The organism is Niallia circulans NBRC 13626 (genome assembly GCF_001591585.1).
Lineage (GTDB): Bacteria > Bacillota > Bacilli > Bacillales > Cytobacillaceae > Niallia > Niallia circulans.
Genome location: NZ_BCVE01000029.1, coordinates 1 through 45,935 on the forward strand (window position 1 = coordinate 1; position 45,935 = coordinate 45,935).

General features: G+C 34.3%; 63 protein-coding genes. 48 read left to right on the forward strand and 15 right to left on the reverse strand.

What is annotated here, in order from left to right; all coding sequences use genetic code 11:
- Positions 1-141: 141 nt before the first annotated feature.
- The 5 genes from BCI01S_RS22390 to BCI01S_RS22410 form a co-directional block, all read right to left on the reverse strand.
- Entirely contained in the window at positions 142-900 is a 759-nt protein-coding gene (locus BCI01S_RS22390; protein WP_061801132.1) for a hypothetical protein, read from the reverse strand.
- On the reverse strand, positions 893-1,297 hold the full coding sequence (locus BCI01S_RS22395) for a hypothetical protein (RefSeq protein ID WP_061801133.1): 405 nt from the start codon (positions 1,295-1,297) through the stop codon (positions 893-895). Before BCI01S_RS22395 ends, BCI01S_RS22390 begins: the two co-directional genes overlap by 8 nt.
- Positions 1,230-2,441 (reverse strand): hypothetical protein, encoded by a 1,212-nt coding sequence (locus tag BCI01S_RS22400; RefSeq protein WP_061801134.1) that lies wholly within the window; start codon positions 2,439-2,441, stop codon positions 1,230-1,232. Before BCI01S_RS22400 ends, BCI01S_RS22395 begins: the two co-directional genes overlap by 68 nt.
- A 65-nt stretch (positions 2,442-2,506) precedes the next feature.
- Entirely contained in the window at positions 2,507-3,085 is a 579-nt protein-coding gene (locus tag BCI01S_RS22405; protein WP_061801135.1) for an ImmA/IrrE family metallo-endopeptidase, read from the reverse strand.
- Between the two features lie 166 nt (positions 3,086-3,251).
- The gene (locus BCI01S_RS22410) at positions 3,252-3,665 is read right to left on the reverse strand and encodes a helix-turn-helix domain-containing protein (RefSeq protein ID WP_047944054.1); all 414 of its coding nucleotides are present in this window, start codon (positions 3,663-3,665) and stop codon (positions 3,252-3,254) included.
- A gap of 159 nt (positions 3,666-3,824) precedes the next feature.
- On the opposite strand from BCI01S_RS22410, the gene BCI01S_RS22415 reads away from it, so the two are divergent.
- The gene (locus BCI01S_RS22415; RefSeq protein ID WP_047944055.1) at positions 3,825-4,013 is read left to right on the forward strand and encodes a helix-turn-helix transcriptional regulator; all 189 of its coding nucleotides are present in this window, start codon (positions 3,825-3,827) and stop codon (positions 4,011-4,013) included.
- 321 nt (positions 4,014-4,334) lie between these two features.
- On the opposite strand, the gene BCI01S_RS22420 is transcribed toward BCI01S_RS22415, so the two are convergent.
- Complete coding sequence (locus BCI01S_RS22420; protein WP_061801136.1) at positions 4,335-4,610, reverse strand: hypothetical protein; 276 nt, start codon at positions 4,608-4,610, stop codon at positions 4,335-4,337.
- Between the two features lie 285 nt (positions 4,611-4,895).
- Here BCI01S_RS22420 and BCI01S_RS22430 point away from each other — a divergent pair, with 285 nt between their 5' ends.
- The 12 genes from BCI01S_RS22430 to BCI01S_RS22480 all read left to right on the forward strand — a co-directional run bounded on the left by BCI01S_RS22430 (position 4,896) and on the right by BCI01S_RS22480 (position 12,555).
- The gene (locus tag BCI01S_RS22430; protein ID WP_061801137.1) at positions 4,896-5,597 is read left to right on the forward strand and encodes an ORF6N domain-containing protein; all 702 of its coding nucleotides are present in this window, start codon (positions 4,896-4,898) and stop codon (positions 5,595-5,597) included.
- Between the two features lie 48 nt (positions 5,598-5,645).
- On the forward strand, positions 5,646-6,275 hold the full coding sequence (locus tag BCI01S_RS22435) for a helix-turn-helix domain-containing protein (protein WP_061801138.1): 630 nt from the start codon (positions 5,646-5,648) through the stop codon (positions 6,273-6,275).
- Positions 6,276-6,277: 2 nt separating this feature from the next.
- On the forward strand, positions 6,278-6,541 hold the full coding sequence (locus BCI01S_RS22440; RefSeq protein WP_061801139.1) for a hypothetical protein: 264 nt from the start codon (positions 6,278-6,280) through the stop codon (positions 6,539-6,541).
- 13 nt (positions 6,542-6,554) lie between these two features.
- A complete protein-coding gene (locus BCI01S_RS25700; RefSeq protein WP_167555745.1) occupies positions 6,555-6,710 on the forward strand; it encodes a hypothetical protein in 156 nt (51 codons plus the stop codon).
- A 206-nt stretch (positions 6,711-6,916) separates the two neighbouring features.
- Positions 6,917-7,129 carry a YqaI family protein gene (locus BCI01S_RS22445; protein WP_061801140.1) on the forward strand — a complete coding sequence of 71 codons (213 nt, stop codon included), beginning with the start codon at positions 6,917-6,919 and terminating at the stop codon, positions 7,127-7,129.
- Between the two features lie 103 nt (positions 7,130-7,232).
- On the forward strand, positions 7,233-8,180 hold the full coding sequence (locus BCI01S_RS22450) for a YqaJ viral recombinase family nuclease (RefSeq protein WP_061801141.1): 948 nt from the start codon (positions 7,233-7,235) through the stop codon (positions 8,178-8,180).
- Positions 8,180-9,058, forward strand: a complete 879-nt coding sequence (locus tag BCI01S_RS22455) for a recombinase RecT (RefSeq protein ID WP_061801142.1) — start codon at positions 8,180-8,182, stop codon at positions 9,056-9,058. The genes BCI01S_RS22450 and BCI01S_RS22455 overlap by 1 nt, the downstream gene beginning before the upstream one ends.
- 179 nt (positions 9,059-9,237) lie before the next feature.
- A complete protein-coding gene (locus BCI01S_RS22460) occupies positions 9,238-9,696 on the forward strand; it encodes an HNH endonuclease (RefSeq protein WP_053215775.1) in 459 nt (152 codons plus the stop codon).
- Between the two features lie 4 nt (positions 9,697-9,700).
- Positions 9,701-10,546 carry a DnaD domain-containing protein gene (locus tag BCI01S_RS22465; protein ID WP_061801143.1) on the forward strand — a complete coding sequence of 282 codons (846 nt, stop codon included), beginning with the start codon at positions 9,701-9,703 and terminating at the stop codon, positions 10,544-10,546.
- A 19-nt stretch (positions 10,547-10,565) separates the two neighbouring features.
- The gene (locus BCI01S_RS22470; protein ID WP_082810126.1) at positions 10,566-11,069 is read left to right on the forward strand and encodes a DUF1064 domain-containing protein; all 504 of its coding nucleotides are present in this window, start codon (positions 10,566-10,568) and stop codon (positions 11,067-11,069) included.
- Between the two features lie 53 nt (positions 11,070-11,122).
- On the forward strand, positions 11,123-11,680 hold the full coding sequence (locus tag BCI01S_RS22475; RefSeq protein WP_061801144.1) for a hypothetical protein: 558 nt from the start codon (positions 11,123-11,125) through the stop codon (positions 11,678-11,680).
- Positions 11,681-11,781: 101 nt separating this feature from the next.
- Positions 11,782-12,555 (forward strand): DNA-methyltransferase, encoded by a 774-nt coding sequence (locus BCI01S_RS22480; protein WP_047944068.1) that lies wholly within the window; start codon positions 11,782-11,784, stop codon positions 12,553-12,555.
- Between the two features lie 98 nt (positions 12,556-12,653).
- On the opposite strand, the gene BCI01S_RS22485 is transcribed toward BCI01S_RS22480, so the two are convergent.
- Complete coding sequence (locus tag BCI01S_RS22485; RefSeq protein ID WP_047944069.1) at positions 12,654-13,055, reverse strand: VOC family protein; 402 nt, start codon at positions 13,053-13,055, stop codon at positions 12,654-12,656.
- A gap of 213 nt (positions 13,056-13,268) precedes the next feature.
- Here BCI01S_RS22485 and BCI01S_RS22490 point away from each other — a divergent pair, with 213 nt between their 5' ends.
- Complete coding sequence (locus tag BCI01S_RS22490; protein ID WP_061801145.1) at positions 13,269-14,075, forward strand: DNA adenine methylase; 807 nt, start codon at positions 13,269-13,271, stop codon at positions 14,073-14,075.
- A gap of 12 nt (positions 14,076-14,087) precedes the next feature.
- The gene (locus BCI01S_RS22495) at positions 14,088-14,450 is read left to right on the forward strand and encodes a hypothetical protein (protein WP_047944072.1); all 363 of its coding nucleotides are present in this window, start codon (positions 14,088-14,090) and stop codon (positions 14,448-14,450) included.
- A gap of 83 nt (positions 14,451-14,533) precedes the next feature.
- On the opposite strand, the gene BCI01S_RS25705 is transcribed toward BCI01S_RS22495, so the two are convergent.
- Both BCI01S_RS25705 and BCI01S_RS22500 read right to left on the reverse strand, forming a co-directional pair.
- The gene (locus BCI01S_RS25705; protein WP_162837593.1) at positions 14,534-14,695 is read right to left on the reverse strand and encodes a hypothetical protein; all 162 of its coding nucleotides are present in this window, start codon (positions 14,693-14,695) and stop codon (positions 14,534-14,536) included.
- Positions 14,696-14,976: 281 nt separating this feature from the next.
- Positions 14,977-15,360, reverse strand: coding sequence for a VOC family protein (locus BCI01S_RS22500; protein ID WP_047944073.1), 384 nt, complete (start codon positions 15,358-15,360; stop codon positions 14,977-14,979).
- 130 nt (positions 15,361-15,490) lie between these two features.
- Between BCI01S_RS22500 and BCI01S_RS22505 the strand changes: the two genes are divergently transcribed.
- The 3 genes from BCI01S_RS22505 (at position 15,491) to BCI01S_RS22515 (ending at position 17,960) form a co-directional block, all read left to right on the forward strand.
- Positions 15,491-15,880, forward strand: a complete 390-nt coding sequence (locus BCI01S_RS22505) for a hypothetical protein (RefSeq protein ID WP_047944074.1) — start codon at positions 15,491-15,493, stop codon at positions 15,878-15,880.
- A gap of 24 nt (positions 15,881-15,904) precedes the next feature.
- Complete coding sequence (locus BCI01S_RS22510; protein WP_047944075.1) at positions 15,905-16,447, forward strand: hypothetical protein; 543 nt, start codon at positions 15,905-15,907, stop codon at positions 16,445-16,447.
- Between the two features lie 931 nt (positions 16,448-17,378).
- Complete coding sequence (locus BCI01S_RS22515) at positions 17,379-17,960, forward strand: DUF6944 family repetitive protein (RefSeq protein WP_047944076.1); 582 nt, start codon at positions 17,379-17,381, stop codon at positions 17,958-17,960.
- Positions 17,961-18,102: 142 nt separating this feature from the next.
- Here BCI01S_RS22515 and BCI01S_RS22520 read toward each other — a convergent pair whose 3' ends face one another.
- A complete protein-coding gene (locus BCI01S_RS22520) occupies positions 18,103-18,570 on the reverse strand; it encodes a hypothetical protein (protein ID WP_047944077.1) in 468 nt (155 codons plus the stop codon).
- 166 nt (positions 18,571-18,736) lie between these two features.
- Between BCI01S_RS22520 and BCI01S_RS22525 the strand changes: the two genes are divergently transcribed.
- From BCI01S_RS22525 to BCI01S_RS22565, 9 genes are all read left to right on the forward strand, one after another.
- Positions 18,737-18,937: an XtrA/YqaO family protein gene (locus BCI01S_RS22525; protein WP_047944078.1), complete on the forward strand. Its 201-nt coding sequence runs from the start codon at positions 18,737-18,739 to the stop codon at positions 18,935-18,937.
- Positions 18,934-19,680 (forward strand): peptide arginase family protein, encoded by a 747-nt coding sequence (locus tag BCI01S_RS22530; protein ID WP_061801146.1) that lies wholly within the window; start codon positions 18,934-18,936, stop codon positions 19,678-19,680. Before BCI01S_RS22525 ends, BCI01S_RS22530 begins: the two co-directional genes overlap by 4 nt.
- A 96-nt stretch (positions 19,681-19,776) precedes the next feature.
- Positions 19,777-19,962 carry a hypothetical protein gene (locus tag BCI01S_RS22535; protein ID WP_047944080.1) on the forward strand — a complete coding sequence of 62 codons (186 nt, stop codon included), beginning with the start codon at positions 19,777-19,779 and terminating at the stop codon, positions 19,960-19,962.
- Positions 19,963-19,965: 3 nt separating this feature from the next.
- Positions 19,966-20,421, forward strand: a complete 456-nt coding sequence (locus BCI01S_RS22540) for a helix-turn-helix domain-containing protein (protein WP_061801147.1) — start codon at positions 19,966-19,968, stop codon at positions 20,419-20,421.
- 418 nt (positions 20,422-20,839) lie between these two features.
- Positions 20,840-21,109, forward strand: a complete 270-nt coding sequence (locus BCI01S_RS22545; RefSeq protein WP_061801148.1) for a hypothetical protein — start codon at positions 20,840-20,842, stop codon at positions 21,107-21,109.
- A gap of 79 nt (positions 21,110-21,188) precedes the next feature.
- Positions 21,189-22,106 (forward strand): terminase small subunit, encoded by a 918-nt coding sequence (locus BCI01S_RS22550; RefSeq protein ID WP_061801149.1) that lies wholly within the window; start codon positions 21,189-21,191, stop codon positions 22,104-22,106.
- The gene (locus tag BCI01S_RS22555) at positions 22,093-23,388 is read left to right on the forward strand and encodes a PBSX family phage terminase large subunit (protein WP_061801150.1); all 1,296 of its coding nucleotides are present in this window, start codon (positions 22,093-22,095) and stop codon (positions 23,386-23,388) included. The genes BCI01S_RS22550 and BCI01S_RS22555 overlap by 14 nt, the downstream gene beginning before the upstream one ends.
- Before the next feature lie 14 nt (positions 23,389-23,402).
- Positions 23,403-24,893 carry a phage portal protein gene (locus tag BCI01S_RS22560; protein WP_061801151.1) on the forward strand — a complete coding sequence of 497 codons (1,491 nt, stop codon included), beginning with the start codon at positions 23,403-23,405 and terminating at the stop codon, positions 24,891-24,893.
- Positions 24,890-25,987, forward strand: a complete 1,098-nt coding sequence (locus BCI01S_RS22565) for a phage minor capsid protein (protein WP_061801152.1) — start codon at positions 24,890-24,892, stop codon at positions 25,985-25,987. Before BCI01S_RS22560 ends, BCI01S_RS22565 begins: the two co-directional genes overlap by 4 nt.
- A gap of 23 nt (positions 25,988-26,010) precedes the next feature.
- On the opposite strand, the gene BCI01S_RS26075 is transcribed toward BCI01S_RS22565, so the two are convergent.
- Complete coding sequence (locus tag BCI01S_RS26075) at positions 26,011-26,190, reverse strand: DUF8096 family protein (RefSeq protein ID WP_047944089.1); 180 nt, start codon at positions 26,188-26,190, stop codon at positions 26,011-26,013.
- 152 nt (positions 26,191-26,342) lie between these two features.
- Here BCI01S_RS26075 and BCI01S_RS22575 point away from each other — a divergent pair, with 152 nt between their 5' ends.
- The 18 genes from BCI01S_RS22575 to BCI01S_RS22660 all read left to right on the forward strand — a co-directional run bounded on the left by BCI01S_RS22575 (position 26,343) and on the right by BCI01S_RS22660 (position 42,676).
- On the forward strand, positions 26,343-27,005 hold the full coding sequence (locus tag BCI01S_RS22575; protein WP_061801153.1) for a hypothetical protein: 663 nt from the start codon (positions 26,343-26,345) through the stop codon (positions 27,003-27,005).
- A gap of 19 nt (positions 27,006-27,024) precedes the next feature.
- Positions 27,025-27,930, forward strand: coding sequence for a hypothetical protein (locus BCI01S_RS22580; RefSeq protein WP_061801154.1), 906 nt, complete (start codon positions 27,025-27,027; stop codon positions 27,928-27,930).
- A gap of 34 nt (positions 27,931-27,964) precedes the next feature.
- Positions 27,965-28,261: a hypothetical protein gene (locus tag BCI01S_RS22585; RefSeq protein WP_061801155.1), complete on the forward strand. Its 297-nt coding sequence runs from the start codon at positions 27,965-27,967 to the stop codon at positions 28,259-28,261.
- 2 nt (positions 28,262-28,263) lie between these two features.
- Positions 28,264-28,662: a head-tail connector protein gene (locus BCI01S_RS22590; protein ID WP_061801156.1), complete on the forward strand. Its 399-nt coding sequence runs from the start codon at positions 28,264-28,266 to the stop codon at positions 28,660-28,662.
- A complete protein-coding gene (locus tag BCI01S_RS22595) occupies positions 28,655-28,996 on the forward strand; it encodes a putative minor capsid protein (protein ID WP_061801157.1) in 342 nt (113 codons plus the stop codon). The genes BCI01S_RS22590 and BCI01S_RS22595 overlap by 8 nt, the downstream gene beginning before the upstream one ends.
- On the forward strand, positions 28,993-29,343 hold the full coding sequence (locus BCI01S_RS22600; protein ID WP_061801158.1) for a minor capsid protein: 351 nt from the start codon (positions 28,993-28,995) through the stop codon (positions 29,341-29,343). Before BCI01S_RS22595 ends, BCI01S_RS22600 begins: the two co-directional genes overlap by 4 nt.
- Entirely contained in the window at positions 29,340-29,732 is a 393-nt protein-coding gene (locus tag BCI01S_RS22605; RefSeq protein ID WP_061801159.1) for a hypothetical protein, read from the forward strand. The genes BCI01S_RS22600 and BCI01S_RS22605 overlap by 4 nt, the downstream gene beginning before the upstream one ends.
- A gap of 2 nt (positions 29,733-29,734) precedes the next feature.
- Entirely contained in the window at positions 29,735-30,187 is a 453-nt protein-coding gene (locus tag BCI01S_RS22610) for a phage tail tube protein (RefSeq protein ID WP_061801160.1), read from the forward strand.
- Between the two features lie 14 nt (positions 30,188-30,201).
- Positions 30,202-30,585 (forward strand): DUF6673 family protein, encoded by a 384-nt coding sequence (locus BCI01S_RS22615; RefSeq protein ID WP_061801161.1) that lies wholly within the window; start codon positions 30,202-30,204, stop codon positions 30,583-30,585.
- Positions 30,586-30,598: 13 nt separating this feature from the next.
- Positions 30,599-31,237: a Gp15 family bacteriophage protein gene (locus tag BCI01S_RS22620; RefSeq protein ID WP_061801162.1), complete on the forward strand. Its 639-nt coding sequence runs from the start codon at positions 30,599-30,601 to the stop codon at positions 31,235-31,237.
- Positions 31,238-34,651 (forward strand): tape measure protein, encoded by a 3,414-nt coding sequence (locus BCI01S_RS22625; RefSeq protein ID WP_082810127.1) that lies wholly within the window; start codon positions 31,238-31,240, stop codon positions 34,649-34,651.
- The gene (locus BCI01S_RS22630; protein WP_061801164.1) at positions 34,648-35,361 is read left to right on the forward strand and encodes a distal tail protein Dit; all 714 of its coding nucleotides are present in this window, start codon (positions 34,648-34,650) and stop codon (positions 35,359-35,361) included. The genes BCI01S_RS22625 and BCI01S_RS22630 overlap by 4 nt, the downstream gene beginning before the upstream one ends.
- A 36-nt stretch (positions 35,362-35,397) precedes the next feature.
- Complete coding sequence (locus BCI01S_RS22635; RefSeq protein WP_061801165.1) at positions 35,398-40,272, forward strand: gp58-like family protein; 4,875 nt, start codon at positions 35,398-35,400, stop codon at positions 40,270-40,272.
- Between the two features lie 62 nt (positions 40,273-40,334).
- Positions 40,335-40,766, forward strand: coding sequence for a hypothetical protein (locus BCI01S_RS22640; protein ID WP_061801166.1), 432 nt, complete (start codon positions 40,335-40,337; stop codon positions 40,764-40,766).
- Positions 40,766-40,993, forward strand: coding sequence for a hypothetical protein (locus tag BCI01S_RS22645; protein WP_061801167.1), 228 nt, complete (start codon positions 40,766-40,768; stop codon positions 40,991-40,993). The genes BCI01S_RS22640 and BCI01S_RS22645 overlap by 1 nt, the downstream gene beginning before the upstream one ends.
- A 34-nt stretch (positions 40,994-41,027) precedes the next feature.
- Entirely contained in the window at positions 41,028-41,426 is a 399-nt protein-coding gene (locus tag BCI01S_RS22650) for a phage holin family protein (protein WP_061801168.1), read from the forward strand.
- A 52-nt stretch (positions 41,427-41,478) separates the two neighbouring features.
- Positions 41,479-42,321 (forward strand): glycoside hydrolase family protein, encoded by an 843-nt coding sequence (locus tag BCI01S_RS25810; protein WP_082810129.1) that lies wholly within the window; start codon positions 41,479-41,481, stop codon positions 42,319-42,321.
- A gap of 154 nt (positions 42,322-42,475) precedes the next feature.
- Positions 42,476-42,676, forward strand: coding sequence for a hypothetical protein (locus BCI01S_RS22660; protein WP_061801169.1), 201 nt, complete (start codon positions 42,476-42,478; stop codon positions 42,674-42,676).
- Here BCI01S_RS22660 and BCI01S_RS22665 read toward each other — a convergent pair.
- Positions 42,660-43,613, reverse strand: coding sequence for a DUF6414 family protein (locus tag BCI01S_RS22665; RefSeq protein ID WP_061801170.1), 954 nt, complete (start codon positions 43,611-43,613; stop codon positions 42,660-42,662). The genes BCI01S_RS22660 and BCI01S_RS22665 overlap by 17 nt on opposite strands.
- Before the next feature lie 169 nt (positions 43,614-43,782).
- On the opposite strand from BCI01S_RS22665, the gene BCI01S_RS25490 reads away from it, so the two are divergent.
- A complete protein-coding gene (locus BCI01S_RS25490; RefSeq protein ID WP_156485490.1) occupies positions 43,783-43,926 on the forward strand; it encodes a hypothetical protein in 144 nt (47 codons plus the stop codon).
- Here BCI01S_RS25490 and BCI01S_RS22670 read toward each other — a convergent pair.
- Both BCI01S_RS22670 and BCI01S_RS22675 read right to left on the reverse strand, forming a co-directional pair.
- Positions 43,892-44,254: a YhjD family protein gene (locus BCI01S_RS22670; protein WP_061801171.1), complete on the reverse strand. Its 363-nt coding sequence runs from the start codon at positions 44,252-44,254 to the stop codon at positions 43,892-43,894. The two genes, BCI01S_RS25490 and BCI01S_RS22670, sit on opposite strands and share 35 nt — an antisense overlap.
- A gap of 14 nt (positions 44,255-44,268) precedes the next feature.
- Positions 44,269-44,598, reverse strand: coding sequence for a YolD-like family protein (locus BCI01S_RS22675; RefSeq protein ID WP_061801172.1), 330 nt, complete (start codon positions 44,596-44,598; stop codon positions 44,269-44,271).
- Between the two features lie 107 nt (positions 44,599-44,705).
- Here BCI01S_RS22675 and BCI01S_RS22680 point away from each other — a divergent pair, with 107 nt between their 5' ends.
- Together BCI01S_RS22680 and BCI01S_RS22685 are read left to right on the forward strand one after the other, a co-directional pair.
- Positions 44,706-44,924: a WYL domain-containing protein gene (locus tag BCI01S_RS22680; protein ID WP_061801173.1), complete on the forward strand. Its 219-nt coding sequence runs from the start codon at positions 44,706-44,708 to the stop codon at positions 44,922-44,924.
- Positions 44,925-44,926: 2 nt separating this feature from the next.
- Positions 44,927-45,187, forward strand: coding sequence for a YolD-like family protein (locus tag BCI01S_RS22685; protein WP_061801174.1), 261 nt, complete (start codon positions 44,927-44,929; stop codon positions 45,185-45,187).
- 47 nt (positions 45,188-45,234) lie between these two features.
- Here the strand turns inward: BCI01S_RS22685 and BCI01S_RS22690 are convergent, their stop codons facing one another.
- On the reverse strand, positions 45,235-45,798 hold the full coding sequence (locus BCI01S_RS22690) for a DUF5067 domain-containing protein (RefSeq protein WP_061801175.1): 564 nt from the start codon (positions 45,796-45,798) through the stop codon (positions 45,235-45,237).
- Between the last annotated feature and the right edge of the window lie 137 nt (positions 45,799-45,935).

Consider the following 45,935-nt stretch of genomic DNA (forward strand, 5'->3'; position numbering starts at 1 on the left):
CTTCATTACAATAGGGGAGTGCGAGTTATTTTTTTATTTAAGTAATTGTCTTACTCTGTTTGAGCATAATTAAATTAATAAAGAAAATTGTTCTTTTTTTAAATAAATAAAATGTCCATATATTGGACATTTTTGAGGGAATCATAAATTTAGTTCACCATATTTACTCTCAATTTGTTTTTGCCCTAGCTCGAATGCAGCTTGATTAATAATACCTTTTTGATGTAATTCCGATAAAGAGTTAAATAATCTTTCATTATAGGGAAGTTTATAACTATCATCTGTATTACAATCATCAAGTTCATCAATAACTTGGTCAAACTTTTGTTTTAACAATGAATAAAAATTTTTTTCTTTTAAAGTAGATAATTCAGTTATCGTAAACCCGATGATTATTCTATTATATTGATTCCAAAGAGCCAGTTTCCTTCTTTTTCCTTCGGCATTTACCCAAAGAGTTTTACCTTTACTAAATGTTTTATAGGAAGAAAAGACACCTAGTCTTGATTTATTATCTCTTAATAGTTCATCCAAATTACTTACTTCTCTTGGAGATATTGATTTTTTATGGTTTTTTGACTCTCCAATTAATCTAATACCAATATTATCTTTTATAAATGAAGGAGTAACCCCATCAATAAACTCTAAAATATGGTCAATTTGATTATCGGATTTTCTTACATTATGATAAACTCTGATATGTTTAAAACGGCTATAAATATACGTCATTAAGTGTTCTAAACTATTTCCTTTTTCCATTTTGCTCCCTGATTCAAAAGATGAAATAACATTATCAATTAATTTATCAAATTTAGAATACTCTTCCTTAGGAATTGGTAACCAGACTTTATCATCAGGGGAATAATCTGTATATTCATTATATAAAATTGTATCAGTCATTATTTATCACCTTCTTATATGGAATGTCCTTTTTTACAAAAGAAACTCTTATATTAGAAGTAAGTAAATTAGCATCACAGAGAGGGCAACAATCATTGTTCCTAATAAAGTCTAATAATTCATTTTCAGAAGTAAAGTCGAATGCATGAACCATATCAGGGTCTTCATTATCACAATAAATAATAAATCTAACGTCTAATAAATCTCTAAAAGATAATTCTGAAAGTAATTGGTTTACTTTTTTTAGCTCTAATCTTGTGATTCTAGATAAATATCTTGGTGAAATAGATTGATTAGGCATTAATGTATCTAGATGTTCACTTATCTGATTAAGCTTCTTCTGTGGTATTAGTAAATTCTTCTCCTGATTTATATTTTTTAAGCTGACGAAGTACATTGTCAACAATCTCCTTTTCAGTCAACGCTTTACTAATTCTTTTTAATGAGTAATAAGCGTTTTCCTTGACAATTTTATAAGGGAATTCCCTTCCATTGTGGATGTAAGTAATTCCTATGGAGGCTATATCAGCATTTTCAATCATCTTTTTAACTATCTCATAGGAATCTGCATAATCCAATGCTTTACCTCGTGCATTTGCTCTAAATGATGTTACACCTTTTCCAGACTCATTAAAAAAAATTTTAAATACTGTTTCTTTTTCAATAATACCATAGGTTGCAATTAGTTGGCGCTCGTATAATTCTATTATTTCTTTTTTTATTCTATTCGTATTGGAATTTAATTGAAGCATTTCTTCACCATCTGCAATTAGGGTAGTAATTGTTGTTAATGTTTTTTCTTTAAACAAGTTTAATTTTTTAGTAATTATAGGATTATTATGGTCAAAATATTCCTCAGTTATATCAAATAATGCATCAATTATCCAATCAGGATTGGCAGAGTTAAAAGGGATTAATTGCTTCTTAAAGTATTTAATGAATTGTAAAGAGACTTCATCCATCTCTTTTTTCTTTTTAATGCCATTTAAAGAGTATAGATTGCTGATTGGAGGCATTGATAAAACAAACTGCTTAGTAGTATAGTCAATTGTTATATAAGCTAAAAAGATATCCTTAGTAAAGTTTGGAACATCATTCTTTATTTTTTGCTGAATTACGAAGCAAGGAGAAACAAGAGTGAGAACTAATTGCTCATCATAAACTTTTACATTTGTTAATTCTATATCTGTAAGATTCTCGATATTTATATCAAAAATATTAGTTTTTATTTTTTCGGCTTTTTCTATAATTTTCTCCTTGTTATACTTTTCAAATATAGAAATATTATCGGGCTCATAAACAAATAGTGTATTATTAGATTCTAAATATACTTCATTTAACCAATTTATGAAATAATTAAACTCTATTTCTTCCATCATTAAACCATGTAGAACATTCTCTCTAAATTGTATTAAGTTTTGTCCACCTTTAATTTGATAGAGATTTCTTATTTTGCTTAATTCATGATTTTGTGCCTTATCTAAGAAAGGGTAAATATTTTTTTGTTGCGAATCACTTAATTCAGTAAAACGTTCAACCATAGATAGTCCTCCAACCTAAATAATAATTAAGTTTATTTATACTTCTTGTTAATTTAAACAGAGACTTAGAACATCTCCAAACTCCACAATCTCTCTTTTATCTGAACAAACCCATCTACCTTATGTTGATAAATCAACTCCAACCGATAGTGTGCAAATTCCTCTGTCACAAGGAAGTGATCCGCAATGTCAGAAATCAGGATTGGTTCATTGATGGCTGTTTTGTATAATTCCTTTAAGAATTTATTCGGCATAAGCAGATAGGCAGCCATCCTTTTCGCCTGGTGTTCTTGTTTGTTGCGAATATGCTCATCAGTTAATAGCTGTGAAGAATAGTGGGAATAGCAATGACAAAACTCTTCTGCAAGAAGAAGTCTTTTTTCAATAGGATCAAGCTCTGGCCGAATGAAGATGGTGCCGCGTCTACCCACAGAGTCAGGAATAGCGTAGGATTTTAGATGTTTGATAGACTCATAATCAAAATTAGGGTCAAAGAAGTTAACGTCTAATGGTTTGATATTGACTCCATATCGCCAGCAAATATCGTACATATCAATTTCATCTGGTTGTAGGTAGTTAAAATGTGAAAGGACTATATTTGCTTTTTTCTCCCATCTATCTGTGGTTGTCTTGATTTGTTGCATTGTCTAACTCCTAAAGTAGATGTTTTCATAGTTAAAATTAATTTTGGAAGGAAGTTGAAGGAGTATTTTGAAAAGATACGTATATAGACCTGTTTCCTATAAATCCAAAATTAGTGCTTAATTACCATATAGATGTTAAAAATATACACGATTACAAGTAATCGTGTTATTCATCATCTAGTTCTCCAAATCCATATCCCTTTTTCTCATCATCATCTTCTTTTAGAAACATATCTCTAGCTTTCTGTAATCTGATGAGTTCTTTAATTTTCTTTTCTGGATCTTTAGCAAGGTCATGGAAAAGGATAGGGTGTTTCTTCAGTTCTTCGAAAATTTTATATTCTTCTTCAGTAAGGTTAATCTGCTGACCTGCAATAGTTATATTATTATGTCCTGAAATTAGATAATCGGTAGTTACCTCGAAAAATTTAGATATTTTTAATAAGGTATCATAATCAGGTTGACGGTTTCCTTGTTCATACATAGCGTATGTAGTTCTACCTACACCAATAATTTTAGCAACATCTTCTTGTCTTAATTTGGCTTTTTTTCTTAATGATTCGAGCCTTTTACCAAGCATGTATTTTCCTTTCCCTTCCATACTTTTATTTTATTATAACGTCACAAAATGTGACTTGAAAAGTTTTTCTGCAAAATGTGTAATTTTATATTTACAAGTCACATAATGTGTAGTATATTTTAGTTACACATTATGTGACATGGAGAGAGGAGGCGGTTTATGAGACAGTGGTTAATTGATTTAAGAGTTAAGAAAGACTTAACTCAATCGGAGGTCGCTAAACAAGCCGAAATAGCAAGATCAACTTATGCAATGATAGAGTCGGGAGATAGAAATGCATCAGTAACTGTTGCCAAAAAAATCTCTCAGGCTTTAGATTTCGACTGGATAATTTTTTTTGAAGATTAATGTCACGAAGTGTGTATTTTTATTTAGAGGTGGTGACGATTTGAACCAAAAGATAGAACAAATTAGACAGCAGGTAACTCAAGTCAGAATAGGAGGCGATTCCCATAAGTAAACAAAATACCAGCATCTACAAAATTTCAAATTTAGAAGAACTTCAACAGTTAATTCAGTTAGCGGCTGATCAACTAGAAGAAGTTCTAAAAACAATGACTTGCTTAGAGTCATTTGAAATTGTCTTGGAATTAGTTACACCACACAAAGATGCTGCTGAAAAAGAAGTTAGTATACTGCCTGTTTTAGTGGATGTAAAGAAATTAGATTTTAGTCAGATTGGGAAAGAATTTCGTCAACGTTTGCAAGAAGAAAACGATGATATTCATTCAAAATTTCAAGATTAGCCATAGTCGACGTTAGGAAAAATTCTTTAAAAACAAATTGTAAGTTTTCATTAATTGTTAAATCAAGCTTACCATCATCAGATTTATCAATTAACGCCTGCTTAAAACTTTCAGCGTGTTTGTTAATAAGATCTTCTGAACAAAAATTTGTAAAGTAGTGTAGAAAATCTTGAAAACTCAATTGATTATTATTATCCAACTTCTCCACCTCCTTCCAGTGTCAAAATTCGACAAGGAAGTGGAAAATCCTTCTATTGTTTCAAAGCGTTAATGGGCTTTAACAAATGAATAATGTGAAATTTTCAGACTGTAATTTTAAAAATATAACAAAAGGTAGTAAGAAAGGTGGTACCAAAGTGAAAGTAACAGTCATAAAGGGCCCCAATTATAAATTAGCAGAGAGGGAAGCCCACAAAATAATTTACCGAATTATCAGCGATAAACTAAAAAAGGAATCCTTAAAAACTAACAAGGAGGCCATGTAATGAATCAATTAGAACCAACTATTCTAAATGGAAAAAGAGTTTTAACTACTGTTCAATTAGCTGAAGCTTATAGAACTGAACCAAGAATTATTAATAATAATTTCGGGCGTAATATCAGCAGATACAAGGCAGAGAAACATTACTTCCTTCTAGAAGGAACAGATTTAAAAGAATTTAAAAGGAATCATCAATTTGATGAATCGTTAAACAGAGTAAACAAACTTTATCTATGGACTGAAAAAGGGGCATGGCTTCATGCAAAGTCACTCAATACTGATCAGGCATGGGATGCCTATGAAATGTTAGTTGATGAGTACTATACCATTCAGGAAAATGTTGTTCCATTATCAAAAGACCAAGCACTTGTGACTGTATTACGAACTACAGCAGATTTGGTTGAGGGGCATGAGTCCATAATTAAAGAACAACATGAAATTCGAAAATTAATTAGTCAAGTAGATCAGAAGGTAGACGAACAAATAACCTTAGATTATGGAGAGCAACGAAGACTTCAAAAAGGTGTGGCAACCAAAGTATATGAAGTCTGTGATGACCCTCAATTGCGGCCAAAATTATTTAGAGAACTTTACCGAGAAATAAAGGATCGTTTTGGCGTCGCTAGTTATAAAGATGTAAAACGAAAAGAATTACAGGCAGCTTTACGCTATATCGAAAATTGGATACCTAGAAAAGTATCTTAACCTATTAATATTGTATTCTTGAAAACTAAATAGATGGAGGCGAACAGAGTGGCGAACACTTTGAGCAAAACAAGACTTTACTCTCCTTCAGCGATAGGAGATATCTTAAGAATTTCAAGAGAGCGGGCACGTCAAGAGGAACAACGCACGAAAAAGTATATGGCCGAAGCCCTTGGAATTACAGTTGAAAGATTAACAAGAATGGAGCAAGGAACATCGCAAGTTCCCTTTGAAATTGCCCAAGAATGGTGCTCCATTCTAAAAGATTATACGGCATTGAAAAAAATCAAGCATATATACGGACTAGCATTACCGCCAGTAGATCCATGGCTTCTGCAATCAATTCCTAATCAATTAACTAATTTTATTCAACAAGCTACTGGTGCAATCGAAGCAGCTAAGAAATTACTACATATGAGTAAACAACTAAGATTCAACGATCCCATTTCAGAGTCTATGAGGCATGACATGCTTAAATATGCGGAAGAAGTTCTAGACGTCCAACAAGCATCTGACTGTGTACTAGCTGCACTTCGGATAAATTGGGATCTAGATTACGAAATCCTCGTAAAGAACTGGATTCAAGAAGCGATTGCTGACAGAGTCATCATTCCGTCTGTATCACAGTTTGAAACGATTAGAAAAGAAACATTTTTCCAGGAACGTGCAGGGAGGTAAATATGGAAATCAATCAATTCTTGGAGCAGGACAAGAAAAAAGTAATAGCAGAGCATAGAGCAGCTATGGCATGCCTTAGTATAAGTGAACATGCATTAATGCTTGGAGATTTAAAGAAAGCAGAAAGATATGCAATTGATTATATAAAGTCGGTACGTGAACTAAAGAGATTGGAGCAACGAAAAGTGGACCGGGAAAAACTAGTTGAAGTAACGGAAAGATTAAAAAGCCAAGGTATTCTATCTGCGATTGTAATGAAAATATAAGGAGGGTAACAAGATGAAATTTATCTTATCTGCAAGCAAATTAATGAAGGCTAGGGAAGTAAGTAAACTTTGTAGAGAAATGAAAGCTAATCCAGCTTTATTACTTGATATAGAGTTTCAATATCGTAAGAAAATCTATGATTTACAAAAAGAAAAAGCAGCTAGCTAAGCGGCAACTTAACTAACTGCACAATCTCAAACAATAGATTAGCTTTATTTTATCACTGTTAAAACAGTGTGGCAAGAACTCTTGTTCCTGCCATGATGAACAGGAAATTCAAATATCCCCCTCATTTGAAGATACTTTCCTGTTTGTCATGGTGTGAATAAGCACCACATTGATCTTTGATAACGTTATAGAAAGGAGGAATTAGATTGCTAGAACATCCACTAATTACACAAATCAATCAACTTGGTTACCCAGCAGAATTGGAAGAAGAAATAGAACATGCTGGATTAGATTATTACGGTGATGAAATTATTGAAGGGGATTCAGTGGCTGAATATAACGGAGAGACCATTCTGCAAAGTAATTTGCAGAGATACTTGAATGAAGAGTTTGGTTTTATCTTCAAAACAGCAGAATAAAAGCCCACTTGGCAGAGTGGGCTTAAGTAAAGCACATGTATTAAAACACTTACTTCTATAGTAAACAGATTCTATTAAAAAATCAATGTTGGAGGAATGTTTAATGGCAATTAATGAAAATGCAATTCCCTCGAAAGAAATGTCTCGGCATGATTGGTTATTAGCAAGAACAAAAGGTATAGGCGGAAGTGATGCAGGGATAATCTTAGGACTAAATAAATATCGTACTGCATTTGAATTATGGCTTGAAAAAACTGGACAAGTTGAGCCAGCTGAAATCAGTAACGAGGCAATTTACTGGGGAAATGAAATGGAAAATGTGGTTGCTAAAGAGTTTGAAAAAAGAACAGAGAAGAAGGTACGTCGCTCCAACTATATGTACAGTCATCCAGATTATCCATATATTATGGCTAACTTAGATCGCATGGTTGTTGGAGAATCCGCCATTTTAGAATGTAAAACAGCTTCAGCATATCTTGCTAAGGAGTGGGAAGCAGATGAAATTCCAGCAACTTATCTAGTTCAGGTCCAACACTATCTTGGAGTAACTGGAAAAGAAAAAGGATACATTGCTGTTTTAGTTGGCGGTAACAAGTTCATATGGAAAGAAATAGAGCGTGATGAAGAACTTATCAATATGATTTTTGAAGCAGAAAAGCATTTTTGGGAGTACCACGTACAGCAAGGTAATCCACCAGAACTTGATGGTTCGAGTGCAGCTGAACAGTATTTAAAAGAAAAATACGATAAAGCGGAGAAAGATAAAGAAATTATTCTTCCAGCAGATTATAGATCTTTACTTGAACAATATGAAAAGATTAAATCAGATGAAAAGCTGGTTAAAACAGCAAAGACTGAAATTGAAAACAAAATAAAAGCTGAGTTAAAAGATGCTGAAACAGGTATAGTTGATAGCTACATCGTTTCTTGGAAGAATCAAGTTCAAAACAGAGTGGATACTAAGACACTTAAAGAGAAGTACCCAGATGTTTATAAGAATGTGTTGAAACCTTCTTCCTTCCGTAAATTCGCAGTGAAGGAGGCTAAATAATGGCTACTAATCAAGCGCTAAAGAACCAGTTAGCAAATAAACAAAGTGGAACACCACAGCAAGTATCAGCACAAAATTTAGGGTTGAAATCCTTGCTAAATACACCGACCATGCAAAAGAAATTTGAACAAGTTCTTTCAAAAAAAGCACCACAGTTTATGGCTTCTATTTTGAACTTATATAACGGAGATCCAGGGCTTCAAGCTGCAGAACCAATGTCTATTATCTCGAGTGCAATGGTTGCTGCATCATTAGACTTACCAGTGGACAAGAACCTCGGTTATGCATGGATTGTTCCTTTCTACGACTCAAAAAAAGGAGTGAAAGCAGCACAGTTTCAATTAGGATACAAAGGCTATATCCAATTGGCCCTTAGAACAGGTCAATATAAGAATATTAACGTTAGTCCTATATATGAAGGTGAGTTAAAGCGTTGGAACAGAATTACGGAGGAAATGGAGCTAGACCTAGACGGAAAGGTTAGTGAGAAAGTAATCGGTTATTGCGGATTTTTTAAACTAACAAACGGCTTCGAAAAGACAGTCTATTGGACAAGAGATGAAGTAGAAGCTCATCGTATTAAGCACAATAAGATGAAGGATAAGAAGGCTATGAATAACGTATGGAAGTCTGATTATGATGCAATGGCCATGAAAACGGTAGTGAGAAATATGCTAAGTAAATGGGGAATTCTTTCTGTTGAAATGCAGAAGGCTGTTTCAGAAGACGAAAATGAAGAACGTGAATTAAAGGATATAACAGATGAAGTAGAAGAATCAACAATAGATGATAATGCAAACATTATTGATTATGAAATAGATAATGAATCAAAAGAAGAAAAGCCTAGTTTTGATCAAGGAAGTATTGATTTTGAATGATAGGTAATAAAGTTCCCTATCGTGTGCTCTTGCCAGAAAGACTGTTTAAAGAAGCGCAGGATAGGGACCATTTAAAGACACTTGTCCTACTGTATATGCGACATTATCCAGATTATGTTGTGAAATCTGTTAGAGATGGTTTTGCGATATGTTATAGGAGATAGGAGGGGTTAAACAGCATGAACGGTCATTACAGAAAACAATTTCATGAATGGGCTACTAAGTTATCATTGAATGAAGTCCTTGAAGCATGCGAAATATGTGAGAAAGGTATTGAATGTGTATACTGCGATACCAATATAGATGTTTACTGCGTTTATTGGAAAAAACAAACTGATTATTACTGTATAAATTGTTTAAAAGAATTTCTAAATAATGAATTATCTCATGTTTCCACAGGTTTATTAAGAAAAAGGTTTTTAATATTCTCTCGAGATAATTTCAGGTGTGTATACTGTGGTCGAAATCCTAGAGAACATGATACCACTCTGGAAATTGAACATATTGTACCTAGGGCTAAAGGTGGTTCTGATGGAATAGCTAATTTGGTAACTGCTTGTAAAGAATGTAATGCGGGCAAGGGTGATTACTTACTAAATAAAAGACAGAAAGAAATAATACTGAATAAACGGGTGTGATCACGTGAACTATCTTAAAGAGTTGAAGGCTTTTAGGGATTGGTTGCTACTGAACGATCTTAACACAAGTGCAATTGCTTTATGGCATACATTAATGACCATAAACAATATGACTGGATGGAAAGAACGATTCAATGCTCCCAATTCAACAGTAGAGAAGCTAACTGGACTTTCAAAACAAGGTCTAGTAGACGCTCGAAAAAAGCTTATCGAAAATAATCTGATTGAATATGAGAAAGGTAAAAAAGGAAAAGCTCCTATTTATCAAATGAAATCATTATTGGTCAACTCATTTGACCTATATTATTACCAATCAGATGACCAATACACCGACCAATCAATATATCAATCTCCTAATCAGGACTTGACTATACCTAAACAGATACTTAAACCTATACAAAACAAAAACGAAACAAATACAGCTGCTGTTACTAAGCGTTCAAATTATTTTGATGAATACATGATCTGCTTTAGTGGACAACCTTCTCCAATACAGATTCAGGAGATAAATAGCTTTATAGACAAAGATGGTCTACAAGAAGAGGTAATTTGCTTAGCATTCCGTAAAGCTTCAGAGAATGGCGCCAAGTATCCTTATGCCAGGTCTATCTTAAACAGCTGGTCTAAAAAAGGAATACGAACTGCTGAGGATGTCCAAAAAGAGCAAGAACAATTTGAGGCTAATCGTCAGCAACAAGCTAGCCAAAGGAAAGGCTTTGCTCCTATACGAAAAGAAAAAATACCAGAGTATTGGGACAGTGGAAATTCTCACGAAGAGCAGCAAATGGATTCTGACGAATTAGAAAAACGAAGAATTGCACTACAAGAACGTATAAGAGCATTGAAGTGAGCCTGAAAGGAGCACCTATATGGCAAGAAATAAGTATGGCAATAAAAAGACAGTGGTAGATAATATCACCTTTGACAGCCAAGCCGAAGCTACATATTACTTGCAGCTCAAATGGCTATTACAAGCAAAACAAATCAAGTCTTTTAAATGCCAACCTAGATTCCTTCTTCAAGAAGCATATACCAAACCAGATGGAACGAAAGTCCGAAAGATTGAATATGTAGCAGATTTTGAGATTCATAACTTGGATGGATCCGTGGAAGTAATCGACATCAAAGGAGCAGAAACAAAAGAGTTTTTGCTTAAGAAAAAGATTTATGAATACAAGTTCGATATTCCACTAAAGGTACTGGCTTATGAGGAATCATTGGGCTTTATTGAGCTAGATAAACTAAAAAAACTAAGAAAGGGTGCTGTTAGTGGCAAGAAGAGTCGTAGTAACAAAAGCAGTCAGTCTCGATTGCGAAGTATTACAAGTCCTAACAGTATACGAGGAAGGATTAGGCAAACAAGAAGTACGTAAGGAAAATCCGTATAGCAAGCAACATGGGGTGCTATACCCAAGAGGTAAAAGATATGAATACAAGTGAAATGATCCAAGGAATATGCGTGGATACTGCCAATACAACAGTACTAATAGAGGGCCAAACATACTTTTTATTTCCTAATGGTCCTAACTACTTTTATGTATCGGTATTCCCAGATAGTAAAGCGCATAAGGGGTGTTACCAATCAAGGTATTTTCAAATCATAAAAAAGATTAAAGAAGAATGGCCAGCAGAACCGAAAGGACCATGTTTGGTAAGTGATTATGACAAAGAGAAGGTCTATAAAGCACAGCTGGTATGGAGGAAGCCAGGATATAGAGGAACGGAGCTAAAAGAGTATTTTATTCGTTTGAAAGTGGAGTATCCAGAACAGAAATTAAAGATTAGTTTGGTGGATAGCTGCTACTTCTATGATCAATACGAAAACGGACAATTCGAAGGTTTTAGAGGATGTTTTCCACTCCATTGGTTTGGAGAAATGGAGGAAGTACTAGACACTTATAACCAAGAGTTTAGTGAGAAGGAGCAAATAGTTGTCACAGAACCAGTTATAAATGGATATGAACAGTTATCCCTATTTGATTAAAAGAAGAGGGATTAATAGAATAAGAGACTTTAAAAGTCTCTCAAAGATAGAACAGGTGTTCGGATAATACCTATTATACATCTTTGAGAGGAGAAAAGAAAATGAGTTTAAAAGAAAACACTATTTATCAAATGGATTGCTTAGAAGGAATGAAGTCTATTCCTGATAATTCAATCGATCTTATTCTATGTGATCTTCCTTACGGAACGACACAATGTAATTGGGATAGCATTATTCCGTTTGAACCACTTTGGGAACAATACAAAAGGGTTATTAAAGAAAATGGTGCTATTGTTCTTACGGCGAGTCAACCGTTTACTACGGCATTAATTGCATCAAATATGAAGTGGTTTCGATACGAATGGATTTGGAAGAAAGGTAATCATATAACAGGATTTCCAAATGCAAACCGAATGCCATTGAAAAATCATGAAAATGTATGTGTATTTTATAAAAAATTACCAACGTATCATCCGCAGGGCTTAATACCAATACAGGCTAAGAAAGTGAAAAAAAGTCCTAAAATGAAAGTTCTAGGCGAACGAAATGCAACATTAACAAAATCACATTATGTAAGATACAAAAACTTTCCTAAGAGCGTTTTGGATTTTCCAAGAGATAGTAAAACCTTTCATCCCACTCAAAAACCTTTGTCGCTTTTTGAGTACATCGTTAAAACATACACAGATGAAGGGGAAATAGTTTTGGATAATTGTATGGGCGGATTTACAACGGCGGTAGCTTGTGACAATACAAATAGAAGATGGATAGGGTTTGAATTACAGAAAGAATATTGCGAGGTTGGGTTAGAACGCATCAATGAAAATAGAAAAAATCTGGGATTACCTATGGTAAAGATAGAAACACATATTTAATGATGGAGGCATATCAAGTGATTTTACCACTTGATATGCTTTGGAAAATACAGAGGATAAAGAAATAATATGAAATTCTAATATGATAAGCAGTTTATTTATTGCCCAGGATGCAAAACATTTGTTGCACCAAGTAAATTTCCGTCAGGATCTTGAAAACTAAAACCTCCATAGCCGTGGTTGGGATCAATATTTAATGTACCGACAAGTACGTCTTGCTCTTTAAGCCAACTATGAAACTCGGCTAATGAAGGAGTGAAGAAGTCGATTATGCTATGTACGTTTTCTGTAATTGTATTTTTGAATGATAGTTTGTTTAATTCTTCTGTTTCGACCAAGTAGATTGTTGGTACGCCTTTAGATTCAAATGTAAGCATAGCAGTAACACTATCTTGATAATGAACTTTTAAGTCAAAGATAGCTAAATACCAATCTAGTGATTTTTTTAGATTCGAAACCGGAATTTCCAAGGTTGCAACATGTGGTGTGAATTTACCCATTATAAGACCTCCTAAAATTAATCGTTATTTAATTATTAGCTAAAGAGATAAAATTTCCTTTATTTTATTCAAATAATATAAGAATTATTAAGTTTACTAGGTTCATTACGGATCACCATCACTAGTAGCAATGAGAGGAATAAAAGAATCTAGTTATACAAAATGTGAATTTGAAGAAGTTTAGTAATTTATGTGGGTTAGAAAGGAGTAAAAATGGTGATACCAAGAATTTTACATTATCCAGGTTCGAAATGGAGTATGGCCAGCTGGATAATTAGCCATATGCCTGAACATAAGACATACTTGGAACCTTTCTTTGGATCCGGAGCAGTGTTTTTTAATAAACCAAAATCAAGTATTGAAACAATAAATGATATGGATAGCAGTGTGGTTAATCTTTTTAAAGTCATAAGAGATAATCCGGAAAAGTTAGCCAAACTTATTGAATGGACACCTTTTTCAAGAGAAGAATATTATTCCTCCTATGAATTTGAGACAGGAAATGAACTCGAAGATGCAAGAAGATTCCTAGTTAGGTGCTGGCAAGCGATAGGAGCTAAAACAAGTGATAGAACAGGATGGAGAAGTCTTATTTCTTCAAATGGTCCAGATGTAGCAAAAGAATGGAGTAAACTTCCTGAAAAAATAATAATAGTTGCTAAACGTTTAAAGGAAGCACAAATTGAGCATCAACCAGCTGTAAAGTTGCTTGAAAGGTATCAGAGAAAAGAAGTTCTCATTTATGCAGATCCTCCTTATATATTGGAAACTCGAACTAAAAGACACTATAAACACGAAATGACAATAGAAGATCATATTGAGTTGTTAGATATATTAGACCAACATCCTGGTCCAGTTATTCTTTCGGGATATGCACATCAGGTTTATGATGAACGCTTAATTCATTGGCGAAGAGTAACTATGAAAGTATCTGCCGAAGCAGGAGCAAAAAGACAAGAAGTTTTATGGATAAATCCGATTGCAGCAGTACAAGGAAGTTTTCAAGAATCGTTATTTTAGGAGTGATCCTTTATGAGCATAACAAGCCTGTTAGATATGACAGTATGCTTGATGTGCAATGGACATGGGATGATTGGGAATAAGGTTTGTCAGAATTGTAAGGGTACTGGCGAACCACCTTTAAAATTTAAGCGTAAGAGACCTAAGAAAGAGGGTGTCATATTGATAGGAAAAAAGATTAAAGCAATAAAAATAATGAACGTTAGAGATATAGAAGACGAATCAATTCCACCGACAATTATAAAACCAAATGACATTGGCGTTATTAAAGGAGTAGACGATTATCCTAACGGAAAAGCATATGAAGTGAAAATTAATGGAGAAGATATTTTTATTTACGGGATTTCCAATAGATATTGGGAGATCATTGACTAATCTTTTTAATTCGAAACTTGTCCGCAGAAAGGAACAGGACTATATAAAAAGCCCACTTTTTATAAAGAAGGCTTTTAGAACAATTAATTAGTTGTTTTTTCTTTATGACTAAATTTGTTTTTAAAGTAAAGGTAGTCAACTTTGTGTTTTGTAGACATTAATTGAGAGGCCAATATCGCAGTATAAAAAGTTGTTAAAAGAATAGCTAATACACCAAGTCCTAAGGCAGAATTATTTTTTGACATAACGGTACACCTCCTTCTAAGTTTATCTTTTCTAAATTAGAAGAATTTATACGAAGGATAGTTAGTAATATTGGAAGCAGAAAGGAAGGGTGAAGGAAATTGATGATTCTTTTTAAAAAATATGTTTGGAATCCAATAAAAAAACACCAGAAACTTACTTATTTAGCACTTGCGCTATTGTTAATAGTGCCGCCATTAATTAGATTTTTAAGCAAATAAGATAACAACTGTGCAATAAGAAAAAGAGCAATGGTAGATAAATCTGACCATTGCATTAAGGTTTAACAATTGCAGATCATTAATACGTTTCCATCTAAATCTTCAAAGTTAAAATAGGCAAAATCACCAATGCGCTCTATTTCTCTGACAACTGTTATTCCTTTGTTTTTGACAAATTTATATGCTAGATCAATATCTTCGACAAAAAAATTAAATAAGACATGGCTTGAAGGTTTTAATGTGAAACTTGGATCGAAAGTGTGATCGTCTAAAGTAAGTCCAGTCTCAGTCGTAACAGGGATATTATAAACAGGAGATAAAACATCCTCTTTATTAAAGGGAAGTCCAAGAAGCTCGCTGTACCACTCTGCAGATTTTTCTAAGTCACTTACATGGATAAAAACATTATTTACCTTACAGGCAATTGGAGAACGGAGTGAATTCATTCATTTCATCCTTTACTTTTTATTTTTCTACTGTATTTAAATTAATTCAATAAATCGTAAGGAAATCCTTCAAAAATGATAAAAATTAATATCCGTAGTACGAAACTTATCCGCAGAAAGGAAGGGCGAAATGAAACAAAGAGTATTTGAAACAGTTAATGGCAAAGATTTGATTATTAAACACAGAAAATCAGCAGTTATTTTTGAAGTTGATTTACTTGAAGATGAAAAACCTAATTTTCAATTTCAATTCACAGAAGAAACCTTTAAAGAGTTTGTTGCTTATATTGAGTCTATTGCAAATGAAATATGGTCTAGTTTTATTCCTAAAGATGCTACAAGTGAGGCATCAGATTACTGGGAGTACTATGATAAAGAGTTTGATAACAATGGATACTTGAGAATTAGTGAAAAATACCTTGAGGTAGAAGGTCCTCATACTACGACAGGTCGATTATATCAGTTTAATAAGGCAAAAATGCAGAGTTTTATTTTTGATTTAAGAAAGTTAGTGTCCTAATAACTAAAGGAAGGGTGAAGGGAAATGGATGCTAACGGCAAAAGCAATGAGGAATTGATGGATCACATTATCAAAATTGCTTCTGAAACGGCAATTGATTATTACAAACAGAGAGAAAAAGAGCAAAAGAGAAAAAGGGTAGATCGTCGATTGCGAAATACTCGTCTCCTTCTTGCAAACTATAAAAATTTTAAAATTCACTGCGAGGAGAACATTGTGGAAATTGACCACTTGCTAGATCCTGACGATTTCGAGTTTTTGGATTATGGTGATTTGGTTATTGAGTCGATTGTTAAAAGTAAACAACGTACTATCGCCATGGTGTCTTACCTGGATCGCATGCTTGACGTGTATAAGGCTGTTGCGGAGACAGCGAACCGAAAGGAAGAGATTCGCCGCTATGACACCCTACTAAAGTACTATATTTTAGATCCGGCACTAAATTTTGAAGAAATAGCAAATGTCCAAAAAGTGAGTGTTAAGACTGTCAAACGAGATTTAGAAAATGCGGTTAAATCCTTGTCAGCATTGATTTTCGGTGTAGATAGTGTTCGATTCATCGAGTAGGAAAAAAAGTTTTCGATGTCCATTGACTGGGTTTTGATAAAATGGTAATATGATAACATAAAATAATTGTGAATACGCAAAAAAGGCATCTGATACCATGTGTACCAGGTGCCTTTTTTGCGTCTATGAGGTGATTTGATGAAGGCTACACCTAAGCAAAAACAGCCTAGAAAATCGAAAAAGCCAAAAGGAAAAACGGTTTTCTAGAATCGGATAATATTTCACTCTTCATCCTTTTTAAAGGATGAAGATTCAATAAGAGGATTAATTCAAATGATATTTTTTTATGAAATTAAATTAAGATTTTATCTCTTTATATTTGTATAAATGTACTTAACCATTTTCATTGTCTTTAATCCTAAAATAGTAATTATTAATGTATAGATTGTGGTTAAGACAATAGCATAATAACCTAGATGTGTTATATTACCAGATGGTTTTGCAAATTTCAAAGTGATTCATCCTTTCGAAAAAACTATTAGCTTGTATCCTTTTGGAGCATTCTTAGTATCTACTTTAGAAAGTAAATTATGTATTGGTTATCAGGAAATAATAATTGAGTAATTTTATGTTCACAAAGCAGTAAGAAAAGCATACGAATAGTTTTTATGAAGTGGTAATAAAAAGCGTTATAAGATATAGAAAAATTACTAAGGTTATTTCGGACTAGGGATAACCTTAGTGCAAATAGTTTGGGAGAACATTTTAATTAAGAATACAATTATAAAATAATATTGTAAATGCGAGAAAATTAATCTAATACCAATTTTTTTGTAATTAAAAAGATGAAGTGGACTTAATTAAAATATTGTCACAAAAGATGATTGTTAATACTAATGAGGTTACCTTATGAATGATCTGCTAAGTGAATATCAAATTAATTTGATGTGCATAAACTAATTATGATTAATCCAATTTTGGAAGGATGTAAATGAATAATAACTTACAAGAAATTATAGGATCTGTCATTTCTGCAATTGGTACAATACAAGCAGCTATTAGTAACACGCCTCAATTCAATCTAAATGAGATTGAAAGTTATGAATGGAAACTTGTGGGGAATGTTTTGCAAGCACTAGGAGGCAGTTTGTCTGCTGATGGTCAAGGTACGGAATCATTAGAAAAATTAGGTGATGAAATTGGAGCTGTAGGTAATTCAACTGTAGTAACGAGTTTGCTACTTTACAAAATGTGTAATACTATAACAGAGCAAAAATTAATTATAAGTGGTAGTTGGATTCAAGCATTAGGCAGTTTCGTAGGACTTATAGACGAATTTTTTGATAGTACAGATGAGGGAAGAATAGAGAACATAGTTGGTGGTTTTTTGCAAGGGATTGGGAATTCATTACAAGCAATTGGAGGGATTGAAGAATTAGATAATATAGGTAAGAAACAATATCAAAATATAGGGGTAATTGGTAGTTGGATTCAAGCGAGTGGGTCTGTTCTTTCGCTTATAGGACAAATTAAGGAAGAATTAGAAGAAATACGACAGAATATTAATGAATAGTATTTTTTTATTAATTGAAACAAATAATTTTTAGATTTTGGTAATTTTTTCTTCTTGGTGGGGCGAAACAGTTAATAATACATTCTGATTGCTGGATGATATATGAGGAGTCTCCCTCATATATCATCCAATTTTAATTAGTCTAGTTAATCTCTTTAGTAGGATAATTTTTATCTAATATTTTTTGGAATCCATAATTCAACATTGCATAAAGGTAAGCAGATAGGAAAAGGAATGTCTGATTGACTTTTTTTAATTTGTAAAATCCTAATTTTTCAAAAAAATGATTAAGAGGATATGCTAGGAGTAAATCCATAATACCATTTAATAATGCGTATAGCCAAAATTTCTTATATGTGTAATGAAAAATAATAATGTTTCCAACAAAATATGGTCCAAAAATGAATGTGAAGGCGCTATTTATTCTACCATGTACACCTCCCTTTACTTTCCACCAGTTGAATTTCACGGAAAGTAATGTTTCAACTAATAAGAAAATAGTTGAGAACAAAGTAACAGGCAAGAATTTAAAAAAAGATTTTTTGGGAATAAAAAAAATACTAGCCCATGAAACTGATAATATTAAAATTCTGATGATTAATTTTAACATAAACATACTCCTTTGGTAATGAATCATGATTAGTATTAGATTAAATTTAAAAAATATGTATAAAAAATGTGGGGATTTTTATTAAAACACTATATACTAGGAGATTTTATAAAAAATACTAAGCAAATGATGGGGAGTCTATCATTTGCTAAAGGAAGTGATCCTCATGAGACTTAAAGAATTAGAGATTAATACTAGTACAATGCGACTAGAAGTTGATATAATGGAACAAAAAGGAAGCTTTGCCATTGTTGTGTGTGATGGACGAGCTAAGCTTACTCAACTGCCGGAACATGGGGAGACAAAAATCATCACTCATCAAGGGAAGGTGAAGCGGGTTAAGTTTGATGAGGGGGAAGATTTTTGACACAAAGAATATTGGATATAGACATGGACTTTTTTCTAAATGAAATTGCTTACCATGTGAATGGAATGTCAAGATTAAATAGTACTGATTATATTCCTTGGAACGAAGATCGGTTTAGACGGTTTTTGGAAGAAAAATGTAATCTGAGTAAAGAAAATAAGATTGAAGGAAGAATTGTTACACACCATAATGAAGCATTCTATTTTATTGAAGAACTTATTGAGAAGCAATTAATCCAGACACCCATTGAATGGACCCATATAGATGCTCATTCAGATTTAGGTTTAGGAGATTCTGGGTGGTACTATATATCATCTGAATTAATGCATTATGATATACACAAAAGAATAAAATATGTTGAAAAAAACAAGATAAAACTATCGAACTATATGGCATTCCTATTAGCATTTGGCTGGTTATCAAAAGTGGATTTTGTACATCATGACAATTGGGATTTTGATGATTTCTTTAGTATATACTTGAAAAATTTTAATGATCAAAGTGGTTTCTTTGAATTTAAAACTTTTGAAAAGGGACTTGAAGCGGGATATTTAATTGAGAATGCAAGGAAATTAAAACCCGTTCAAAGTGATAGTGTAATTCCATTTGAAATACTTAGAGAAGATACTTTTCAAACAGATGAAAATTTTAATTATCTTATATTCTGCCAATCACCACAATACACACCAGAAAGTGCAGATTTTATGTTAAAAATAATTAAAGAATATATTATAGAGATATAAATAAAAGTTCTACCAGCCAACTGGAGGACACTGAACAAGCGGTTAAACCCGTTTCGTTTGGTGTCTTTTTTTATTTATCTAAATGAGGTGATAATGATGAATCCACTATTAAAAACACAGCTTAAAGAATGGGAAAAACAACATCTTAAGACTCAATCACCTAAGAAAAAATCAGTTGCAAAAAAGAAAGAACTCCTTTCACATAGAGACTTAGAAGAGCTAATGGGCATAAGAAAACCTACATATAGAAGACATAATGGTGCATTAAGACAAAGGGGGTAATTACTGATGAAGGAGAAAATCGAACAATTAATTAGGGATTATCACTGGATGAGTAATGAAGTGGATCGTTTGCAAAAAGCGTTATATGGATATGCACGACCAATGAGGAGTTGGGGAGTAGCCTTGTATGGAGATGAAGCTGGAATGCCTCGAGGAAGTTCTGGTAAAAGCCAGATTGAATTACAACAAATGGATATCAGAGAAGAACGTTTATATAACCGGCTACAAAAGTATCAAAAATATGTGATGGCTATTGAGATGGCCGGTGATCTTCTTGAAAATGAAAAGGAAAAAATCATATATGATTGTTTGTTAGATGGCATGAGTTATAGAGTAATAGGTAATCATTTAGGAATCTCTAAAGAACAAGTGAGAAGATTGAAATCCAATATATTGTGCCAAATGTGTCAAATGTGCCACTTTAGTACATTGTTGAATAAAGAAAAATCGGCAGTGTAAAATGGAAGGCAGGACGGGGAGGCGGTTAATAAGCTGCCTCCCCTACATTACCTTCGGTAAAGTAAAATAAAACTACCATTTTTCCATAATTACCCGATATAATATTTGGAGGTATTTTATGGAAAAAATTGATTTTAGTCCTGTCGGGGATACCGTTAATGGAATGGCTATCCAATTTGGAATAGTCATGATTTACTGGAGCAATAGCATTTATAGTAGTTTTTATTTTATTTAGGTTAATAAGAATTCCAAAACAGATAGCTAATTTTCTTGCAACTGCAGCATTTCTAGCTGCTTTATATTATTCTTTTACGCCAAATTATTTACCGTGGGTTCAAAGTTTGGTTGGTTAATTGCAGGAAAATATCTCCTTTTGTCGAATTATAGAAGTTAGAATGCTTATAGGGGGGAGATAAAAATGACTAACTTAGGAAATACACTCAAGTTAGGTGCTACTGTTTTTTCGATTGGCTTTGGATTTTTATTAATATTATTAAAGCTATTAGATTATTACAAATACAAAATTTATGGCCAGTGGCTTAGTAATGCTTCATACGAACAAATAGATGCAGTGTTTGCTGCAAGCGGTATAAATGATATGATTTTCAAATGCTCTATAGTATTAGGGATCGTTGGTATAATTATTTCTTTCTCAACCATTTCACAAGTTAATAGCAATTCAAGATGAATAAAAAAATTATTTAGAGTCCCTGCGGCTCTTTTTTTTTGTTCAAAACAATATAACGAAAGGAGTGGTGGTGATGTAAATGGCGAGAGCAAGAGATCCAAACAGAGATAAAGCGTATAATTTATGGAAAGAACGCAACGGAGAAATAACAAATAGAGAGATAGCAAATCAACTCGATATAGACGAGAAGAAAGTGGCTGTCTGGAAATCCCGTGATAAATGGGGACAGGATAACAAAGACAATGTTGTACAACAAAAAAAGAGTAAAACAAAGAATGTTGTACAACAAAAAGTAAAACAGCCTACTACGACAGAAGAGCTAACCGAAGATTTATCAATTGACAATTTCATAGACGATAGTGGATTGACCTTTAAACAAGGTCTTTTTTGTTTGTATTATGTTAGATCGTTTAATGCAACGCAATCAGCAATTAATGCAGGGTACTCACCAGCAACCGCACATGTACAAGGTCCAAGATTGTTATCAAATGTTAGAGTTAGAGAAGAAATCAAACGAATAAAGCAATCTATGGCCAATGAGCTGTTTATAGAGGGTGTAGATGTCCTGAATAAGATAATCAAAATAGCATTCTCGGATATAACAGACTTTCTTACTTTTGGTCAAAGAGAAGAGCCTATTATCGGTGCCTTCGGTCCTTTAACAGATGACAATGATAATCCGATAACGCAAGAAGTTAATTTCGTTGATTTCAAGCATTCTAATGTTGTAGATGGGACCTTAATAACAGAAGTGAAGCAAGGTAAAGAAGGTGTATCTATTAAACTTGAAGATAGAAAGTGGGCGCTAGATAAGCTGCTTAAATATTTCGAGACATTACCTGAACATCAGAAGTCTAAATTACAAGAAGAAAAGATTAAAGCGGAGATTGAGAAAATCAGACTGGAAACGAAGATTGATGATATCGATTCATCTAAAACGGTTATCGTAACCAACGAGGATGAAATGAGGAAGGTTTTAGAAGATGAATCTAATTAAGATAACCGACCTCATCAACAAGAACTTCTACTCTTTATGGTTGACTAAACAATCTCATATAATTGCTAAAGGCGGACGTTCTTCTATGAAATCGTCTGTAATTAGCTTAAAGCTTGTTACGGATTTCCTTAATGATCCATTGGGCAATGTTGTATGTTTAAGAAAAGTCGGTAAGTACTTATCAACTTCTATTTACGAACAAATAAAATGGGCCATTTATATGCTAAAAGTAGAAGAGGAATTTTACTTTGGTAAGAGTCCATTAATGATAAAACATAAGGCAACAAATACAGCCTTTTACTTCTATGGTTGTGATGATCCAATGAAACTAAAGTCAGCAAAGATTGCTAAAGGTTATGTAATGGCATTGTGGTTTGAAGAAGCTGCCGAATTTGCTGGTGTTGAAGATATAGACATTGTAGAAGATACATTCATCCGTCAAGAGATTGAAGGAAAAGAGGTTAAGGTTTATTTTTCTTATAACCCGCCTAGAAATCCGTATAGTTGGATTAATGAATGGTTAGATGGAAAGTCTTCTGATGATGATTATTTTATCCATCATTCAACATATCTTGATGATACAAAAGGTTTCCTATCTGCCCAGATGATTAGGAAAATCGAGAAATACAAAGAAAATGATTATGATTACTGGCGCTGGATGTACAATGGAGAGGTAATAGGATTAGGTGAAATGGTATACAACATGAACCATTTCAAAAAGTTAAGCGAATTACCAACTAATGATGATATCTTAATGATTAGTACAGCATCCGATACAGGGCACCAAGTATCTGCTACAACTCACTTAGCTTTTGGTTTTACTAAGCGGAGAAACGTTATCTTATTAGATACCTGGTATTACAGTCCAGATAATAAGGTGGAAAAGAAAGCACCAAGTGAACTATCAAAGGATTATAAAGAATGGATTGATAAGATTCGAAAAGAATATCATCGTCCAATCGATAAAATGACTATTGATAGTGCAGAAGGAGCATTAAGAAACCAAATATACAAAGATTATCACATTCGATTAAATCCGGTTGCTAAGAAAAAGAAAATCGACATGATTGATAATGTTCAAGACTTACTCTCTCAGGGTAGGTTTTTTTATTTGGACACAGACAATAACAAGATATTTATTGAAGAGCATAAAAAGTATCAATGGGATGCAGAGTCGAAAAAGACAGATGATCCGAAAGTTATTAAAGTAGATGACCATACTTGTGATGGATTCCAATACTTTGTTAACGATAATTTGAAAAAGTTAGGACTTAAATTTTAGTAGGCGGTGATTAAATGTTTAAATCACTTATGAGCAAAGTAAAGGGGGTGTTGCAGAAAATGGGGATCGTTAAAACAGTAAAACAATTATCTGATATCAAAAACATTCCAGTAGATGACCAGTTTTATAAGTTGATAGAACAATGGAAAGCACTCTATCAAGGTTATTTTAGTGACTGGCATGACTTAACTTATCAAACAGTTAATGGACCTAAAAAACGTCGTATGGCATCCTTAAATATGCCGAAAGTGGTATCTCAAGAGATGGCGTCCCTAATCTTTAATGAACGATGTGAAATCAATATCTCGGATGAAAGATTGTCAAAAGAAATTAAAAAGATCATGAAGGAAAACAAATTTGTCAAAACCTTTCAAGATTATCTAGAGTTTCAATTTGCTCTTGGCGGGATGATTATTAAACCATATGTTGAAGATGGTCAAATAAAGCTTTCCTATGTCACTGCCGATTGCTTTATCCCTGTTAGTTGGGATAACAAAGGTATTCATGAAGCGGTATTTTTAAATGAAATCCGTAAAGGAGACAAGAAATACACTCACTTAGAGTGGCACTTATGGGATAAAAAAGTATACATCATTAAAAACGAACTTTTTGTATCTGATAAGAACTCTGGTGAGGTTGGCAAGAAAGTACCTTTAGCGACTTTATTCCCTGATTTGGCAGAAGAGGTAAGGATAGAAAATTTAAAGCGCTCGTGCTTTGTTTATTTTAAGCCAAACCTTGCTAATAACATTGACATGACAAGCCCTTTAGGAATACCGTTGTTTGCTAACGCACTTGATACACTTCATTCAATTGATATAGCATTTGATTCCTTTCAACGAGAATTTCGTCTAGGGAGAAGAAGAATTCTAGTTCCTACTACTGCAGTAAAAGTAGTAATCGATGAAAATGGGAATGCGCAACGTTATTTCGATGCAGATGATGAAGTTTATCAAGCGATGGATTTTGGTGATATGGATGCTAATAAAATCCATGATAATACGGTTGAGATCAGAGCAGAGGAACATATAGCAGCAATTAACGCACAATTAGATTTATTATCTATGCAAACAGGGTTTAGCGGTGGCACGTTTAACTTCGATGGAAAAAGCGTAAAGACTGCAACAGAGGTTGTAAGTGAAAACAGTAAGACATTTAAATCAAAACAATCTCATGAAAATATTCTTGAAGCTGGAATAACTGAATTGGTTGAGGTTATTGTACAATTAGCAGAATTATATAAACTGTTTAATCGACCAGCAGATGGATGGGAAGTAACAGTAACTTTTGATGATTCGATTGCCGAAGATCAGAATGCTGAAATTGCCAAACAGATACAGCTTGTCACTAATAAGCTTAATTCTCGAAAGCGAGCAATCATGAAGTTGCATGGATTAACAGAAGAAGAAGCAGAGCAACTAATACAAGAAATAGCAGAGGAGAATCAAACAGCTACAGCAGAAGCGATTGACTTCTTTGGTATGAGTAGGGCTGATGCAGAATGAATCCAAGTTTAAATCAAAAATTAGCGCAACCCACAATAGATGTTTATTTAGCTATTGAAGAGCAACTCTTAATTAATCTTGCTAAGCGGCTGAAAAAGAATAAATATTTGCTGGATGATATTCAAGCTTGGGAAGTGGCCAATTTATTAGAAGTTGGTTCTTTGTCCCAAGAAAATATTATCACTATTGCTAAATATAGCGGGCTAGCAATCGATGAAATTACTAAGCTACTTCAAGAAGCGGGATATTATGCTGTTAATGGAGTAGATAAAGACTTGCAGGAAGCGGTAAGACAAGGTTTTATTATTATGCCAAAAACAGAGCCACAAACTAACATACATCCCATATTATTGAGCTATCAGCAACAAGCGATCAACACTTTTAATTTAATAAATACAACCATGCTAGAACAATCACAACAAATCTATATTGATACTTTAAACAAGACAGTAGGGAAAGTATTAACTGGCACCATAACACCTCAACAGGCACTTAGAGAAACTGTGAATGAGTGGTCTGAGAAAGGCATACCAGCATTAATAGATAAAGCTGGGAAACAATGGTCAACAGAAGCATATGTAAGTACTGTCACTAGATCGTTAAGTAATAATGTTGCTAATACTATGCAAGATAATCGCATGGATGAATATGGTGTAGACTTGATTGAAGTCTCAGCACATATGGGAGCAAGACCACGTTGTGCGCCTTACCAAGGCGAGATATATTCTCGGAGTGGTAAACATCCTAAGTATTCGCCGTTATCTCGAACTAGTTATGGAGAAATTGCAGGGCTTAGAGGAATAAACTGTGGACATATTTTCTATCCGTTTATTGAAGGGTTTTCTAGAAAAAGATCTGTACAGATTAACGATGAGCAAAACGATATTGCTTACAAACTGTCTCAAAAACAAAGGTACTTAGAAAGGCAGATTCGCTATGCCAAACGTGATCTAAATATCATGGGTGTAATGGGAGATGAAGTGGGGATAAAAGCAGCTAAAGCACTTGTGAGAGCTAGACAAGAGAATATGCGTAAATTCATAAAAGAAACAGGAAGAACAAGAAGACGTAATCGAGAGCAATTAGCTATATAAACAAAAATAGACCCGAATATGGGTCAAATAGTTTTCTTCATACCACATTTACGACATTCTCTTAGAAAGACGTAATTTTTAACTGAGCTTTTAAATTGAGCATTACCGCAGTTATCGCAGATTCCTGCTTGCACATCTGGATATTCTCTGTAGTCATAAATTATTGATGTGTCGTAACCTTTGTAGTTATTTTCATCTGACATAGCGTTCACCTAGATATATTTATTTTTGACAACTGAATTATTATACAACAACTAAACGCTTCTTACTATGAGGTGTTTTTTCTTTGTCCTTTTATCTGTAGTGGACACGATAAATCAAACAGAAGTTTAATACCCACATGGGAGGTCTATATATGAATCTTTTAAAAAAATCCGATCAAGCGGTGAAACTTGAAGACAACTTATTACAATTAGATTTACAATTCTATGCTGAAAATGACGTACCACCAGGAGATAATCCTCCTGAAGATACGCCACTAAATGACTCACCTACAGTTGACAAGCCTGAAGACACGCCACCAGCAAAGACATTTACACAAGAAGATGTAAATAACCTTGTTGCAAAGGAAGCGAAGAAGGCACAAGAAAAGCTTTTAAAGCAACTTGGGGTCGAGGATTTTAACAATGCTAAAGAGGGGCTTACCAAGTTCAAAGAATGGCAAGAGTCACAAAAGACTGAAGCGGAAAAGCAAGCAGAGAGATTAAAAGAGCTAGAGGCTAACTACTCAAATACAAGCAATGAGAATGCTATTTTGAAAGCACAAATTAGTGCTATGAAAGCTGGTGTCCTTGCTGAATCGGTCGAAGATGTAGTTACGCTTGCTAAAACAATGGTAAGTGATGATTTAGACATGGATGCTGCTATTGCAAAGGTAGTTGAGAAGTATCCTCATTTTGCGCAGAAACAAGAGAAAGTAGATGAGCCTAAGCCATCTTTCTCTCTTGGAAAGCATGAAAAACAACCATCATCTGAAATGGATGCTTGGTTAGAAGCATTTGGAGTTAAAAAACAATAAATTAAATGGAGTGATATGAATGCCAGTAAATTACGCTGAACAATACCAACAAGCTGTACAACAAGCATACTTTGGAGGTCTTTACTTCCGAGATTTATACGAAACACCAAATAACCAGAACATTAAATGGACTGGTGCTAAAACGATTCAAATTCCAAGAATCACAGTAGGTGGTTTTATTGATGTTGATAGAGATGTAGCTAGCAATTTTGCACGTCGTGCAGATAATGATTGGGAACCTAAGACATTAGCACATGATCGTGAATTCCCAATGTTTGTAGATCCACAAGACGTAGATGAAACCAACACAGTATTGTCTATCGCTAATATCACAAGAGTATTTAACACAGAGCAAAAAATCCCAGAGATGGATAAATACTTAGCATCTAAACTTTATAGTGAGTATACAAACTATGGAGGACAAGCTCTAACAGAAGAATTAACGGTAGATAACATTCTCACTATTTTTGATCAAATGATGGAAGACATGGATGAAGCGGAAGTACCACAAGAAGGTCGTAAACTATACGTTACTTCTCCAGTAAAAACGTTATTGAAAAATGCTGAAAAAATCCAACGAAGCATGGACATTAAAGGATCAGCAGCAAACGATGCTAATAGAAATCTTCGTTCATTAGATGAGGTTACAATTATTTCTGTTCCAACTTCTCGAATGAAGACAGCTTATAACTTTACAAGTGGTGCGGTCCCAGCTACTGGAGCAGGACAAATCAATATGATTTTAATTCATCCATCAGCAATTATCACACCACAAAAATATGATTTCGTGGACCTTGCTGCACCAAGTGCAACAACTGGTGGTAAGTACTACTACTTCGAGCGTAAATATTGGGATGTGTTCTTATTCGAAAAGAAAGTACCTGGTGTTAAAATCCACGTTACAGAGGCAGGAACAGGGGCTTAATGCCCTTGTTACTTAATTAAATGGAGGTAATCAAATGGGACAAGTAACAGTAAGAAAAAACAATAAAGTGTTAAATATTGAAGATACTCGGTTAGAAAGTTATTTAGTGCAAGGATTTGATCAAATTGATAAAGAGGGAAGGATAGTAACTAAAGCTACTGGTGGTAAATCAGTTTCTTTAGCTGAATATAATAAAGTTGTTGAGGAATTAGAATTATTAAAAAGTAATGGTGCTGCCAAAGAATTAGAAGAGGCGAAAAAGGAAATCAGAGTATTAAAAACAGAAAACACAAAGTTAAAGAAGGCTTTAGAAGAAAAAGCTGGTGAATAATGATGGCTTACATTGATAAGCAGTATTATGATGATGTCTATAAAGGAACAGAAGTGGACGAAGTAACTTTCAATAGATTATCAGAAAGAGGAAGCGAAATTGTTGATGAAATAACAGGATATAAGTTAAAACAAGCCTTCCCATTCGATAAATTAAACGCATTCTTTAAAGAACAAGTAAAAAAAGCTACTGCTGCACAAGTGGAATACATGATTCTGCAAGGTGAAGGAGTAGAACATGGTGATTCAGACATTTCCAGCGTCACTATTGGAAAGTTTAACTATTCCGAAGGGCAAAACCCTACTAGGTTAACAAGAGAGCAATTACGTACGTCTCCTGCAGTTATAAGCTATTTAAAACCAACAGGGTTACTCTATAATGGGATTGATGTAAATGGCTAAAGTTAAACCAATTCCTAAAAAGTTATTGATCCACACAATTGAATACGAAGAATTTGTAAGAGATGGCTCCTTTGGTGAAGAATTTGCACCAACTGAGACCATCTCTTTTGTGTTGGTGCAACCATCTAGCAAGTTGCGAAGGGATGGTAATGGAGAAGAAGTCCAAACGCTTGGAGTTATCTTTTTAGACGCGATGAACACACCAAATTTTAAGCCTTTGAAAGAAAAGTCCAAGGTTAGATTTAAAGAAAAGGATTATCGAGTTATTCAATGCGATAGCTTATATGCATTAGATCCAGATATACCCCACCATTATGAGGTGAATTTGATATGAGTAGGGTAAGAATTCGAACTAATTTAAACGGTATAGCTAGACAAATATCAAGAGCAAAAGAAAGAACCCAATACGCACTGGATAATCAGATTTTAAAAGACGATAACGAATTTATTCCTGCAGACACATGGAATTTACGTGATTCCTCCATACGTGGTTCTATTATTGGGCAAGGAATATTGCAATGGTCAACCCCATACGCAAGGAATCTTTACTACAACCCACAATACAACTTTTCTTTGGAGAAGAATCCTAAAGCGGGTGGTCTATGGCATGAACGTGCTAAAGCAGCATATGGAGATGACTGGACTAGACTTGCGCAAAGAGAAATGGAAGATAACCTATGACAATGGACTTTTTAGAGAGATTAGTATATTTATTAGACGCCCAAAAGTATTACTCAACGGTGCTATCTCCTATTCTTGGGACCGGAAATAGCATTGCAGTGACAACTTTACCTTCAAGAACTTATCAATACTACATGGATGGATCATATAGCCAAGGATATGCTTTCCAAATCAGCACTAAGCACGATCAACAATTAGTTGCTTATAATACATGCCAATTGATTGTTGATTTTTTAAAGGCTAGAAAGTCTATACCTAGTGAAAACAACTCATATGAATTCGAAGGAATAGACATACAAACAAGCCCAAACCTTCTTATGAAGGATGATAAGTATTACATTTTCACAGCGCAATTAAGCGCAAATTTACTAGTTTACAAGGGGGATTAACAATGCCATTTCATTTAAACTATTTGACTACCTATAAAATCGGTGAAACAAAAGAAGAACTATTACCATTAGCTGCAGGTATCTCTACTGTTGATCCATCAAATGAGGAATCTACGGAAGAATACAGCTATTATGATGGAGCCGGCGGAACAGAAACAGAAACTACTGGATTAACATCATCTTATGCATTCAGTGGTAACCGTAAATATGCTGACGATCCAGCACAAGAACTAATTAGAAACAAATTATTTACGCTTGGTCAAGGTCGAGAAGTGTATTTTCAAGTAACAGAGCCGGATGGACGTGTAATTGAAGGTCCAGCAACATTACAAGATATCACTCCTCATGGTGGAGATGCGAATGCTCGTGCAACCTTTGAATTTACAGTTACGTTTAAAGGTCTTCCAACTGATACAAAGCCTGGTGAAACAGGAACACAAACAACAGAAGAATAATTAGGAGGTAACATATGTCTATTAATATTAATTTAAGTAACCAATCCATTATCCCCGTGAGATTCGGGGAGTTTGATTTTAATGTAGATATCTCGGATGCCGGGAAAGAAAAGCTAATGGGATTAATCGAAGAATTTGAAAATCGAAATACAGATATCGTTGAGGTAAAAGATAAAGAATCATTTGCTAAAGCGATTGAAGAAACCAAATCTATTTTAAAAAGCATCTATGATCCATTATTCGGGGAAGGTTCATTTGATAAGATTTATAACAAGTATCCAGATGTAACTTTGCTGTCTAATAGCTTTATAGACGTTGCAAATGGTGTAATGGCCGAGTACGAAAAACGTACAAGACGAGAACAAAAAGATAATTATGTAGCAAATCTAAAAAAGTAAGTAGGTGAGGGCAATGTTTTCCCTTGCTCGAAAATTACAGAACTCAATTGACTATAATGGCGTTACTTACAAATTGAATTTAGCTTTTGATAATGTCCTTTTAGTGTTTGATGTACTAAAGGATGATACCATTGATGATTTGTTCAAGGTAATTGTTATATTGGATTTACTTTTAATCGATGGTCATGAATTGCCTGACGAACAAATGGTTGAACTATATACACTCATTATGGAAACGGTCATCCTTCAAGGTAAAAAGCAAGAGATCAAACGAGACCTTGCTGGTAATGTCATTGATGAAGATGAGGGTGATAAAAAACTATATAGCCTAGAAGAAGACGCACAGTATATCTATGCGTCTTTTTTATATGATTATCAAATTGACTTAATCGATCAACAAGGGAAGATGCATTGGTTTAAGTTTAATGCACTATTAGCTTCTTTAAGTGATGACACGATGTTTAAGCGGGTTATTGATATTAGACAACGTATGCCAAATAAACACATGACAGGTGAAGAGAAAAGCAATCTCATGAAGCTAAAGCAACTATATGCACTAAAGAAATCCCAAGAAGAAATAGAATTCGAAGCAATGGATTTAGCAGAGAAACAAGCTTACATCAAACAAAAGATGGCTGAGAGGGGTGAGTAGATGGCAGCAGATGGATCAGTTGTTATTGAGATATCCCTTGATGATTCAAACGTATCTGGTCAGATACGAAATATAGACCGTGACTTTAACCGTGTAGGAAGTAGTTTTCCGCAAACTTTTCGTAATAACATGAGACAAATACGTACTAGTCTAGGACAAATACGAACTAGCATTAGTGATACTTTTTCTGCTGCCGCCAACTCAATCCGTAATACATTTACCCGAGCTAATCCCTTTCGTTCGTTGTTTACTGGATTGCGATCAGCAACTAGTGGTATAACTTCTCGGATGACAAGCGGTTTTTCTAACGCGTTCAGCCGTATGAGGAGTTCAGCAAGTAACTCAATCAGTCGTATGAGACAGGAATTTTCCTCTTTAGATCGCTCTGTCGAAAGTCCGTTGAAAAGCATGCTGAAAATGGCAGCAACAATAACTGGAATTACTGGTTTAATGAATTTAATGGGTCGGGCTATTAGTCGTGTAGATACGATAGATACCGCAACAAAATCATTAACGGTTCTAACAGGCTCCGCAGAAGATGCGAAGTTGGTTATGAACGACTTGGTTGATGCTATCGATGGAACACCTATCGCATTAAATGACGTAGCTTTAGGTGCTAAGAAAATGGTTGCTGCAGGGATGAAAGCTGAAAAGGTAAAACCTGTTTTCAAGTCTATTGCAGATGCTGCCTATGGAGTTGGGGATGGCGCTCAATCTATAGACCAAATTACAAGCGCTATAGCTTCCATGCAATCAGCTGGGACGGTTTATGCAGATGATATTAATAGATTAGTAGATGCTGGGATACCAGCATGGCAAATGCTCGCTAACCAAACCAACCAATCAGTAGCTGATATTAAGAAAGACACATCTAAAGGTTTGCTAGAATCAAACGATGCAATCGATATGCTTGTTGATGGTATCCAGAATGGAACGGACGGTATTGCAGGAAGTACTGCTGCTATGGCTGGATTAGCCAAAACAGCAGGAGACACAATTTCTGGTTCATTCGGTAATATGCGAACAGCAATTGTTAAAATAATGGCCAACGTTGCAGACGTATTAAAAGGCGATATTATCAATGCCTTAAAAGGACTAACAAATGCTTTTAAAGCTGTTGCTCGTGTAACTGGTAGTGAAACTTTCGCTAATGGTTTAAGACGGATGGTAGACGCTTTGAAATTACTATCCCCTGCTTTACTAGGAGTAGTAACTGCCCTTGCGATATTTAGCACTTATATGGGAATGACTAAATTAATCGGTATGTTAGTAGGTGCCTTTACAGCGTTAGGAACTGCTATAGCAACCAATCCAGTTGTTGCATTTGTTGCAGCTCTTGGTGGATTAGCGGTAATGTTGGTCAATTTATATAAAACGAATGAAACTTTCCGGAACGGAGTACAAAAAACATGGTCCTTTATAACTGATATATACCAAAAATCAGTAGACGGGATTAAAATAGCCTTAGCTTCTATAATGCCAGGACTCCAAGCATTCGGTAATTGGTCAGCAGATAAACTAATTGCTGGCTTTGCTTGGTTAGGATCTGTTGGTGTAAAAGCTATTAGTGCAATTTCTACAGGTCTGGCTATTGCCGGAGATGCTATTTCATCATTCTTTGATTATCTTGCGAATAGTGCTGTAGGGCAAGCGATTTTAAATGCATTGAAATTATCTTTTGAAAATATTACGAACGTTTTATTAACTCTTGTTCCTTTCTTGAGTCGATTAGCATTAGGATTTATAGGGGTAACAGGACCTTTAGGAATAGTAATATCTCTAGCAATCACGTTTGCTGCAACACTCCTTAAAATGGGTGGTTTCTCAGCTGAGGGGATAAATAAAGCGTTAAAAGATATCGGCAAAATGCTGATGGGAATCCTTGATACAGCACTAGTCTTAATTCCACAGTTTATCAAAATTGGAGCAGATTTAATTGTTAAATTGATGGAAGGAATTGCCCAAAGTATTCCTAAATTGGTCTCTGTAGCAGAACAACTAATGAACATGCTTAATGAAGCGATAACAACTTATCTGCCAATAATTATCGAAGTTGGTCTCAAAATCATTACTGCGATAGCAGACGGAATAGTGCAATATTTACCGATTATGATTAATGCGATTATTTCTATAGTGACTTTTCTTGTGGATACGATCGCTCAATATTTGCCAACAATCATTAGTGTTGGTATAACAATTCTTACTAATTTACTGGAAGGTATTTTAACTGTACTTCCTGAGGTTATCAATACAGCAATTTTAATTATCACTTCTTTATTAGGGATTATGGTTGATAATTTGCCAATGATTTTATCAGCCGGGATTGATATTCTGAATGCACTGATTGGTGGATTGACTGCTGCCTTACCTGCATTACTAACAGCAGCCCTAACGATTATAATATCTTTAGCAACGGCTCTTCTAGACAATTTACCACAAATTTTAGAGGCTGGAATTGAATTACTGATGGCCCTAATTGATGGGATTATTTCAATTCTTCCTATGCTTATCGAAACTGCGCTCACCTTAATTATTACTTTTGCTACTGCTTTGATTAAAGCTTTGCCGCAGATCATTTCAGCTGGTATAAAAATTCTAAATGCTCTTATTCAAGGAATTGTTCAGCTGATACCAGCATTAATTGCCTGTGCCTTAAAATTAATCATTACTTTAGCCGGTGCAATTATAAAAAATCTACCACAGATTTTGTCAGCAGGAGTAAAAATCTTGAAAATGCTTGTACAAGGAATCTTAAGTATTATAGGTACTTTGCTAAAAGCAGGAGCAGACTTGATTATAAAATTAGCAAAAGCGATAGGTGATAAGCTTTCAAAAATCAAGGACAAAGGAAAAGAAATAACAGGAAAAGTTGTTGATGGAATAACTAGCACCATTTCTAAGATGGTTTCAATCGGTGAGGATATAGTCTCAGGTATTGTAGAAGGGATAGGAAATGGATTTGGGTGGGTTAAGGATAAAATTAGCTCACTTGGTGGAAAAATTACAGATTGGGCTTCTAGCGTTCTAGGTATACATTCTCCATCAAGAGTTATGAGAGATGAAATTGGTAAGTGGATTCCTGCGGGTGTAGCTGTCGGAATAGATGCGGATGCATCCAGAGTTGAAAAATCGATGAAGAATATGCTATCTATTCCTAAGTTTACTGCAGAAGGTGCTGTAGGTATTAACGGTATTGGGCTGAACAATCAATTATCTGCAAGAAATCGTGTTAGAAGTGCTACGGTAAATAATTCTTCCAATTCTGATACTAAATCAAACATTGCTCAGAAGGTTGAAGCTGTGATAAATATTGGAGGATATCAAGCCAGAGGATTGATTGAATATATTTCTTCTCAACAAAGCAATAACAAAAAAAGAGATAAAAGAAATTTTAATGGGGGTGTTTCATATTGAGTTTTAATATTACTTTTAATGGACATATTCTCCCTATTAAAGTCAGACAAGTTGGGGGAAGAGGTCCTATTCATCAAGAAGTTATCGGCCAATCTAAACCCAATTCCCCAGGTAGTTATTTTTTAAAGAGAAGATTAATAGAAAGACAGATACCTGTTGATTTTGTGTTGCCAAGTAGGGGATTAAGTCAAACGAGAAAAATAATAGATGCCTTAAATAGTGTTTTATATGTTACAGAACCAGCACCGATTATTTTTTCTGATGAACCAGACAAAACTTATTATGGTTTAATGAATGGAAATCCTGATTGGGATGAGATTGTTTTTAGAGGTAGGGGAACCCTACCTTTTCTTTGTCCTGATCCATTAAAATATGGTAAAGAGAAAACAGTAGCATTGACAACGATTATTAACGAAGGAACAGCTTCATGCACTCCTATTTTTAATGTTGAATTCACAGAATCTGCAAATGAATTCCGGATACAAAATGAGAATGGAAAGTTTGTTAGAGTCATATGGGCATTTGTTGCTGGTGATAAGTTAGTGGTTGATTTTAAAAGAAGGAAAGTCACTATTAATTACGCAGTAAGAATGACAAGTTTAGATTTTAGTAGTAACTGGTTTGAATTGAGACCAGGAGAAAATAAATTGACGGTTATGCCTTCTAGTGCCGCTACCACAACTATAACCTATACCCCGACTTGGTTATAGTATGATGAAATAAATAGCAAAGAAAGGAGGAAACCTATGCCCAATTTATTAATATTTGATCCTGCAGACAATTTCCTTGCAGTCTTATCTAATGAAGCAGAAGAGGCATGTGCATTTTGGGATGCCCCATTTAAAGAAATGCTTAATCAAGGATCAACATTTGAGTTCATGGCAGATGGAACACATGAAGATTCGAAATATATCATAGCTGAAAACCAAGTAGCTTTTATAGATAAAGACGGAGCATTTAGGCTATTTGTAATTAAAGAACCTGAACGAATTGATGGAGAATCTGGACCAGAGATACACGCCATTTGTGAGCCTGCTATGCTTGAGCTAAATGACGAGATTATCACAGATGTAAGACCATACAACACCACTTTACGTGCTGCTCTTACTAGTGCTTTAAATGGGGTAAGATGGCAAGTAGGACAAACCAGTGATAACTTTGGATTAAACTCTACAAACTTTTATTATATAAGTGTAACAGAAGCTATCGAGAAAATCGTAAATACCTGGGGCGGAGAAATCCGCGATAGAGTGGAAATACAAGGTAATAGAATCGTAGGTAGATATATTGATATTTTAACCATGCGTGGAACGGACACAGGTAAGCGTTGGGAAATGGATAAAGATATCCTAAGTATCCGTCACCAAGTACAATCCTATCCCAAAACGGCTCTCTATGGTCGTGGCGCTTCACTTGAATTAGAAGATGAAGATGGAAACGCTACTGGCGGTTTTTCCCGTAAAATCTCTTTTGCAGAGGTAGAATGGAAAAAAGCTAACGGATATCCAGTTGACAAGCCAAAAGGTCAAGAGTGGATTGGCGATCCGGAAGCTTTAAGTATTTATGGCCGTCCAAATAAAGACGGTACCACTCGCCATCGATTCGGAATTTTCGAATCCAGTGAACAGGAAGACCCAGCACAATTATTATTAGAAACCTGGAACGCACTTCAAGAACAAAAGCATCCACTCGATAATTATGAGATGGATGTTTTTTTAATGGAAGAACTTACGGGATATGAACATGAGAAAGTTCGCTTAGGGGATATTACAGTAGCTATAGACCGTTCTTTTGCCAAACCAATTGAAGCAGAAGAAAGAGTGATATCCTTTGAATACGATGTTGCGGACCCAAAACATTCCGGAAAAGTAGAACTTGGCCAGTTTATCAATTTATATGATGCAGAGTTAGATAATCGTGTTGATAAGCTTGAACGGAAAATAAATGATCGTGCAGGTATCTGGGATAATGCGACAAAAATAATTGATGCAGCTAACGGTAAAAATAAAAATTACTACGGCCCTATAGAGCCTGTCGGTGAGTTTATCGAAGGTGACTTATGGTTTAAGGTCATTGATGGAGAGTATACACAAACGTATCGATGGAATGGAGAACAATGGCAACTAATCGTGGATATGGATGTTAATGTCGCGAAAGAAGAAGCTGCAGAAGCTACAGAACGAGCAGAGGATGCTTTTAAGAGAGCTAACGAAGCAACCGAAAATGCACAAAAAGCTATTGAAGATGCCCAAACTTCATTTGATAAAGCGCAAGATGCATTGGATACGGCAAGTGCTGTTAATAGTATTGCAGTTGATGCGGTTAATGTGGCTAATACGGCAAAACAAAATGCTCAAAATGCTTTAAATAAAGCTACTTCTTTAGAGACAGAAGTGGGATCAATAAGTGATGATTTAGCAGAAGCAGGCGGCAAGATAACCACCATTGAACAAAATGTGGATACGATTAATAATTCTTTAACTACAACAATTAGAACGCTATCTAATTTAGATGGAGTTGTATCGGAACAGCAAACGGTAATTACAGCATTAGATGAAAAAATAGAGTTAAGAGCAACTAAAACAAGTGTAGACACACTCACGGGGCGAGTATCCGACACAGAGAGCAATATCAAGTCTATGGCTGGACAAATATCGCTCATGGCTAAAGCCGAGGATGTTTATACAAAGGCACAAGTTGATTCTTCTTTGAAAGGAAAAGTTGATACATCTACTTATACAAGTAAGATGTCTCAAATTGATTTATCGATAAATGGTATAACTAATCGTGTTTCTTCTACAGAATCAAATATTAACACTATTAATAGCAATATAGCTAGTCTTGATATTAAAGCAGATGGAATTATTTCTTCTGTTTCACAAGTTCAGACCAATTTAGATAATTTACAAATCGGTGGAAGGAATTTAATGAAAAATTCCATTGATTTTTCTAAATGGACTAAATTTACTTATGGTGGCGCGAGTGGTACCTGTATAGTAACTAAACTTTCAGAAAAGTTTAAAGGGTATGATGCTTATAATATAACTAAAAACGGTACAGGAACGGATATCGGTATCCAAAAAGGAATAGATCTTGAAATTGGAAAAATATATACTGTGTCTCTTTATTATCGTTTACCACAAGGGGCAAGTTTTGGGACAGGAAACGGACTTCCGTTTTTAGTAAATAGAGCGAACAATAGCGGTAGAGCTCAAAACAGAAACTTCATAGCTGATGGAGAGTGGCATAGAGCTATTTTAACAGCTTCCACTACCGATGCAGGATTTACCATTCGATTAACATTAGGTAATTTCACTTCGATAGATGTTGCCTTAATTCAAGTGGAAGAAGGAAACAAAGCAACCGACTGGACACCAGCGCCTGAAGATATGGCAACCGTATCACAATTTAGTACATTAGAACAAACGGTGAACGGCTTTACGACAAGGGTTGGAACTGTAGAAGGGAATATAAGTTCTTTACAACAAACTGCAAGCAGTTTAGCAAGCAGAATAACAAATACAGAGGGCGATATTAGTACGCTCACTCAAACAGCAAAAGGTCTTCAAAATCGCGTTTCAGATGCAGAAGGAAACATCACTAGTGTTACTCAGATTGCAACAGGGATACAATCACGAATCACCAATGCTGAGGAAAGTATTAACACACTTACCCAAACAGCAAGCAGTTTGACGAGTACCATTTCAAGTGTGCAAACCGATTTAAATAATTTAGAAATAGGCGGGAGAAATCTTGTCCAAAACACTTCTAGCGATTTTAAAACCGCAACTTTCGGTGGATGGGATTTTTATTTCGCTGACAAAGTACAGCATTGGTCAAAAGGAATGACATTGACTGGTCGTATCTATCTTAAACCTACTAATCAAGAAGCTTCTATAATGCTTCATGTTAGGTATACCAATGGGACTTATACTCAATATAGAGGTTCGATTATAAAACCCAATGAAGAAGGCTATTCGGTTGTAACTGCAACAATCCAAAATAGGGATGATATTAGTCATATAGAGTATTCTATTCGACATAGTTCAGCTACTACACCTAGTGATACTGTCCAATATAAAGAAGCTAAAGTAGAGAAAGGAAATAAACCTACCGACTGGACACCAGCACCCGAAGATATGGCAACCGTATCACAAATATCTCAATTATCGGATGCTATCAATCTAAGAGTTACAAAAGATGATTTAATGACTCAAATTAACTTAAATCCGCAAGGTATCCTAATACAAGGGAAGAACCTTATTTTAGATGGAAATACTACTGTAAACGGCACCTTTAAAGTAGGAAACGGTAATATCACTAGCTTGGATGCGGGGAAAGTAACTACAGGAACATTGGATGCAGCCAAAGTAAGTGTTGTAAATCTTAATGCCAGCAACATTAAAACAGGAACATTAAGTGGCGTTAGGATTATATCAACAGCAAGCGGAGATACAACAGAGATTACAGGGGGAAATATTTCTTCTACGGGTACAATCACTCGAATATTTGGCGCTTCTAGTATAGCGACATATGTATCTACTTTTGATAGTTATAATGGTGTGGTTCGTGTAGGTATTACAAGTAAAAAGTCCGGCGGAGTGGAAAGAGTTGATTCGTCGGGTGGTAGAGCAACTATGTTAACTGACAAAGGAATCACAACACAGCGCGCGGTTCACTCGGGAACTTCTGATAAAAACGGCGCTAGATTCATAGATTTCTTTGCAAACGAAACTATAAATTCTGGCGTACAAGGTTTGGGTATGCACATATTTAGTGGTCAAGATATGCGGATAGAAGCAACAAACGGAATCACGCTAACACGTGCTGGAAATAGTGATAATGTATTATTCGTTGATGGTGATATGAGGGCAAGACAAGCGCTTGTTAATACTATTCAATATAATAACGATTTTAGCGGCGTGAATATCTATATTAAGCCTAGTGCAACTGGTGAAGTAAGATTTACAGCTGCAAACACTACGGAAAACTATGTTGATATAAGAGCAAGACAAGTATTCTCAAACACTCTTCAAAATAATAGCGGTGTTGATGGCGGAAATATGTATATCAAACCTGCCGGAAGCGGAGAATTAAGAGTTACAAGGGAAAATACCTTAGATACTTATCTTGATTTTAGAGCTAGACAAATATTTGCTAACACTCTTCAGAGAAATAGTGGAGCAAGCGGCACTAATATTTATATTAAGCCTGCTGGCGGCGGAGAAGTGAGAGCAACAGTAGAAAATACAACAGATAGCTATGTACCTGTACGTGCATCTTCATTTCCCACTGCTTCACTGGCCAAATATAAGCAGGATATTAGACCGCACACTGATAGTGCACTAGCTATTATTAATAGTGCAACTATCTATGATTACCGATTACGTTCGGAAGTTTCTCAAGGTAAGGACAGAGTTCGTATTGGATTGGTCATTGGTGAAGGATATAAAACGCCATCCTGTGTTGTAGATGGAGACGGTGTAGAACAGTACATGATGAATAGTTTGTCATGGTTTGCCATTCAAGAGTTGGATAAAAAATATAAAGCATTAGAAGTTGAAAACTTTGTTTTAAAACGCAGAGTAGAAGAATTAGAAAAAGCTGTTTATGCAGCATAAAAAAATTAAAAGCAAAGCTGATCGTAAAATTCGGTCAGCTTTTTATTATGGAGGAAAAACACATGAAAATAGCAATCAAAGTATCTTATTTACCATCAGTAACAGAATTTTTATATAACCTAACACTTAAAGGAAAACAATCTCGACATCGTTCTCGCTTTGTTAAAGCTATGCAAGAAAAGTGGAAACAAGTTGTGGAAGAAGAACAAGAATTGCTGAAAGAATATGCTGGAGTAGATGAAGAGGGAAATCCGAAAAAGAAAGATGGCCAATACGATATCAAAGATGTAAAAGGCTTTAAAGAACAGCAAAAGGAATTATTCGATGAAGAGTTCATTCTTGAAGGAGGCGATGCTACTGGTTATCTCAAAACAGTGAAAGAAATCGTATTTGACTATGATGAGGAAGTCAGCGGAAAAGATGCAGAAGCATATGATTATCTTTGTGAAGTATTTGAAGAAAGCGAAAATGAAAATAAGGAGGAAAATAAATAATGATTACAATTGAAGTAACAAGCGTAAATATCGCGTATTCAAAAGGTGTTGTTAGTGGGGTTAATGTTAACTTTTTTGCAACACATGAGCATCAAACAATCAATTTAAATGGATATATTCCTTTAACATTCGAGGAATACACTCCAATCGCGAATGACATCAGTGGTTTGCAAGCTAAAGTCAAAGAAAAGGTAATCGAATCAATTGTAGGAACAGAAGCCGAATAGGCTTTTTTATTTTCGGAAAATAGGGGGAAGGAAAGTGGAAAGATTAGATGTTTTTTTCAAATTAGTAGTAACAGCATTTGGAGGTATCACAGGTTATTTATTTGGAGGATGGTCGCCATTGGTTGGGATTTTATTAACATTTATAATTATAGATTATGCAACTGGATTAATCGCAGCGGGTTATAATGGCCAGCTTTCAAGTAAAATCGGCTTTCGGGGTATCGCTAAAAAAGTAATGATATTCTTCATTGTCGCTGTTGCTCATCTTTCTGACAAAGCAATCGGAACAGATAGTATGCTTATGCAGGCAGTTATTTGGTTTTATTTAGCTAATGAGGTAATTTCCATAATTGAAAATGCTGGGAAAATCGGAGTAGGAGTACCAGATCAGATTAAGAATCTAGTAGAGGTATTAAGAAATAAGGGGAAATAAGAGTGGCTTAACAGCTGCTCTTATTTATTTTTATAAAAACGGAGGAATGAAAATGAAATTATCAAACAATGGACTTGCGTTGATTAAAAGCTTTGAAGGTGTACGTCTAACTGCATATAAAGCAGTTTCAACGGAAAAACATTGGACAATCGGTTATGGCCACTATGGTCCTGATGTAAAACAAAATATGAAAATTACACAAGCACAAGCAGATGCATATCTAAAATCAGATGTTGCACGGTTTGAGAAGGCAGTAAACGAAAATGTAAAAGTACCACTTAATCAAAATCAATTTGATGCGCTTGTATCATTTACTTATAATTGTGGTGAAGGTGCATTACAAAGAAGTACTTTGCTTGAATTACTAAATCAAGGGAAATATGAAGAAGCAGCTGATCAATTTGATGTATGGATAAAATCAGGAAATAAAGTATTAAACGGATTGGTTAAAAGAAGAGCGAAAGAGAAGGAATTATTTCTTAAAGACCTTCCAGAAGAGAAAGTGGAAAAGCCAAAGAAAACAACTTCTTCTACAAAAGAAAATGTAAAAACTTATCAAGTGACTAAACAGCATAACGGTTATGCTACTGCAGCAGATGCTAAGTCTAAGAAAGATAAAAAGACAACCGTACCAAAAGGCAAGTACTATGTCTTTAATGAATCCCAAGGCATGATTAATGTCACAACTAAAAAAGGGGTGCCAGGTAGCTGGATTAATCCTTCTGAAACTACTGCCAAAGCAACTAAGTCGGATTATCATATTGTGAAGAATAATGAAAACCTTACTAAGATTGCTAAGAAATATAAAACATCAGTAGCGGCAATACAAAAGTTAAATCCTAGTATTAAAAACCCTAATTTAATCTATCCAAAACAAAAAATCCGCATAAAATAATACGGATGGATATAAAAAATAGTTATACAGCATGATTATCTCACACACGAGCCCTTCTCTTTAGTGAGAAGGGCCTTGTAATTTTTAACAATAATTTTCTTTTTGAATAATTTATTACATGATAAGATAAGATTACTTATAAGGTGGTGGTTAGATGTTGTATAAGAAAACCGAAAAAATATATAAAGATACATTTAGCGATATGAAAAAACTCAATCAAGAATATGAGAATTTAGCGAATAAAAATAAGGAAAAATCTATTGAAATTAGAGAAAGTATTAAAACTAATTCAGACTTGTTTGCTATGAAAAAGAAATCTAGAGAAAGCTTATTTGATGTTATTCATAAAAAATAGCGATAGGAGTTACTAAATAATCTCCACTTTTTAATATATTAAAAGAACCAAGCATTACATCGAACATGAATTCAGGTACGATATCTAAATTTTCTGGAGAAAAATCAAATTTTTCCTCAATTTTAGTTGATACCTTTTTCTTATTCCCAATAACTCTGGCTAGAATTGTAACTTTTCTTTTTTTATCAGGACGAAGATAAAGAGCTTCAGAAGATATTCGTAATGAATTTTTATTTATGATACCAAGTACATTATTAGTTTTAATAATTGAAAGGTTTCCTAAGGTTTTAGAAAAATATCCACTGACTACATTAATTAACTTAAATCCCTTTATAGCAGCCTCAGTTCCTAAGTCCTCATTTATAACATTTAAAGCCCACTCTTTTTTTTCTCTTTCAGCAACCGTTGGATTTTTTTTCTTAATGATTCTTTGAGCTTCTAATAAGTCTTTTTCGGAATAGTTTTGTGACATCATAAAACGTAAGCTTTCAAGATCAATCATATTATTTATCATTTCAAAATCATAATAATTAAATGGAGCTGTAAAAAGTGAAATATCACCTTCGACAGTACTATCGATTTCCTTAATTAACTCTTTTTCTTTTAATTTCTCAATAAGCAAAACGATAGAGTAATCATGAAATGCTTTATTTAAAATGTCTTTTTGGCTATCCAGAAAAGATTTTGATTCTACAGATGTTTCATTCCCATTATTACCAATGTTAGCTCCTAAAGAAACGTTGAAGCCAGGTAACGCATTAGTTCCAGTAGAGGCAGAAGCGTTGATACCTGCACTTTTTCCACGTGAAGTTTGTTGTCCAGCAGATTCTATTTGTTGTTCCCATTGCTCATGAGAAAAATTATTAATGATCCCTTTATCAATTTGAGCAATAAGAGAATTCATTAAATCTGTATCCAAGTATAATATTTCTTTCATTTGTACCCTCCTGAAATTTTTATTTATTATAGGTTATAATTTACAACAAAAATACAATTATTGCTATTTTTTGAGAATAATAGACAAATGTTTATCTTGTCATTTCGTGAACAGAAAGGAATTTACTTCCACAATAAAGAAACCTCCTTAGTATGAAAGGAGGGATAAAATGACCGACTATGAAATATTGCTAATGCTGAAAGAACAGTACGAATCCACACAAGACTCCTCAAATTTAAAACTTCTAATCGATACCTTCTTAGATAACTTTCCTGTGATTAATCCAAATGATGATGTAAAAAATAATAATTAAGCAGCTTTTCTGTGTTATTCCGTAAGTTGTCATTAAAGTATCTATGCACCTCATGGTACCCGCTAAAATAGAAATTGTACTCGGTAAAATACCCGTCGTTCTCTCCCTTTGTTAGTTTCCACTTATTCTTATACATCTTTGTTTTATTTTCACGCATGTCCTTTTGAACTTTTTTCATTGTATGTTCAATTAAGTTTATATAGACTTGCCTAAGCTTAAAGGGAGCTGCATTAGCAACTTTTAAATCACGATCAAGCACAGTCAACAACATTGGAAAGTATATAGCATTTTCGAATATGTTTCTTTCTTCTTCGGTTAGTCTGCTCATATGCTCTGCTCCGTTTATACTTTTTCAACATCCACTAACTTTCTAAAAGAGATGTAATGAATTTGATTATTTTCATCCTGGATACGTAGCTGGTTGTTTAAATAATCTATGTAAACAGTGCGGCCAATCAAAGTATCTATGTAACCATTATTATATAGACTGTATTTTAGCAGCTGATTATATTCCATAGCTTCATGGATCAATATATCTATATCATTCAACTTGTCTTCGTCTAATGTAGGTTGTGCAATCTTATTTTGGCTCTCAATAACTTCTTTTACTCCTGCAACATGTTCAGGCAGCATCATCGCTACCCACTTTTTCGTACCCCGGTCTTTTAACATATCCCCATCTCCTTTTCGATAGGATAATTATATAAGAACAATTGTTCTATTTCAATGTTGTTTTCGAACGGACGTTCGCATATAATATCCAAAAGGGAGTCTAACTGATGAAAGGTTTACTTAAAAGAGCTGTTATGAATGGTGAAGTTTTAGAAATGATTTATCTAAATACAAAAGAAGAAATTAGTCAACGTAGGATTAAAGTCATCAAACTTAATGAAGAATCGTTTAGTGCTTACTGCTTTACTCGTAATCAGCAACGTACTTTTAAGATAAGTAATATTTTATCGGTTGGACCAGTACGGACAGTAAGGAGAGGTGCATAATTATGACGTTAACAAAACCTAAGAAGGTTAAAAAGCCATCAAGACCAAGCCGAGACGAGTTTGAATTAGAGGAACTTGCCAATACTTTAACAGAAGCATTAGAGGATAAAGCTGAACTTAGATTAACTGTATGGAAGAGAGAAGATCCTGTAAGAGGTAAAGTAGTTAAAATGGATGGTAATACTAAATTAATTCATATAGAGAATTTCTCAGAAACAATTAAAGTGCCTTTTATGGATATTTTATTTGCTCAGAGATTTTAAAAGCCCAACTCATATGAGAAAGGCTTTTATTATTATATATAAAACGTTTATTTAATATTAAAATTTTGTTCGCCTAATTTATCGCCACCCAATCCTTGTGTAGCTATTAATGTTACAGGAGTTTCTAAATCATCTAATTCATAAGCTACCGCGTTTTTAACTGTTCCATTTTTTTTAATTGTTTCTAGTTGAGAATCAAGGAATTGATCATCTGGAAGCCCGCCAACTTCAAGAGTATTAACTGAATTAGTATTATTATCTTGTACTGCTTCGAATACTGCCATCCATCCAGTAGTTGGATCAATATCTTTATCACTTAAATTAGTTGTTTCATACCAAATTGCAAATACAGGTTTTTCTCCATATTCATTTCCTTTTTCACCCGGTTGAATAACTTTAGTCTCTGTGATTTTGATTTTTAAATCAACTAATTTTGCCTCATTATCTTTAAAATAGACTTCATTATTCGTCTCTTTTTCTTCACTTGTATTTACTGTAGTTTCCTTTTTATTTCCAGATTCAGAACTTTTTTTCGTTCCTTCTTCTTGATTTCCGCAACCTACTATTAAAGATAGTGTCAACGCAGGAATTAATATTAAAATTTTTTTCATTGAATTTCCCCCTGATTTTTTCTACTAAGTAACAAATATTTTACAGTTTAAGTGGAAATATTACTACATTTTCGACAAAATTAGACAATGAAAAATAATTAAAAAGACCCAAATCATTTGGGTAGGGCTGCGTTATT

Bases quoted from the DNA above. Each gene is read 5' to 3' on its own strand.
- BCI01S_RS22390 (WP_061801132.1), bottom strand. From the start codon at position 900: ATGACTGATACAATTTTATATAATGAATATACAGATTATTCCCCTGAT.
- BCI01S_RS22395 (WP_061801133.1), bottom strand. From the start codon at position 1,297: ATGTACTTCGTCAGCTTAAAAAATATAAATCAGGAGAAGAATTTACTA.
- BCI01S_RS22400 (WP_061801134.1), bottom strand. From the start codon at position 2,441: ATGGTTGAACGTTTTACTGAATTAAGTGATTCGCAACAAAAAAATATT.
- BCI01S_RS22405 (WP_061801135.1), bottom strand. From the start codon at position 3,085: ATGCAACAAATCAAGACAACCACAGATAGATGGGAGAAAAAAGCAAAT.
- BCI01S_RS22410 (WP_047944054.1), bottom strand. From the start codon at position 3,665: ATGCTTGGTAAAAGGCTCGAATCATTAAGAAAAAAAGCCAAATTAAGA.
- BCI01S_RS22415 (WP_047944055.1), top strand. From the start codon at position 3,825: ATGAGACAGTGGTTAATTGATTTAAGAGTTAAGAAAGACTTAACTCAA.
- BCI01S_RS22430 (WP_061801137.1), top strand. From the start codon at position 4,896: ATGAATCAATTAGAACCAACTATTCTAAATGGAAAAAGAGTTTTAACT.
- BCI01S_RS22440 (WP_061801139.1), top strand. From the start codon at position 6,278: ATGGAAATCAATCAATTCTTGGAGCAGGACAAGAAAAAAGTAATAGCA.
- BCI01S_RS25700 (WP_167555745.1), top strand. From the start codon at position 6,555: ATGAAATTTATCTTATCTGCAAGCAAATTAATGAAGGCTAGGGAAGTA.
- BCI01S_RS22450 (WP_061801141.1), top strand. From the start codon at position 7,233: ATGGCAATTAATGAAAATGCAATTCCCTCGAAAGAAATGTCTCGGCAT.
- BCI01S_RS22455 (WP_061801142.1), top strand. From the start codon at position 8,180: ATGGCTACTAATCAAGCGCTAAAGAACCAGTTAGCAAATAAACAAAGT.
- BCI01S_RS22460 (WP_053215775.1), top strand. From the start codon at position 9,238: ATGAACGGTCATTACAGAAAACAATTTCATGAATGGGCTACTAAGTTA.
- BCI01S_RS22470 (WP_082810126.1), top strand. From the start codon at position 10,566: ATGGCAAGAAATAAGTATGGCAATAAAAAGACAGTGGTAGATAATATC.
- BCI01S_RS22475 (WP_061801144.1), top strand. From the start codon at position 11,123: ATGAATACAAGTGAAATGATCCAAGGAATATGCGTGGATACTGCCAAT.
- BCI01S_RS22480 (WP_047944068.1), top strand. From the start codon at position 11,782: ATGAGTTTAAAAGAAAACACTATTTATCAAATGGATTGCTTAGAAGGA.
- BCI01S_RS22485 (WP_047944069.1), bottom strand. From the start codon at position 13,055: ATGGGTAAATTCACACCACATGTTGCAACCTTGGAAATTCCGGTTTCG.
- BCI01S_RS22490 (WP_061801145.1), top strand. From the start codon at position 13,269: ATGGTGATACCAAGAATTTTACATTATCCAGGTTCGAAATGGAGTATG.
- BCI01S_RS22495 (WP_047944072.1), top strand. From the start codon at position 14,088: ATGAGCATAACAAGCCTGTTAGATATGACAGTATGCTTGATGTGCAAT.
- BCI01S_RS25705 (WP_162837593.1), bottom strand. From the start codon at position 14,695: ATGTCAAAAAATAATTCTGCCTTAGGACTTGGTGTATTAGCTATTCTT.
- BCI01S_RS22500 (WP_047944073.1), bottom strand. From the start codon at position 15,360: ATGAATTCACTCCGTTCTCCAATTGCCTGTAAGGTAAATAATGTTTTT.
- BCI01S_RS22505 (WP_047944074.1), top strand. From the start codon at position 15,491: ATGAAACAAAGAGTATTTGAAACAGTTAATGGCAAAGATTTGATTATT.
- BCI01S_RS22510 (WP_047944075.1), top strand. From the start codon at position 15,905: ATGGATGCTAACGGCAAAAGCAATGAGGAATTGATGGATCACATTATC.
- BCI01S_RS22515 (WP_047944076.1), top strand. From the start codon at position 17,379: ATGAATAATAACTTACAAGAAATTATAGGATCTGTCATTTCTGCAATT.
- BCI01S_RS22520 (WP_047944077.1), bottom strand. From the start codon at position 18,570: ATGTTAAAATTAATCATCAGAATTTTAATATTATCAGTTTCATGGGCT.
- BCI01S_RS22525 (WP_047944078.1), top strand. From the start codon at position 18,737: ATGAGACTTAAAGAATTAGAGATTAATACTAGTACAATGCGACTAGAA.
- BCI01S_RS22535 (WP_047944080.1), top strand. From the start codon at position 19,777: ATGAATCCACTATTAAAAACACAGCTTAAAGAATGGGAAAAACAACAT.
- BCI01S_RS22545 (WP_061801148.1), top strand. From the start codon at position 20,840: ATGACTAACTTAGGAAATACACTCAAGTTAGGTGCTACTGTTTTTTCG.
- BCI01S_RS22550 (WP_061801149.1), top strand. From the start codon at position 21,189: ATGGCGAGAGCAAGAGATCCAAACAGAGATAAAGCGTATAATTTATGG.
- BCI01S_RS22555 (WP_061801150.1), top strand. From the start codon at position 22,093: ATGAATCTAATTAAGATAACCGACCTCATCAACAAGAACTTCTACTCT.
- BCI01S_RS22560 (WP_061801151.1), top strand. From the start codon at position 23,403: ATGTTTAAATCACTTATGAGCAAAGTAAAGGGGGTGTTGCAGAAAATG.
- BCI01S_RS22565 (WP_061801152.1), top strand. From the start codon at position 24,890: ATGAATCCAAGTTTAAATCAAAAATTAGCGCAACCCACAATAGATGTT.
- BCI01S_RS26075 (WP_047944089.1), bottom strand. From the start codon at position 26,190: ATGTCAGATGAAAATAACTACAAAGGTTACGACACATCAATAATTTAT.
- BCI01S_RS22575 (WP_061801153.1), top strand. From the start codon at position 26,343: ATGAATCTTTTAAAAAAATCCGATCAAGCGGTGAAACTTGAAGACAAC.
- BCI01S_RS22580 (WP_061801154.1), top strand. From the start codon at position 27,025: ATGCCAGTAAATTACGCTGAACAATACCAACAAGCTGTACAACAAGCA.
- BCI01S_RS22585 (WP_061801155.1), top strand. From the start codon at position 27,965: ATGGGACAAGTAACAGTAAGAAAAAACAATAAAGTGTTAAATATTGAA.
- BCI01S_RS22590 (WP_061801156.1), top strand. From the start codon at position 28,264: ATGGCTTACATTGATAAGCAGTATTATGATGATGTCTATAAAGGAACA.
- BCI01S_RS22595 (WP_061801157.1), top strand. From the start codon at position 28,655: ATGGCTAAAGTTAAACCAATTCCTAAAAAGTTATTGATCCACACAATT.
- BCI01S_RS22600 (WP_061801158.1), top strand. From the start codon at position 28,993: ATGAGTAGGGTAAGAATTCGAACTAATTTAAACGGTATAGCTAGACAA.
- BCI01S_RS22605 (WP_061801159.1), top strand. From the start codon at position 29,340: ATGACAATGGACTTTTTAGAGAGATTAGTATATTTATTAGACGCCCAA.
- BCI01S_RS22610 (WP_061801160.1), top strand. From the start codon at position 29,735: ATGCCATTTCATTTAAACTATTTGACTACCTATAAAATCGGTGAAACA.
- BCI01S_RS22615 (WP_061801161.1), top strand. From the start codon at position 30,202: ATGTCTATTAATATTAATTTAAGTAACCAATCCATTATCCCCGTGAGA.
- BCI01S_RS22620 (WP_061801162.1), top strand. From the start codon at position 30,599: ATGTTTTCCCTTGCTCGAAAATTACAGAACTCAATTGACTATAATGGC.
- BCI01S_RS22625 (WP_082810127.1), top strand. From the start codon at position 31,238: ATGGCAGCAGATGGATCAGTTGTTATTGAGATATCCCTTGATGATTCA.
- BCI01S_RS22635 (WP_061801165.1), top strand. From the start codon at position 35,398: ATGCCCAATTTATTAATATTTGATCCTGCAGACAATTTCCTTGCAGTC.
- BCI01S_RS22640 (WP_061801166.1), top strand. From the start codon at position 40,335: ATGAAAATAGCAATCAAAGTATCTTATTTACCATCAGTAACAGAATTT.
- BCI01S_RS22645 (WP_061801167.1), top strand. From the start codon at position 40,766: ATGATTACAATTGAAGTAACAAGCGTAAATATCGCGTATTCAAAAGGT.
- BCI01S_RS25810 (WP_082810129.1), top strand. From the start codon at position 41,479: ATGAAATTATCAAACAATGGACTTGCGTTGATTAAAAGCTTTGAAGGT.
- BCI01S_RS22660 (WP_061801169.1), top strand. From the start codon at position 42,476: ATGTTGTATAAGAAAACCGAAAAAATATATAAAGATACATTTAGCGAT.
- BCI01S_RS22665 (WP_061801170.1), bottom strand. From the start codon at position 43,613: ATGAAAGAAATATTATACTTGGATACAGATTTAATGAATTCTCTTATT.
- BCI01S_RS25490 (WP_156485490.1), top strand. From the start codon at position 43,783: ATGACCGACTATGAAATATTGCTAATGCTGAAAGAACAGTACGAATCC.
- BCI01S_RS22670 (WP_061801171.1), bottom strand. From the start codon at position 44,254: ATGAGCAGACTAACCGAAGAAGAAAGAAACATATTCGAAAATGCTATA.
- BCI01S_RS22675 (WP_061801172.1), bottom strand. From the start codon at position 44,598: ATGTTAAAAGACCGGGGTACGAAAAAGTGGGTAGCGATGATGCTGCCT.
- BCI01S_RS22680 (WP_061801173.1), top strand. From the start codon at position 44,706: ATGAAAGGTTTACTTAAAAGAGCTGTTATGAATGGTGAAGTTTTAGAA.
- BCI01S_RS22685 (WP_061801174.1), top strand. From the start codon at position 44,927: ATGACGTTAACAAAACCTAAGAAGGTTAAAAAGCCATCAAGACCAAGC.
- BCI01S_RS22690 (WP_061801175.1), bottom strand. From the start codon at position 45,798: ATGAAAAAAATTTTAATATTAATTCCTGCGTTGACACTATCTTTAATA.